Annotated in this window: 57 protein-coding genes (2 of these 57 cut by a window edge); 34 read left to right on the top strand and 23 right to left on the bottom strand. The window is 68.0% G+C overall.

Going from position 1 to position 54,957, the window contains the following annotated elements:
• Both AC1REK_RS13420 and AC1REK_RS13415 read left to right on the top strand, forming a co-directional pair.
• A protein-coding gene (locus AC1REK_RS13420; protein ID WP_492270847.1) for a SpoIIAA family protein crosses the window boundary here: on the top strand, window positions 1–185 show its 3' portion. Its footprint begins 196 nt before the window's first position; the window shows 185 of its 381 coding nt (coding positions 197–381); the start codon falls outside the window, past its left edge; the stop codon is at window positions 183–185.
• Window positions 186–360: 175 nt separating this feature from the next.
• The gene (locus tag AC1REK_RS13415) at window positions 361–1,800 is read left to right on the top strand and encodes an FAD-binding oxidoreductase (RefSeq protein WP_492270846.1); all 1,440 of its coding nucleotides are present in this window, start codon (window positions 361–363) and stop codon (window positions 1,798–1,800) included.
• Window positions 1,801–2,075: 275 nt separating this feature from the next.
• Here AC1REK_RS13415 and AC1REK_RS13410 read toward each other — a convergent pair whose 3' ends face one another.
• Window positions 2,076–3,161 carry a Kelch repeat-containing protein gene (locus AC1REK_RS13410; protein ID WP_492270845.1) on the bottom strand — a complete coding sequence of 362 codons (1,086 nt, stop codon included), beginning with the start codon at window positions 3,159–3,161 and terminating at the stop codon, window positions 2,076–2,078.
• A gap of 157 nt (window positions 3,162–3,318) precedes the next feature.
• Here AC1REK_RS13410 and AC1REK_RS13405 point away from each other — a divergent pair, with 157 nt between their 5' ends.
• The 5 genes from AC1REK_RS13405 (at window position 3,319) to AC1REK_RS13385 (ending at window position 9,502) form a co-directional block, all read left to right on the top strand.
• On the top strand, window positions 3,319–4,080 hold the full coding sequence (locus AC1REK_RS13405) for an SDR family oxidoreductase (protein WP_327520666.1): 762 nt from the start codon (window positions 3,319–3,321) through the stop codon (window positions 4,078–4,080).
• A 111-nt stretch (window positions 4,081–4,191) separates the two neighbouring features.
• Window positions 4,192–4,908 (top strand): cation efflux transmembrane domain-containing protein, encoded by a 717-nt coding sequence (locus tag AC1REK_RS13400; RefSeq protein WP_492270844.1) that lies wholly within the window; start codon window positions 4,192–4,194, stop codon window positions 4,906–4,908.
• Between the two features lie 166 nt (window positions 4,909–5,074).
• The gene (locus AC1REK_RS13395; RefSeq protein ID WP_492270843.1) at window positions 5,075–6,010 is read left to right on the top strand and encodes a sulfurtransferase; all 936 of its coding nucleotides are present in this window, start codon (window positions 5,075–5,077) and stop codon (window positions 6,008–6,010) included.
• A 19-nt stretch (window positions 6,011–6,029) separates the two neighbouring features.
• Window positions 6,030–7,283 carry a YeeE/YedE family protein gene (locus AC1REK_RS13390; RefSeq protein ID WP_492270842.1) on the top strand — a complete coding sequence of 418 codons (1,254 nt, stop codon included), beginning with the start codon at window positions 6,030–6,032 and terminating at the stop codon, window positions 7,281–7,283.
• Window positions 7,284–7,516: 233 nt separating this feature from the next.
• Complete coding sequence (locus AC1REK_RS13385) at window positions 7,517–9,502, top strand: acetyl/propionyl/methylcrotonyl-CoA carboxylase subunit alpha (protein WP_492270841.1); 1,986 nt, start codon at window positions 7,517–7,519, stop codon at window positions 9,500–9,502.
• 215 nt (window positions 9,503–9,717) lie between these two features.
• Here the strand turns inward: AC1REK_RS13385 and AC1REK_RS13380 are convergent, their stop codons facing one another.
• Both AC1REK_RS13380 and AC1REK_RS13375 read right to left on the bottom strand, forming a co-directional pair.
• Window positions 9,718–10,563 carry an aminoglycoside phosphotransferase family protein gene (locus AC1REK_RS13380; RefSeq protein ID WP_492270840.1) on the bottom strand — a complete coding sequence of 282 codons (846 nt, stop codon included), beginning with the start codon at window positions 10,561–10,563 and terminating at the stop codon, window positions 9,718–9,720.
• Window positions 10,564–10,566: 3 nt separating this feature from the next.
• Window positions 10,567–11,349 carry an SDR family oxidoreductase gene (locus tag AC1REK_RS13375; RefSeq protein ID WP_492270839.1) on the bottom strand — a complete coding sequence of 261 codons (783 nt, stop codon included), beginning with the start codon at window positions 11,347–11,349 and terminating at the stop codon, window positions 10,567–10,569.
• Between the two features lie 34 nt (window positions 11,350–11,383).
• Between AC1REK_RS13375 and AC1REK_RS13370 the strand changes: the two genes are divergently transcribed.
• The 6 genes from AC1REK_RS13370 to AC1REK_RS13345 all read left to right on the top strand — a co-directional run bounded on the left by AC1REK_RS13370 (window position 11,384) and on the right by AC1REK_RS13345 (window position 15,801).
• On the top strand, window positions 11,384–11,737 hold the full coding sequence (locus AC1REK_RS13370) for a VOC family protein (protein WP_492270838.1): 354 nt from the start codon (window positions 11,384–11,386) through the stop codon (window positions 11,735–11,737).
• A 120-nt stretch (window positions 11,738–11,857) separates the two neighbouring features.
• Window positions 11,858–12,295 carry a DUF1489 family protein gene (locus AC1REK_RS13365; protein WP_327521003.1) on the top strand — a complete coding sequence of 146 codons (438 nt, stop codon included), beginning with the start codon at window positions 11,858–11,860 and terminating at the stop codon, window positions 12,293–12,295.
• A gap of 167 nt (window positions 12,296–12,462) precedes the next feature.
• A complete protein-coding gene (locus AC1REK_RS13360; RefSeq protein ID WP_316020354.1) occupies window positions 12,463–12,939 on the top strand; it encodes a hypothetical protein in 477 nt (158 codons plus the stop codon).
• 167 nt (window positions 12,940–13,106) lie between these two features.
• Window positions 13,107–13,895: a hypothetical protein gene (locus AC1REK_RS13355; RefSeq protein WP_492270837.1), complete on the top strand. Its 789-nt coding sequence runs from the start codon at window positions 13,107–13,109 to the stop codon at window positions 13,893–13,895.
• A gap of 95 nt (window positions 13,896–13,990) precedes the next feature.
• A complete protein-coding gene (locus AC1REK_RS13350; RefSeq protein WP_492270836.1) occupies window positions 13,991–15,184 on the top strand; it encodes a hypothetical protein in 1,194 nt (397 codons plus the stop codon).
• A gap of 50 nt (window positions 15,185–15,234) precedes the next feature.
• Entirely contained in the window at window positions 15,235–15,801 is a 567-nt protein-coding gene (locus AC1REK_RS13345) for a hypothetical protein (RefSeq protein WP_492270835.1), read from the top strand.
• 13 nt (window positions 15,802–15,814) lie between these two features.
• Here the strand turns inward: AC1REK_RS13345 and panC are convergent, their stop codons facing one another.
• Window positions 15,815–16,663, bottom strand: coding sequence for a pantoate--beta-alanine ligase (gene panC / locus AC1REK_RS13340; protein ID WP_327520998.1), 849 nt, complete (start codon window positions 16,661–16,663; stop codon window positions 15,815–15,817).
• A 188-nt stretch (window positions 16,664–16,851) separates the two neighbouring features.
• On the opposite strand from panC, the gene AC1REK_RS13335 reads away from it, so the two are divergent.
• Both AC1REK_RS13335 and AC1REK_RS13330 read left to right on the top strand, forming a co-directional pair.
• Window positions 16,852–17,601 carry a VWA domain-containing protein gene (locus AC1REK_RS13335; protein WP_327520997.1) on the top strand — a complete coding sequence of 250 codons (750 nt, stop codon included), beginning with the start codon at window positions 16,852–16,854 and terminating at the stop codon, window positions 17,599–17,601.
• A complete protein-coding gene (locus tag AC1REK_RS13330; RefSeq protein WP_492270834.1) occupies window positions 17,598–18,326 on the top strand; it encodes a J domain-containing protein in 729 nt (242 codons plus the stop codon). The genes AC1REK_RS13335 and AC1REK_RS13330 overlap by 4 nt, the downstream gene beginning before the upstream one ends.
• A 17-nt stretch (window positions 18,327–18,343) precedes the next feature.
• Here AC1REK_RS13330 and AC1REK_RS13325 read toward each other — a convergent pair whose 3' ends face one another.
• Complete coding sequence (locus AC1REK_RS13325) at window positions 18,344–20,047, bottom strand: SPOR domain-containing protein (RefSeq protein ID WP_492273798.1); 1,704 nt, start codon at window positions 20,045–20,047, stop codon at window positions 18,344–18,346.
• Window positions 20,048–20,374: 327 nt separating this feature from the next.
• On the opposite strand from AC1REK_RS13325, the gene AC1REK_RS13320 reads away from it, so the two are divergent.
• The 8 genes from AC1REK_RS13320 (at window position 20,375) to rpiB (ending at window position 27,368) form a co-directional block, all read left to right on the top strand.
• Complete coding sequence (locus tag AC1REK_RS13320; RefSeq protein WP_066470002.1) at window positions 20,375–20,719, top strand: phasin family protein; 345 nt, start codon at window positions 20,375–20,377, stop codon at window positions 20,717–20,719.
• Window positions 20,720–20,920: 201 nt separating this feature from the next.
• Window positions 20,921–22,006, top strand: coding sequence for a Rieske 2Fe-2S domain-containing protein (locus tag AC1REK_RS13315; protein WP_492267681.1), 1,086 nt, complete (start codon window positions 20,921–20,923; stop codon window positions 22,004–22,006).
• Window positions 22,007–22,268: 262 nt separating this feature from the next.
• The gene (gene clpS, locus AC1REK_RS13310; protein ID WP_414644884.1) at window positions 22,269–22,655 is read left to right on the top strand and encodes an ATP-dependent Clp protease adapter ClpS; all 387 of its coding nucleotides are present in this window, start codon (window positions 22,269–22,271) and stop codon (window positions 22,653–22,655) included.
• A 46-nt stretch (window positions 22,656–22,701) separates the two neighbouring features.
• Window positions 22,702–25,227: an ATP-dependent Clp protease ATP-binding subunit ClpA gene (gene clpA / locus AC1REK_RS13305; RefSeq protein ID WP_492267682.1), complete on the top strand. Its 2,526-nt coding sequence runs from the start codon at window positions 22,702–22,704 to the stop codon at window positions 25,225–25,227.
• 4 nt (window positions 25,228–25,231) lie between these two features.
• Window positions 25,232–25,510, top strand: coding sequence for a hypothetical protein (locus tag AC1REK_RS13300; RefSeq protein WP_492267683.1), 279 nt, complete (start codon window positions 25,232–25,234; stop codon window positions 25,508–25,510).
• 208 nt (window positions 25,511–25,718) lie between these two features.
• The gene (locus AC1REK_RS13295) at window positions 25,719–26,453 is read left to right on the top strand and encodes an AzlC family ABC transporter permease (protein ID WP_327520991.1); all 735 of its coding nucleotides are present in this window, start codon (window positions 25,719–25,721) and stop codon (window positions 26,451–26,453) included.
• Window positions 26,450–26,806, top strand: a complete 357-nt coding sequence (locus AC1REK_RS13290) for an AzlD domain-containing protein (RefSeq protein WP_316019615.1) — start codon at window positions 26,450–26,452, stop codon at window positions 26,804–26,806. Before AC1REK_RS13295 ends, AC1REK_RS13290 begins: the two co-directional genes overlap by 4 nt.
• Window positions 26,807–26,918: 112 nt before the next feature.
• Window positions 26,919–27,368: a ribose 5-phosphate isomerase B gene (gene rpiB / locus AC1REK_RS13285; protein WP_316019616.1), complete on the top strand. Its 450-nt coding sequence runs from the start codon at window positions 26,919–26,921 to the stop codon at window positions 27,366–27,368.
• A gap of 49 nt (window positions 27,369–27,417) precedes the next feature.
• Here rpiB and AC1REK_RS13280 read toward each other — a convergent pair whose 3' ends face one another.
• The 9 genes from AC1REK_RS13280 to AC1REK_RS13240 all read right to left on the bottom strand — a co-directional run bounded on the left by AC1REK_RS13280 (window position 27,418) and on the right by AC1REK_RS13240 (window position 34,027).
• Entirely contained in the window at window positions 27,418–28,308 is an 891-nt protein-coding gene (locus AC1REK_RS13280; RefSeq protein ID WP_492267684.1) for a sigma-70 family RNA polymerase sigma factor, read from the bottom strand.
• A 14-nt stretch (window positions 28,309–28,322) separates the two neighbouring features.
• On the bottom strand, window positions 28,323–28,793 hold the full coding sequence (locus tag AC1REK_RS13275; RefSeq protein ID WP_492267685.1) for a carboxymuconolactone decarboxylase family protein: 471 nt from the start codon (window positions 28,791–28,793) through the stop codon (window positions 28,323–28,325).
• 72 nt (window positions 28,794–28,865) lie between these two features.
• Window positions 28,866–29,333: a carboxymuconolactone decarboxylase family protein gene (locus AC1REK_RS13270; RefSeq protein ID WP_492267686.1), complete on the bottom strand. Its 468-nt coding sequence runs from the start codon at window positions 29,331–29,333 to the stop codon at window positions 28,866–28,868.
• Between the two features lie 81 nt (window positions 29,334–29,414).
• Complete coding sequence (locus AC1REK_RS13265) at window positions 29,415–29,843, bottom strand: HIT family protein (protein WP_492267687.1); 429 nt, start codon at window positions 29,841–29,843, stop codon at window positions 29,415–29,417.
• Between the two features lie 54 nt (window positions 29,844–29,897).
• Window positions 29,898–30,653, bottom strand: coding sequence for a 2'-5' RNA ligase family protein (locus tag AC1REK_RS13260; protein ID WP_492267688.1), 756 nt, complete (start codon window positions 30,651–30,653; stop codon window positions 29,898–29,900).
• Window positions 30,643–31,884 carry a GNAT family N-acetyltransferase gene (locus AC1REK_RS13255; RefSeq protein ID WP_492267689.1) on the bottom strand — a complete coding sequence of 414 codons (1,242 nt, stop codon included), beginning with the start codon at window positions 31,882–31,884 and terminating at the stop codon, window positions 30,643–30,645. Before AC1REK_RS13255 ends, AC1REK_RS13260 begins: the two co-directional genes overlap by 11 nt.
• A complete protein-coding gene (locus tag AC1REK_RS13250; protein ID WP_492267690.1) occupies window positions 31,881–32,633 on the bottom strand; it encodes a glycerophosphodiester phosphodiesterase family protein in 753 nt (250 codons plus the stop codon). Before AC1REK_RS13250 ends, AC1REK_RS13255 begins: the two co-directional genes overlap by 4 nt.
• Window positions 32,633–33,106 (bottom strand): RidA family protein, encoded by a 474-nt coding sequence (locus AC1REK_RS13245; protein ID WP_316019624.1) that lies wholly within the window; start codon window positions 33,104–33,106, stop codon window positions 32,633–32,635. Before AC1REK_RS13245 ends, AC1REK_RS13250 begins: the two co-directional genes overlap by 1 nt.
• Before the next feature lie 108 nt (window positions 33,107–33,214).
• The gene (locus AC1REK_RS13240) at window positions 33,215–34,027 is read right to left on the bottom strand and encodes an SDR family NAD(P)-dependent oxidoreductase (protein WP_492267691.1); all 813 of its coding nucleotides are present in this window, start codon (window positions 34,025–34,027) and stop codon (window positions 33,215–33,217) included.
• Window positions 34,028–34,146: 119 nt separating this feature from the next.
• Here AC1REK_RS13240 and AC1REK_RS13235 point away from each other — a divergent pair, with 119 nt between their 5' ends.
• Window positions 34,147–34,728: a TetR/AcrR family transcriptional regulator gene (locus tag AC1REK_RS13235; RefSeq protein ID WP_492267692.1), complete on the top strand. Its 582-nt coding sequence runs from the start codon at window positions 34,147–34,149 to the stop codon at window positions 34,726–34,728.
• Window positions 34,729–34,833: 105 nt separating this feature from the next.
• Window positions 34,834–35,655 (top strand): cell envelope integrity EipB family protein, encoded by an 822-nt coding sequence (locus AC1REK_RS13230; protein ID WP_327520982.1) that lies wholly within the window; start codon window positions 34,834–34,836, stop codon window positions 35,653–35,655.
• Here the strand turns inward: AC1REK_RS13230 and AC1REK_RS13225 are convergent.
• Entirely contained in the window at window positions 35,612–36,979 is a 1,368-nt protein-coding gene (locus AC1REK_RS13225) for a DNA polymerase IV (protein WP_492267693.1), read from the bottom strand. The genes AC1REK_RS13230 and AC1REK_RS13225 overlap by 44 nt on opposite strands.
• Window positions 36,976–37,335, bottom strand: coding sequence for a DUF3572 domain-containing protein (locus AC1REK_RS13220; protein ID WP_316019873.1), 360 nt, complete (start codon window positions 37,333–37,335; stop codon window positions 36,976–36,978). The genes AC1REK_RS13225 and AC1REK_RS13220 overlap by 4 nt, the downstream gene beginning before the upstream one ends.
• Window positions 37,336–37,403: 68 nt before the next feature.
• Between AC1REK_RS13220 and AC1REK_RS13215 the strand changes: the two genes are divergently transcribed.
• Window positions 37,404–37,775, top strand: coding sequence for a response regulator (locus tag AC1REK_RS13215; protein ID WP_316019874.1), 372 nt, complete (start codon window positions 37,404–37,406; stop codon window positions 37,773–37,775).
• An 18-nt stretch (window positions 37,776–37,793) separates the two neighbouring features.
• Window positions 37,794–39,170: a PleD family two-component system response regulator gene (locus AC1REK_RS13210; protein ID WP_327520979.1), complete on the top strand. Its 1,377-nt coding sequence runs from the start codon at window positions 37,794–37,796 to the stop codon at window positions 39,168–39,170.
• Window positions 39,171–39,710: 540 nt separating this feature from the next.
• Here AC1REK_RS13210 and AC1REK_RS13205 read toward each other — a convergent pair.
• The 5 genes from AC1REK_RS13205 to rnr all read right to left on the bottom strand — a co-directional run bounded on the left by AC1REK_RS13205 (window position 39,711) and on the right by rnr (window position 43,960).
• Entirely contained in the window at window positions 39,711–39,911 is a 201-nt protein-coding gene (locus tag AC1REK_RS13205) for a hypothetical protein (RefSeq protein WP_316019876.1), read from the bottom strand.
• A gap of 192 nt (window positions 39,912–40,103) precedes the next feature.
• Complete coding sequence (rpmG, locus tag AC1REK_RS13200; protein WP_066469944.1) at window positions 40,104–40,271, bottom strand: 50S ribosomal protein L33; 168 nt, start codon at window positions 40,269–40,271, stop codon at window positions 40,104–40,106.
• A 176-nt stretch (window positions 40,272–40,447) separates the two neighbouring features.
• Window positions 40,448–41,182, bottom strand: coding sequence for an NUDIX hydrolase (locus AC1REK_RS13195; RefSeq protein WP_492267694.1), 735 nt, complete (start codon window positions 41,180–41,182; stop codon window positions 40,448–40,450).
• Entirely contained in the window at window positions 41,179–41,625 is a 447-nt protein-coding gene (locus AC1REK_RS13190; RefSeq protein WP_316019878.1) for a DUF983 domain-containing protein, read from the bottom strand. Before AC1REK_RS13190 ends, AC1REK_RS13195 begins: the two co-directional genes overlap by 4 nt.
• Before the next feature lie 28 nt (window positions 41,626–41,653).
• Window positions 41,654–43,960, bottom strand: coding sequence for a ribonuclease R (gene rnr, locus AC1REK_RS13185; protein WP_492267695.1), 2,307 nt, complete (start codon window positions 43,958–43,960; stop codon window positions 41,654–41,656).
• A 648-nt stretch (window positions 43,961–44,608) separates the two neighbouring features.
• Between rnr and urtA the strand changes: the two genes are divergently transcribed.
• The 5 genes from urtA to urtE all read left to right on the top strand — a co-directional run bounded on the left by urtA (window position 44,609) and on the right by urtE (window position 50,463).
• Window positions 44,609–45,895: an urea ABC transporter substrate-binding protein gene (gene urtA, locus AC1REK_RS13180; RefSeq protein ID WP_492267696.1), complete on the top strand. Its 1,287-nt coding sequence runs from the start codon at window positions 44,609–44,611 to the stop codon at window positions 45,893–45,895.
• A 222-nt stretch (window positions 45,896–46,117) separates the two neighbouring features.
• A complete protein-coding gene (gene urtB, locus AC1REK_RS13175) occupies window positions 46,118–47,719 on the top strand; it encodes an urea ABC transporter permease subunit UrtB (RefSeq protein WP_492267697.1) in 1,602 nt (533 codons plus the stop codon).
• Window positions 47,716–48,855, top strand: a complete 1,140-nt coding sequence (gene urtC / locus AC1REK_RS13170) for an urea ABC transporter permease subunit UrtC (RefSeq protein ID WP_492267698.1) — start codon at window positions 47,716–47,718, stop codon at window positions 48,853–48,855. The genes urtB and urtC overlap by 4 nt, the downstream gene beginning before the upstream one ends.
• Window positions 48,856–48,860: 5 nt before the next feature.
• Complete coding sequence (gene urtD, locus AC1REK_RS13165) at window positions 48,861–49,625, top strand: urea ABC transporter ATP-binding protein UrtD (protein WP_492267699.1); 765 nt, start codon at window positions 48,861–48,863, stop codon at window positions 49,623–49,625.
• Window positions 49,626–49,767: 142 nt separating this feature from the next.
• Window positions 49,768–50,463 carry an urea ABC transporter ATP-binding subunit UrtE gene (gene urtE, locus AC1REK_RS13160; protein WP_316019884.1) on the top strand — a complete coding sequence of 232 codons (696 nt, stop codon included), beginning with the start codon at window positions 49,768–49,770 and terminating at the stop codon, window positions 50,461–50,463.
• 257 nt (window positions 50,464–50,720) lie between these two features.
• Here urtE and AC1REK_RS13155 read toward each other — a convergent pair whose 3' ends face one another.
• Entirely contained in the window at window positions 50,721–52,532 is a 1,812-nt protein-coding gene (locus AC1REK_RS13155; protein ID WP_492267700.1) for a monovalent cation:proton antiporter-2 (CPA2) family protein, read from the bottom strand.
• A gap of 256 nt (window positions 52,533–52,788) precedes the next feature.
• Here AC1REK_RS13155 and gnd point away from each other — a divergent pair, with 256 nt between their 5' ends.
• Entirely contained in the window at window positions 52,789–53,775 is a 987-nt protein-coding gene (gene gnd, locus AC1REK_RS13150; RefSeq protein ID WP_316019886.1) for a phosphogluconate dehydrogenase (NAD(+)-dependent, decarboxylating), read from the top strand.
• A 5-nt stretch (window positions 53,776–53,780) separates the two neighbouring features.
• Window positions 53,781–54,308, top strand: coding sequence for a gluconokinase (locus tag AC1REK_RS13145; protein ID WP_492267701.1), 528 nt, complete (start codon window positions 53,781–53,783; stop codon window positions 54,306–54,308).
• Window positions 54,309–54,476: 168 nt separating this feature from the next.
• Here AC1REK_RS13145 and AC1REK_RS13140 read toward each other — a convergent pair whose 3' ends face one another.
• Window positions 54,477–54,957: the final stretch of a VOC family protein gene (locus tag AC1REK_RS13140; RefSeq protein ID WP_492268201.1), read on the bottom strand. It continues 506 nt past the right edge of the window; the window shows 481 of its 987 coding nt (coding positions 507–987); the start codon falls outside the window, past its right edge; it ends in the stop codon at window positions 54,477–54,479.

The raw sequence follows: 54,957 nt of genomic DNA, 5'->3' as shown, positions 1-54,957 counted from the left end.
TGAAGTTCGTCATGGGTCACCACAGCAAGGTCGCGCGCGTCGCCGTGGTTTCGGACAGCGAACTTCTCAAGCTCGCGCCCCATGTCGCGAAGCACTTCGTGGCGGCGGAGGTCCGCCAGTTTCCATCGGGAGACAAGGCGCACGCTCTGGGATGGCTGAAGGGAGCCATGCCCGCTCAGCCTTAGGCGGCGCCGTTGCCCGCGCATGCGGCGCCCGCGATCTGCCTGGGCCTGTGAACCCGTCTGCAACCGCGCTCCCGGCCGCCGCCGGCTCTGTGAGCTACGTCACGGAACGGCGTTCGAAACGGGGGCAGGTTTCGGCGGCAGGGGGCGCAAACACCCATTACGGGGAGGAGAGCCTATGTCTTCCCACAAGCTCACGACACTGGCGGCCGGACAGAAGAGCATCGCGACCGCGGCGGTCGAGGCGCTAGCCTCGCAGCTGCGCGGCAGCGTCCTGGACGAAAGAGATGCGGGCTATGACGAGGCGCGCGCGATCTGGAACGGCATGGTCGATCGCCGGCCCGGCCTGATCATCCGCTGTGCCGACGTCGGCGATGTCGTCGGCGCCGTCCGCTTCGCGCGCGACAACGAATTGCTGGTTTCGGTGCGGGGCGGCGGCCATGGCATCGCTGGAAACGCGGTCTGCGATGGCGGTCTGATGATCGACCTTTCGCAGATGAAGTCGATCCGCGTCGATGCCGCTGCGCAGCGTGCCTGGGTCGCACCCGGCGCGACGCTCGCCGATCTCGACCGGGAAACGCAGGCCTTCGGGCTGGTGGTGCCGACCGGCATCAACTCGACCACCGGCATCGCCGGGTTGACGCTCGGCGGCGGCTTCGGCTGGCTCACGCGGAAGCTCGGCCTGACCTTGGACAATCTGGAGTCGGTCGAGGTTGTGACCGCCGATGGCGAGCTCCGGCGCGCCAGCGAGACGGAGAATCCGGAGCTGTTCTGGGCGCTGCGCGGCGGCGGCGGCAATTTCGGGGTGGTGACGGGCTTCGTGTTCCGGCTGCACAAGCTCGGAAACGAGGTGTTCTCCGGCCTCGTCGTGCATCCCCTGAGCGCGGCGGAGTCGGTGCTGAAGGCCTATCGCCAGGCGCTAGAGGTCTCGCCGGATGAGCTGACCTGCTGGGCGGTGATGCGGCAGGCGCCGCCGCTGCCGTTCCTGCCGGCGGAGTGGCACGGCAAGGAGGTGCTGATCCTCGCCATGTGCTGGTGTGGCGACATGGCCGAGGGCGAGAAGGCGACCGCCCGGCTGCGTTCGATCGGCAAGCCGATCGCGGACGTGGTGAGCCCGCACCCGTTCACCGGCTGGCAGCAGGCCTTCGATCCGCTGCTCGCGCCCGGCGCCCGCAACTACTGGAAGAGCCACGACTTCGCCGAGCTCTCGGACGCGACGATCGGGCTCCTGACCGGCGCCATCGGCCGTCTGCCCGGCCCGGAATGCGAGGTCTTCATCGCGCATGTCGGCGGCGCGGCCGGGCGGGTGGCGAAGGACGCGACGGCGTTCCCGCAGCGCAGCTCGCATTTCGTGATGAACGTGCATGCGCGCTGGCGCGAGAAGAGCGACGACCAGAAGTGCATCGGCTGGGCGCGGGAACTCTTCGAAGCCGCAAAGCCTTATTCGGTCGGCACCGCCTATATCAACTTCATGCCTGCCGACGAAGGCGACCGCGTCCGGGAGGCCTATGGCGCGAGCTACCAGCGCCTCGCCGAGCTGAAGCGTCGCTACGACCCGTCGAACCTGTTCCGCATGAACCAGAACGTGACACCGGTTGCGGGGCGGCGGGCGGCGTGAGCCTCGCTGCCTGACCGGAAGAAACGCAGATCGTCCCGGGCGACTGCAAGGAGACCCGGGACCCATGCCCGAGCTTCGATCGGAAAGGCTCCGGAATGGATCCCGGATCTCCGCTTCGCTCCGTCCGGGATGACTATGGTCGCGCCACTAGAGCGTTTTTCGATCGGACTGAGCCGTCATTGCGAGCGATAGCGAAGCAATCCAGGGGGAGCAGTGCTCTACGCCCCCCGAGATTGCTTCGTCGCTTTGCTCCTCGCAATGACGGGCGTGCATACTCACCCCAGAACGAACGCCTCGTGGATCGCGCTCTGGACGCCGCCGCCCATCACCGGGCCGCCGCCGGCGACATGGATCGCGTCGCCGACCAGGGCTGCGCCGAGGCCGTGGCGCGGGGTCAGCATCGGGGCGTACTGCTCCCAGCCGTCGCTGGCGGGGTCATAGGCTTCCATCTGGCCGAAGACGCGGTTGGTGCCTTCGCCGCCCATCACGAAGACTTTTCCGCGATAGAGCACGGCGCCATGGCCGGAGCGGGCGGTGGGCAGCGGGTTGCGCGGCGCCCATTTGTCGGTCGCCGGATCATAGGCGTGGTGCAGGTTGGAATTGGTGTGGAAGGAATCGACCCGCCCGCCGATGACGTGGATCAGATTGCCGATGGCCAGCGTGCCGGTGTGGTCGCGTGCCGTCGGCATCGGCGTCCGCTCGCTCCACTTATCGGTCTTGGGATCGTAGACGCGGTGCCAGTTGACCGAGGTCTTGGTGTCGGTGGTGTCGCCGATCGCGCCGCCGATCGCATACAGCAGGCCGTTCAGCCCGACGATGGCGGCCGAGCCGACCGGGCGGGGCAGGGGCGCGATCTCGGCCCATTTGTCGGTCTTGGGATCGTAGACGAAGCAGCGCGGATGCGGCTTCCGGTTCTGCTCGAGGAAGCCGCCGATGGCGTAGAGCCTGCCGTCGAGGAAGGCGACGCCGACATGGTTGGCGCCCTGCGGCAGGGGGGCGCCGTCGCTCCATTTGTCGGCCTTCGGGTCGTAGACGTGGTGATAGGGCCGGTCGGTGCGCTGCTCGCCATAGCCGCCGACGATGTGCATGCGATCGTCATGCGCGGCCGCCCAGGCCATTTCCGAACGGGGCAGCGGCAGCAGCGCCTTAGGCTGCCAGCGGCCGGGATTGGCAGCCTTCGGCGCGGGTGAATCGAAGACGTTCTGCGAGTCCGCCAAGGCCGGCTTCGGGATGCGGCCGGGCTGGTTCAGCCGCTCGTAATGGCCACCATGATGCTCGTGGCCCGGTTGCTGGGCGAGCGCCGGCGCGGCAAGGCTCGCGGCTCCGGCTGCGATGAAACCGCGGCGGCTCAGGCTGGTCATGACACTTCCTCCCTCGCTAGAAGAGTAAGGCAGACGTAGCGTCAGGCAAGAGAAAGGGCGGAGCCGGTCTGCTGGAAAAGCAGTTCCGCATACTGCATACGCTGCTATGGTCCTGCCGCCTGAAACGGTTGAAAACACGGGAAACGCGAGGATACGCATGTCTGGGCACAACAAGGTCGCCATCATCACCGGTGCCGGTTCCGGCGTCGGCCGGGCCGTCGCCATCGCCTTCCTGAAGGACGGCTACCGCACGGTGCTCGCCGGGCGCCGCACTGATGCGCTGGAAGAGACGATCAAGCTCTCGGGCGTGCCGGCCGCGCAGGCGCTCGCGGTCTCGACCGACGTGACCGACAAGAAGTCCGTCGAGGCGCTCTTCGCCAAGACCAAGGAGAAGTTCGGCCGCGTCGACGTGCTGTTCAACAATGCCGGCGTCAATGCGCCTGGCGGCGTGCTGCTCGAGGACCTGTCGCTGGAGGACTGGCAGAAGGTGGTCGACACCAACCTGACCGGCCCGTTCCTGTGCACGCAGGAAGCCTTCAAGGCGATGAAGTCGCAGGAGCCGCGCGGCGGGCGCATCATCAACAACGGCTCGATCTCGGCGCAGGTGCCGCGGCCGAACTCGGCCGCCTACACCGCGACCAAGCACGCGATCTCCGGCCTGACCAAGACCGCCTCGCTCGACGGGCGGAAGTACGACATCGCCGTCGGCCAGGTCGACATCGGCAATGCGCTGACCGAGATGGCCAAGAAGATGACCACCGGCGTGCCGCAGCCGGACGGCTCGATCAAGGTCGAGCCGGTGATGGATGTCGACCATGTCGCGACGACCGTGCTGCACATGGCCGGCCTGCCGCTCGAGGCCAACATCCTCTTCGTCACCGTGATGGCGACCAAGGCCCCGCTCGTCGGGCGTGGCTGAGGCTGCTTGACCGATCCGCTGTCGTCATGGTCGGCCTCGTGCCGACCATCCACGTCTTGCGAGGGGCGGATTTTCCGCGACACTGGGCGAGGTGGCTCGGGAGCGCCTCGCATGTCGGCTTTCGATGCATCGGAACGCGATGACGACGTGGATGCCCGGGACAGGCCCGGGCATGACGGGGAGGGCGCTCGCAATCAGGGCAAGCCCGGTCATGCTGCCCCCGTCGCTCCCAGTGTGGAGCGGGCCTATCGGCTGACGATCTGGGCGATCGCGCTTGGCATCCTGATCTTCGCGGCCCTCGTCGTCGCCTGGGCGCTCGCCATCGGCAACAGCCAGCTGCTCAAGGACGGCGTCGACTGGGTCTACGACGTCGCGCTCTACGGCATCGCGGCGCTGGTCTTCGGCCGCGACGGGCGGGCGGAGAAGCTCGCGGCGCTCGGCATCGGCGCGGTGATGGCGGTCGCCGGCCTGCACACGCTCTATGATCTCTGGGACAAGATCCTGCGGCCCCGGCCGATCGAGCTCTTCACGCTCGGCTTCTCGGCGGGAAGCGCGATCCTGATCGCCTATCTGATCGTGCTCGCGCTCTGGCGCTTCCGGCGCGAACCCAACCCTGTGATCAAGGCGACCTGGCTTTCGAGCCGCAACGACACGATCTCGACCACCGGCTTCGCGCTGGTCGGGCTTGCGGCAAGGCTCGCGCCGGTGCGCTGGCCGGAATACCTGCTCGACCTCGTCGTCGCCGGCCTCTGCTTCCAGGCGACATGGGCGATCTGGCGCTCGGTCAAGGCACCGGCCTCGCAGGCAAAAACGGCGGCGGGAGAATAATCTTCTGCCGCTACCAAGGTCGTACGACTGCCTTCTTCCGCCTTGATAGCAAACAAAAAAATCCTGTCCGGCTTCTCTTGGGCGGGGTGTGGCGAAATCATGGCGGCTCCGATTTCACGCCGATCCAGCCCGCGAAACCCGGCTGGTCGGCAGCAAGGAGCCGAGAATGTCCGTGATTTCCCTTCTTCGCCGCGGCGCCCTGGCGCTGGCCGCGGGCCTCTTGGCCAGCACCGCCGCCTTCGCCCAGTCGGGGCCGCTCGTCACCACCGAGTGGCTCGAGAAGAGCCTGAGCGATCCCAAGGTCCGCATCGTCGAGGTCAGCGTCGAGTCGGGCGTCTATGAGCGCGGCCATATCCCGGGCGCCCAGAACGTCGTCTGGCACACCGACCTGGTCGAGACAGTCTCGCGCGACATCGCCAGCCCGGAGAAGTTCCAGGCGCTCGCCCGCAAGCTCGGCGTCGACAAGGACACGACCGTCGTCCTCTACGGCGACAGCAACAACTGGTTCGCCGCCTGGGGCGCCTGGGTGTTCGACATTTACGGCCTGCGCGACAATGTGAAACTGCTCGATGGCGGCCGCAAGAAGTGGGAACTGGAGAAGCGCCCGGTCGCGACCAACCCCGTCGCCGTCAAGGCCTCGGCCTTCACCGTCGCGGAGCCGAACCGCAAGCTGCGCGCCCGCCTGACCGATGTCGTCGCCACCGTCGAGAAGAAGTCCGACGCCCGCATCCTCGACATCCGCTCGCCCGACGAGTTCTCCGGCAAGGTCATCGCGCCGGCCGGCTTCCAGGAACTGGCGCTGCGCGCCGGCCATATCCCGGGCTCGGTCAATGTCGCCTGGGCGCGGGCGGTCAACCAGGCCGACGGCACGATCAAGCCGGTCGAGGAGCTGAAGAAGCTCTATGCCGAGGCCGGCATCGACGGTTCGAAGCCGGTGATCACCACCTGCCGTATCGGCGAGCGCTCGAGCCATACCTGGTTCATCCTCTCGCGCGTGCTCGGCTACCAGGTCGCCAACTATGACGGCTCGTGGACCGAATACGGCAATGTCGTCGGCCTGCCGATCAGCAACCCGGCCGGCACGGTCTGGACCGGCAAGTAAGCGGCGGCGCTCCAGAGCCATGAGTATTTCCGACGATGGCGGCGCGCTCGACTATGAGCAGGCGCGCCGGCAGAGCGGGGCGGCGGAGGCGAGCACGCTTCCGCCGCTGCGCCTTTTCTTTGCGGCCGCCGTCCTGATCGGCCTTGCCGCGGCGATCCACTTCGTCGGCCGCCATGCCGAGCCGGCGACGCAGCTTCAGCTCTCGCTGATCCTCGGCGTCGCCTTCGGCTTCGTGCTGCAGCGCTCGCGCTTCTGCTTCTTCTGCATCTGGAAGGACTGGCTCGACCGGCGCGACCCGCAGGGGCTGCTCGGCATCGTCGCTGCACTCGCGGTCGGGCTCGTCGGCTACACGCTGATCTACGGTGCCTGGCTGCCCGATCCGTCGGGGACGCGCCTGCCGCCGACCGCGCATATCGGCCCTGTCGGTCCGGCACTGCTGCTGGCGGGCCTCGCCTTCGGTGCCGGCATGGCGATCTCCGGCTCCTGCATCAGCGCCCATCTCTATCGGCTGGGGGAGGGCTCGCCGACCTCGCCCTTCGCGCTGATCGGTGCGGTCGGCGGCTTCATCCTCGGCTTCCTGAGTTGGAACCCGCTCTATCTCGGCGCGATCTCGGAATCGCCGGTACTGTGGCTGCCGCGCCAGCTCGGCTATGGCGGCGCGCTGATCGCCGGGCTCGCGGTGCTCGCCGGGCTGGCCTACTGGCTGCTGCGCACGGGTCGCCCCGCTCCGGCCCCCGCCGCTCAGCATGCCGTCACCGACCCGCTGGCCGCGATCTTCCTGCGGCGCTGGCCCGCCTGGCTCGGCGGGCTCTTCGTCGGGCTGATCGGCATCGCCGCCTATCTGCGCCTGTCGCCGCTCGGCGTCACCGCCGAGATCGGTTCGCGTTCGCGCCAGCTTGCGACGCATTTTGAGCTGCTGCCTTCCCGGCTCGAAGGGCTCGACAGCTTCCGTGGCTGCGCCACCGCGATCCGCGACGCACTGCTGACCCCGAACGGCCTGTTCATCGCCGGCATCGTCGCCTCGGCCTTTGCCGCCGCGCTGGCCGCCGGCGAGTTCAAGCCGAAGCGGCCCGATGGCGGCCATGTGCTGCGCGGGCTGATCGGCGGGGCGCTGCTCGGCTGGGGCACGGTGATCGGGCTCGGCTGCACGGTCGGCACGCTGCTCTCCGGCATTTCGGCCGGCGCGGTCTCAGGCTGGGTCTTCGGCATCGGGCTGCTCGTCGGGACGACGCTGACGCTGAAGCTCGGGCGGAGGCTGCGCCTGCTGGCCTAAAGGTGCCGATCCCATGAACGCGGCGCTTCCCGTCATTGCGATGAGGCCTCAGCCGACGAAGCAATCCAGGGGCGGCAGAGCAAGGGCTCCTGGATTGCTTCGCTGCGCTCGCAATGACGGTGAGGTTCCGGTGCAAGCGCCCATCCGCACCCTGCGCAACATGGCGCAGACACGGGCCTTGGGTCGGCTATAACAGGCGTCACCGCTCGCGGATTGCGCCCGAGGAAGCCGACATGTCGATTGCCGCAAAACTGCCCTCCATCCTGATCGCCAATCGCGGGGAGATCGCCTGCCGGGTGATCCGCACCGCCAAGCGGCTCGGCCTGCGCACCATCGCGGTCTACTCCGACGCCGATGCCGAGGCGCTGTTCGTCGAGATGGCGGACGAGGCCTATCGGATCGGCCCGGCGCCGGCGCGCGAGAGCTATCTCGACGCCGACAAGATCCTCGCGGTCGCCAAGGAAGCCGGCGCGGCCTGCATCCATCCGGGCTATGGCTTCCTTTCCGAGAACGCCGATTTCGCCGATGCCTGCGCCGCCGCCGGCATCGTCTTCGTCGGCCCTCCGGCCTCGGCGATCCGGGCCATGGGCCTGAAGGACGCGGCCAAGGCGCTGGTCGAGAAGGCGAATGTTCCGGTCGTGCCGGGCTATCACGGCGCCGAGCAGGGCGTCGATTTCCTCGCCAAGGAAGCCGAGCGCATCGGCTATCCCGTGCTGATCAAGGCGGTCGCCGGCGGCGGCGGCAAGGGCATGAAGAAGGTCGACCGGCCCGAGGACTTCGCCGATGCGCTCTCCAGCGCCCAGCGCGAGGGCAAGAACGCCTTCGGCGATGCGCGGGTGCTGGTCGAGAAATACGTGCTCTCGCCGCGCCATGTCGAAATCCAGGTCTTCGGCGACAGCCATGGCAATGTCGTCCATCTCTATGAGCGCGATTGCTCGCTGCAGCGCCGCCACCAGAAGGTGATCGAGGAAGCCCCTGCGCCGGGCATGACGCCGGAGGTGCGCGCCGCCATGGGCAGAGCGGCGACGGAGGCGGCGAAGGCGGTCGGCTATGTCGGGGCCGGCACGGTCGAGTTCATCGCCGATGGCCGCGACGGGCTGAAGGCCGACCGCTTCTACTTCATGGAGATGAACACCCGTCTCCAGGTCGAGCATCCCGTTACCGAGGCGATCACCGGGCTCGATCTCGTCGAGCTCCAGCTCAAGGTCGCAGCCGGCGAGCCGCTCGGCTTCGCGCAAGAGGATGTGCGCGCGGAAGGCCATGCTGTCGAGGCGCGGCTTTATGCCGAGGACCCGGAAAAGGGCTTCCTGCCCTCGACCGGCAAGCTCTGGGCGCTGCAATTCCCGCAGAGCGAGGACATCCGCATCGACACCGGCGTCGAGGCGGGCGATTCCGTGACGCCGTTCTACGATCCAATGATCGCCAAGGTGATCGCCTATGGCCGCACCCGCGACGAGGCGCTCGACCACCTTGCCTTCGCGCTCGGCGAGACCATCGTCGCCGGCCCGCGCACCAATCTCGCCTTCCTGAAGAAGCTCGCCGAGGCGGAGGGTTTCCGGAAGGGGCCGTTCGACACCGGCTTCATCGACCGCAACATCGCGGCGCTGGGAGCCGAGCCGCAGCCGCTCGATGCCGCGGCGGTGGCGGCCGCGGCGCTGCAGCTCGAGGAGGAGCGCCAACTCGCCGGGCTAGAGGCCGCGGCGGTCCGGGCCGAGGGCGAGGCGCGCTCGCCCTGGTTGGATCCGGACGCTTTCTCGCTGATGCCGCGCCCGGCGCTCGGCCTGCCCCTGCTGGTCGATGGCGAGCGCATCGAGGCCAAGATCGAGTGGAGCGGCGACGATGCTCGCGTCTCGCTGCCGGGCCACCCGTTGCCAGAGGGAGAGCATGAGGTGACCTTGGCTCGGGCCGAGGGCGGCACCTATCTCGCCTTGCATCGCGGCCGGCAGACGGCGGTCGCGCTGTTCGACCCGTTCAGCGTCGATCTCGACGCGGTCGGCGGTTCGGGCGGCGTGATCAAGGCGCCGATGCACGGCAAGCTGATCGCGCTCTTCGTTCGGGCGGGCGAAGCGGTGGTGAAGGGCCAGCGCCTCGCCATCGTTGAGGCGATGAAGATGGAGCACGTGCTGACCGCCCCGCGTGACGGCACCGTCACCGAGCTCGGCGCCGAGCCGGGCGCGCAGGTGGCGGAAGGCGCGAAGGTGGTCGTGCTCGGGGAGTGAGCGCACTCACCGCTGCCGGAAGAGGCGCGGGGAACCCTCTCCTGTAAGGAGAGGGCAGGGTGAGGTGTAGGCCGTCTGACCAGTTCCGCGGGGCATGACCGCGCGGTTGGGTTCACGCCAACGTTTCCGATCTGAACACCTCACCCCTACCCCTCTCCTTTCAGGAGAGGGGATCCCGCGCCAATATGCTCGGCGCGGCGCGCGGAGCGACGGTGCTAACCCGCATCCAGCGCGACGATCGCCCGCTCCGCCACGGCAAAATTGACCTCCGCCAGCGGGTCCTCGTCACCGAGGAACCAGACGGCCGAGAGTCCGCACCAGGCCAGAATCCATTTCAGCAGGCGCTCGCGCTCCAGCCCGGACTTCGCCAGCACGATCTCCAGCCGGCGCTCGAAACGGCCGGGCAGGGTGGCGACCGGCGGCTCGGGATCGGCGAGGTCGGGATCGCAGAACAGGACGGTGTATTCGAAGGCGCGGTCGCCGATGACGCATTTCGGGTCGATGGCGAGCCAGCCGCGCGCGCCGAAATCGAGCACATTGTCATGGTGCAGGTCGGCGTGCAGAGGCAGGATCTCGCGTTGCGCCGCGAGCAGCTCCGCGGCTGACGCAGCCGAGCGGGCGAGGATGCCGCCGCGCTCCCGCGCCATCGGGAACAGCTCCGCGAACCAGGTTTCGAGCGCGATCAGGCCCGACGGCGCCGGGCCGCGCGGCTGCTGCAGGGCGGCGATGGCGTCGCAGAGGATCGCGGTCGCCTCATCGTCGCCCTCCGCGCCGCTGCGGGCCATGGCCGAAAGCGAGCGCGGGCCGGTGGCGCGCTCGATCAGCATGGCATCGCCCGAGTCGGAGCGGGCGAGCAGGCGGGCGGCGCCGTCGCCGTTCCAGTATTCCAGCGGCAGGTAGCCGAGGCGCTCGTCGGGCGAGTCCGGCAGCTTCAGCATGGCCGGCTCTTCGCCGCGCCGGACCGGCAGCAGGCGGCTGGAATGCGTGGTGATCGGCGCGCCATCGGGGACGAGTCCCCAGCGCGCCAGCCAGGGCGCGTATTCTGCGGGCTGTACGGTCACGGCTCAGCTCATCTGCGACCGGTTGCGGCCGATCAGCGGGTATTGCTCGGCCTCGTAGATCTGGCCGGAGACCGGGGCGCTGTCATCCGAGAGCCAGAAGGCGGTATGGGCGGCGATTTCCTCGGGCTGCATCAGCCGGCCGGTCGGTGCGAACAGGGCGGAGACGTCCTTTTCCCAGCCGGCTTTTCGACCATGGCGCTGCTGCGTCGAGTCCTCATTGGCGGTGAAGGTCCAGCCGACATTGAGCTGGTTGACGCGGATCCGCTCGCTGCCGAGCGCGTCGGCGAGATTGCGCGTCATCGTGGTCAGCGCCCCCTTGGACATCGAATAGACCGTGAGGTCGGACTGGCCGCAAAGCGCATTGATCGAGCCGACGGTGACGATGGCGCCGCCCGACTTCTGCAGGCGGAAGGCGCGGATCGCGGCCTCGGCGCAGAGCAGGGGCGCGCGGGTGTTGATGGCGAAGACATGGTCGAAGAAGGCCGCGGTGCTCTCGCCGATGACGCCGCGCGGATAGATGCCGGCATTGTTGACGAGCCCGTCGATGCGGCCGAAGGCCTGCCGCGTCGCGTCGACCAGCACCTGCGCCGTCGCCGGCTCGGCAAGGTCGCCGGCGACCCCGTGGCAGCCGGTGCCGAGCTTGCTGCAGGCGGCCTTGACCTCGCTCTCCTCGCGGCCATGGATCAGGACCCTCGCGCCCTCGGCGAGGAGCCGCCGCGCCATTGCGTGGCCGATTCCGGCCGAGGAACCGGTGACGAGAATGGCCTTGCCTGCGAGTCCTTGCATCAAGAAGCTCCGAAATCGGGAGAGGGAGGACAGGATGATCGTGAATCGGATCGTGGCGAATATTGCAACCGAGGATCCTGAGCGGGCGCGCCAATTCTATGGCGAGATCCTCGGCCTGAAGCGGGTGATGGACCATGGCTGGATCGTGACCTACGCGGCGGAGGGCAATTCGGCGCCGCAGGTCAGCTTCGCCAGACAGGGCGGCGCCGGTGCGCCGGTGCCGGACATCTCGGTCGAGGTCGACGATCTCGACATGGCGCACAAGCGTGTGCTCGCGGCCGGGATCGCAGTGGAATACGGGCCGGCCGACGAGGAGTGGGGCGTGCGGCGCTTCTTCGTGCGCGACCCGTTCGGCAAGCTGGTCAACATCCTGGCGCATCGCCGCTGAGGCACCGCTCGCCGGCCGGTAGCACTGGCCCGGCCGCGGCAACATGCTCCAGCGCGGGGGCTGTGGAGAAGGCGCGCCGTGGCTGGCCCGCCGCTTCCTGCGGGACTAGGCTGCAGGACCATGCCGCTTCATCTGCTCAAACTCTGCGTCGGCGCCGAATCGATCAGCGATCTCGAGGAATGGATCGCCGAGCGGCAGGCGCAGCGCCGCGCCCGGGGCGAGCCGGCCGAACAGCTGCACACCACCCGCATGGTGCCGAAGCGCATCGAGGAGATCGTCTCCGGCGGTTCGCTCTACTGGGTGATCAAGGGCCAGCTCAGCGCCCGCCAGCGGCTGATCGACATCCGGCCCTTCACCGACGGGGAGGGAATCGGCCGCTGCCATCTCGTGATGGAGCCGGTGGTCGTGCCGGTCGAGCCCAGGCCGTACCGGCCATTTCAAGGCTGGCGCTACCTGCAGGACAAGGACGCGCCGCGCGACATCGATGGCCGCAGCGGCGATCTCGGCGCCATGCCAGAGCAGATGCGGCGCGAACTCGCGGAACTCGGGCTGCTCTAGGCCCGAGAGCGCGCAATTGCTTCGCAGCACGGTAGCCGGCTGGCATTCGCGCGATACCGTGAGCAATGACTGAACGGCAATTCAGCGTTTGACTTGCGCCGGGGGACGCGGGAGGCTCCGAGCGCGAGCCTTCAAGAAACGGCGACGCGGATAAGGGAGCGAATACCATGAAGTCCATTCATGTGCTGTCGGCCGCTGCGATCCTCTCTCTCGCCGCGTCCTTCGAGGCTTCGGCGGCGCCGGTTGTTCCTGCATCGACGATCGCTGTGCCCGAGGTCGTGGAGTTCGCCCAGTATCGCGGCGGGGTCGCCAGGCGTGGGGTCGCGGTCGGGCCCAGGGGCGGTGTCGTCGCCGGGCGGGGTTATGCCGCGCGCGGCCCGGCGGGAGCCGTCGCCGGCAGGGGCTATGTCGCCCGTGGCCCGCGCGGCAATGTGGTCGCAGGCCGGACCGGTGCCGCCTGGGTGCGGCCGAACAACTATTGGTGGCATCCGGGAATGGCAGTCGTTTCCGGCGCTGCCGTCGGCTTCGTCGCGGCGGCGGCTGCCACGGCCTATGCGACCTCGCCGGCGCCGGCGCCGGGCTATTGCTGGTTCTATACCGACCCGCAGCGCACCCAGGGCTTCTGGGACGTGTGCCCGCGCTAGATGCCGTTCCGATCAGCTTGCACCGCAAGCTGATCGATAAAGCGGTCTCGATCTCAAAGTGAGAGCCGGGAAAGCCGGCCGAGCGTCGGTACTGAAGATGCCTGAGCCGAGAAGACGCCGATATCGACCTAACTGAATAGGCAGACGAAACGACGGGGGCGCGTTCGATGTCACGTATTGCTGCAATACTCCTGGCCGCCGCGACGGGCTGGGCAGGTTCGGTTCACGCCGCCGACATGGCGCCGCCGCCTGCTCCCGCCCCCATCCCTGTTCCCGATGTCGAGATTCGCCTGACGCCGTTCTTCTGGGCGTCCGGCCTCAGCGGCACTTTGGGAGCGCGTCGAAATCTGCCGACGGTCGACGTCGACGTGTCGTTCACGGACATCCTTCGCAATCTCGACTTCGCGGCGATGGTGGCGGGCGAGTACCGGAACGGTCGCTGGGGCCTTCTGGCGGACCTGACCTATGTCGCGGTATCGCTCGACCGGAGCGGCGACGTGGTCCCGCGCGCGCCCGGATATACCGGCGCGTCGCTGACCTCGAAGACGTTCACCGCTACGATGACCGGCTTCTACCGCTTCTACGACAGCAGCTCCTTCACCGCCGACCTGGTGGCGGGCGGACGGATCTGGTCGATCTCCACCGACCTCGATCTCCAGCTCGCGGGCATCCTGCCGATTTCGGCGGGCTCCACCCATACCTGGATCGACCCGGTGGCCGGCGTTCGCGTTCACGCCGTGCTGGGCAACGGCTTCGGCCTGAGCGCCTATGGCGATATCGGCGCCGGCAGCTCGCGGCTGACCTGGGAGCTGCGCGGGACCGTCGACTACGCCTTCAACGCGAACTGGGCGATGTCGGTCGGCTACCGCCATCTCGCTGTCGACTACCGGCGCGGTGGATTCGTCTACGATACCAGCTTCAGCGGCCCGATCGCGGGCGTGTCCTACCGGTTCTAGCGGAGTATTCGAATTGGGCCTTCCGGTTTAGCGCTTTGTTATTCGGCCACCCTCTAGGTCCTCGGCTTCGACTGCTGAGCCTAGACGGTGCCTGAGTGAGACTTGCCTTCGGACTTCTGACGACGCTGGTTCTGGCGACCGGCGCATGGGCGCAGACCGCTTCCGGGCAGAACGAGGCGCCGGTCACGGGCGCCGAGCTGAACCAGATCCTGGGGCGCCTGCAGGTTTCACTCGACATCCGGCCGATCAGGTCCGAGGGGCAGCTCTGCCAGCAATATCGCGGCAAGGGATACGCCACCGAAGAGGTGTGCCGCGACGAGGCGCGAAAATACGTCTCCGCAGCCATTGCCGGCTATCTCGTCGGCCGCAGGGCCGAAGCCGAAAAGAAGGCCGCGGAGGTCGCGCGGGCCGGGGATGCCGACAGCGCCGCGCTGTCGCCATTCTCCCTGACCGATGACGCGTTGAACAAGGCCGCGGGACCGGAGAGCTTCTCGATGTTCGGAGGGCCGTCGGTCAGGCAGAGGCTGATCGCCAGCCATCAGCGCGCGGTCGAGCCCTTCGTCAACGACGTCGTCACCAAGGTCGAGAAGCGCATCGTCCGCGAGTACGACGATGCCGGCCTCTCGAACGAGGCGTTGCAGGAAGCCAACAGCCAATGCACGCCCTGGGTTTTCCTGAGCTGCTGGGGCCCATGCCCGCGCCCGCTCGACAACCTCCCGAGGGAGGCCTGGAGCAGGCTGAAGGGTGTCTGCGAGGCCAAGAAGCGCGAGGTTAAGCCGAGGCGGTGCAAGGCCGCCGCCGAGGCCGCCGATCCCGACGGCGCCTTCGACGACCAGCGCTTCGCCGTCCACGGCAATCAGGGCCGGCTCGCCGATTTCAACTTTCCCGGATTGGTCTGCAGCGCCGGCATGGAGGGGGTGCAGCTCCGCCTGCGCCAGTCCGGCTGGATCTTCAAGAAGCGCTGGGTCGAATTCGGCGCCGTCGGCGAGGGCGACACCATCGCCATCGGCAATCTCGAGACCGTCAAGCGGCCGGACGGTGTCGAGGTCCAGCTGATCAAGTCGCTCGATCGCAAGGTGGCGGCCTTTGCCGGCCCCGAAGACCTCGTGCCTTGCCTCAACATCAATGCCGGCTCCGAGGAGATGCAGGCCATGCGCGATGCGGCGCTCGGCGGCATCCTGGTCGGGCTCGGCGTCGCCGAGGGCGGCGGCAGCCTGTTCGATGCCTTTCTGCGTGCGGGAAAGATCGACAAATGCCGCGCCGACATCGGCACATTCGTGAAGCAGTGACGGCTTGCGGCGCACTTGCACCGGCTTGAAGCCCATCCCGGGGATATCCGATGAGCAGATTTGCGATGGTCGCGCTGGCGCTTTGCGCCTCGGTCGGGCTGGCCCGGCCCGGTCTCGCCCAAGCGGCCAAGGACGAGATGCAGATCCTGCGCATCAGCAAGCCGGGCGCCGAAAAGGCCAGGGTTTTCGGCTTCTGGAAGGAGCGCATCGCGGTTCTCAACAAGACCGCGCTGGTCGAGTTGAAGCCGGGGCAGAACGGCCCGTTCGACATCCTCTGGAAGGAATTCAGGGACGGCGACACCACCATCGTCGCCAGCATCCTGTTCGACGGCGGCGAGGGCGGCTGCGACATGGGCGCGAACTCGTCGAGCTCGACCCAGTCCTGGGCTGCGAACTGCCCGGCCAGGATCGTGATGATCGCGGCCGATGGCACGCAGAGCGTCCGCGACAGCAGGGCCTGCTTCCAGTGGTTCCCGCTGGCGAGGCTGGACGACCCGCCGGAGCCCGGCGAGCGCAGCTACGCCTCCTACGATGCGGCCAAGAAGACCGTTTCGCTCGGCGTCACGGCCAAGGCGAAGTTCGTGAGAGCCTGCACGCGGAACGTCAGGCTCCGGTGAAAACGGCGGCCGCCTAAACCGCGATGTTGTCGATCAGCCTGGTCGCGCCCAGCCTGGCCGCGACCAGGATTCGGATCGGCCCGTCGGCGAGCGAGGTCACGGGGGCCAGCGTTTCGGCATGGCGCGCCTCGAGATAGTCGAGCTCGAAGCCGGCGGTGATGATCTCGCTCTGGGCCTCGCCGACGGCGCGGAACAGGTCATCGCGGTTGCGCAGCCGTGCCGCCAGCGCCTGCATGACGCGGTGGAGCAGGGGCGCCAGCGCACGCTCCTCGGGCGAGAGGTAGCGGTTGCGCGAGGACATTGCGAGGCCGTCGGGCTCGCGGAAGGTCGCGAGCGGCACGATCTGGATGCCGAGATCGAGATCGGCGGCCATGCGGGTCACCACCTTGAGCTGCTGGTAGTCCTTTTCGCCGAAGACGGCGAGATCGGCCCGGCTCTGGGTGAAGAGCTTGCAGCAAACCGTTGCGACACCTTCGAAATGCGTCGGGCGGAAACGGTCGTCCAGGCCAACCGCGGCCGGCCCGAGCAGCAGGATGCGCGTCGCGAAGCCCGGCGGATACATCTCCTCGACCGGCGGGAAGAAGATCGCATCGGCGCCGACGGCTTCGAGCTGGGCGCGGTCGCCCTCGAAGGTCCGCGGATACTTCTTGAAATCCTCATGCGGCGCGAACTGCGTCGGGTTGACGAAGATCGAGACGATGACGTGCTTGGCGTGCTTCTGCGCCTCGGTCACCAGCGCGATATGGCCCTGGTGCAGCGCGCCCATGGTCGGCACCAGCGCGACCTTCTCGCCAGCGGCGTGCCAACCGGCTACTGCGGCGCGCATCGCCTTGACCGACTCGAAAACCGCGACCTGCCCCATGCCGTTCCTCCCGGGCCCGGTCCGCGAAGTGGGATCACTTTCGCGCGCCGAGATGCCCAATCCATTGCGTCGCGCGGCTTTCGACCGTTCGGCCGAAGCTGGCCAAACGGAAGGTGCGCTGCGGGACGGGTAGCAAATGCCGGCGGCGCGGCCAATATCTTCGGGACAGGCGAATCCCGGCGAGCGCGATGGCGAACGAAGACGGCAAGGCAGTAGGCAAGGCGAAGGAGACGCGACCGAGCGAGGGCGCGGCGCGCTCGAAGCCTGGCGAGATCGACCGCTTTCTCGGCGCGGCGAAGCAGCTCGCCCCGCTCGCGACCGGCCAGGCCGGCCGGCTGGTCTTCGCGCTCGACGCCACGATGAGCCGCCAGCCGACCTGGGATCTCGCCTGCTCGCTGCAGGGCAGGATGTTCGAGGTTGCGGACAGGACCGGCGGCCTTGCGGTCCAGCTCGTCTATTTCCGCGGACTCGCCGAATGTCGCGCCTCGGGCTGGATCGGCGAGCCGCGACGCCTGACCGGGCTGATGAACGGCATCGCCTGCCAGGGCGGGCAGACCCAGATCGGCCGGGTGCTGACCCATATCCGCGACGAGGAGCGGCGGGTGCCGATCCGCGCCTTCGTCTATGTCGGCGATGCGATGGAGGAGGAGGTCGACCGGCTCTGTGCGCTCGCCGGCGAGCTCGGCCTGCGCGGGGTGCGCGGCTTCGTCTTCCAGGAAGGCTTCGATCCGGCGGCGAGTGCCGCCTTCGCCGAGATCGCGCGGCTGACCGGCGGGGCGCATGCGCGCTTCGACGCCAATGCGCCGAACTCGCTGCTCGAATTGCTGCGCGGCGCCGCCGCCTATGCCAGCGGCGGCCGCGAGGCGCTGCTGCGGTTGGCGGGCAACAGTCCGGCAGCCCAGGGATTGCTGACGGCGATGGAGGGCCGCAGATCGTGACGCTGCTTTACGGCATTGCCGCCGTCATCCTGGTCTGGTGGCTGTCGAAGCTCTTCGCCGGAGCCGACCCGAAGAAGCTGGTCAAGCTGGGCAAGGTCATCGGCGGCACGGCGACGCTCGGCATCGCGGCGCTGATGATGCTGCGCGGGCGCCTCGACATGGCGATCTTCATGGGCGGTCTCGGCGCCTGGCTGCTCGGCTGGAGCGCCTATGGGCCGGGCGGGCTGAAGATGCCCGACTGGGCCAAGGACTGGGGCGGCACGAAATCCGCCGGCCGTTCGAAGGTGGCCTCGGTCCTGCTCGCCATGGAGCTCGACCATGACAGCGGCGGCGTTACCGGGAAGGTGCAGGCCGGCAGTTTCGCCGGCCGCGATCTCGATGAGCTCAGCCTCGCCGAGCTCGGTGCGCTGATGCGCGAGTGCCTCGCGGCGGACCCCGACGGGGCGCGATTGCTAGAGGCTTATCTCGACCGCCGGGCGCCCGGCTGGCGTGAAGACGCTGATCGTCACCGCGACGCGGGGCAGGGCAGCACGGCGCGCCCGGGCACGATGTCGGATCAGGAGGCCTACGAGATCCTGGGGCTTCAGCCGGGCGCGGGGGAGGAGGCGGTTCGCGAGGCCCATCGGGGCCTGATGAAACGTATCCATCCGGACGCCGGGGGTACCAGCGGCCTTGCCGCCCGCGTCAATCAAGCCAAGGATACCTTGCTGAAGAAACATGGCTGAGTTCCTTCCCTGATCGTTCAGCCGCGGGTCGCGAAGCAGGCGAAGCCGCCGCGCTTGAGCTGGGCGCAGGCCTTCTCGGCGTCCTTGGACTCCTCGAAGCCGGCGAAGCGGGCGCGGTAGAGCGTGGCGCCGCGGGCCTCGACCTTCTCGGTGAAGGGCGATGCGTCGGCGAGCGGGCCGGAAGCCTTGGCGCGGGCCCGGGCGAGGATGTCCTTGGCCTTGGTCTCGTCGTCGGTGGCGCCGAGCTGGATCACCCATTTCGAGGCGGGCGCAGCCTTCTCGACGCGGCGCTCGGCCGGCCTGGGCTCGCTCGACTTGGCGATCTGGCTGGCGGGCTCGGCCTTGGCGGGCTCGGGCAGGCGCGCCTCGATCTTGCGCGGCTCGGGCTGGGCCAGCGCGACCTGGGCGGCGGGCGCCGGCTCGGCGACCTTGGCGATCGAGGAGGTGGTGTCGACATTCGCCGGCGGGCGCAGAATCTTGCCGTCGGCCGGCGGGGCGCCGATCGACCAGCGCATGGCGGACGGCGTCGTCGTGGCGGCGACCGGACGCATGCCGGAGAGCTGCAGCGGCTGGCCGCCGGCGCTGGCGGCGATCGGGCGCGGCGGGGCGATCGGGGTGGTGGTCGGCGTCGCCGCATAGGCGCGGGCGGCGGCGGGCAGCTCGGGCTCGATGCGCGGGCGCGGCACCGGCATCGGAGCGGGCTCCGGAGCCTGGGCCACTGCCGCCTGGGAGATGGCGGCCGGGCGGGCCAGCGGCTCCGGCGCGACGGCGGGCGCCGCGATGCGGGCGCGCTCCGGCTGCGGCTCGGGAGCCTCGGCGACCATCGGGGCGCTGCGGCCGCCGCTGGTGGCACGGGGCAGGGCGGCGACCACGAGATCGGCCATGACCTTGTCGCGGGAAGCGCCGGAACGCCCGCCGAGCACGACGGAGACGACGTGACGGCCATCGGCCTTGGCCGAGGTCATCAGGTTGAAGCCGGAGGCGCGGGTGTAGCCGGTCTTGATGCCGTCCACGCCCTCGATGCGGCCGAGCAGCTTGTTGTGGTTGCGATAGGCGCCGCCGGCATAGTTGAACACGCGCGTGCCGAACATCGGATAGTAGCGCGGGAAGCGATCCTGGATGGCGCGGGCGAGAATGGTCAGGTCGCGCGCCGTCGTCAGGTTCGGCGGATCATGCGGCAGGCCATGGGCGTTGTAGAAGGTGGTGCGGCTCATGCCGAGCGAGCGGGCGCGTGCGGTCATCATCCGCGCGAACTCGTCCTCGGAGCCGCCGACGTTCTCGGCGACGGTGGTCGCGACGTCATTGGCCGATTTGGTGATCAGGGCGAGGATCGCGTCCCGGACGGCGATCGTCTCGCCCGGCTCGAAGCCGATCTTCGACGGCGCCTCGCGGGCGGCGTTGGCCGACACCCGGAGCGGAGAGTCCATGCCCAGCCGGCCGCGCTCGAGCTGCTCGAACAGCAGATAGAGCGTCATCACCTTGGTGATCGAGGCGGGGATGCGCGGCGCATCCTCGTTGACCGCGTGCAGCGTGCGGCCGCTCTTGGCGTCGACGACCATCGCGGCATAGGGCGGGGCATAGCCGCCACTGACCTGGCGACGCTTCTTGCGCGCCGCCTCAGCGGGGGAGGCCGTCGCGACCAGGGTCACGGCAGCGACACTCACCAGCCCGATGAACGCGAACCAGCGTCCGCGCCCGGTACCAACGCAACCAGAAGCCATGCAACTCGCCTCAACTCGACACTTGCCGCCCAACCTGCGCCCGATCTTCGGCGTGGCTGGAAGGACACACTGAGAGAGGTTAGAGCGATGCGGTTACGGAGGTGTTAAGCCTGACGATAGCCGCTCTGTATCGCTGCGAACCATTCCCTCGACAGGCCGGGCGGCTTTGCATTTGATGCATTGCAACGTGTCCTTGACTTTTATGTTGCGCTGCACAATATAGAGGCGGTCCCCGGTGATGAGCGTTTCATCCGACCTTGGGGCGAGGAACCTGGGCCGCAAGGCTCGCCAGCAAGAGGCGGCGCCCCCCGAGGCGCTGTGGGAAAAATGATCCAGCAGTTCGAGACCATCCAGAAGGCCTCCAAAGAGAACGTCGACGCTGCCCTGAAGTCGTTCGGCGCCACCTCGAAGGGCGTCCAGACGCTCGCCGTCGAGGCCACCGACTATGCCAAGAAGTCGTTCGAGGCCGGCACGGCTACGATCGAGAAGCTTGCCGGCGTCAAGACGCTCGACAAGGCCATCGAGATCCAGAGCGACTACGTCAAGACCGCTTTCGAGGGCTATGTCGCCCAGGTCACCAAGATGGGCGAGCTCTTCTCGGCCATCGCCAAGGACGCCTACAAGCCGTTCGAAGGCATCGTCGCCAAGTCGGTCCCGACCCCGGCCAAGTGATTTAGCAAGCGGTCGGTGCTCGCGCTGACCGCAGCCTGATCCGACGAATTTGAGAAGCCCGGCCCTCTGGCCGGGCTTCTTTGCGTTCTGGCTGCCCCATTCGGGCCGGAAGCCGTTTTTCTGCAATGTTCCTGCAACTGGCGAGCGGCTGGTTGCGGCCCGCGCGGCGCTCAGCAAGCCGCGGCCGGAGCTTGAGCCGCAATGACCAGTTCGACGACGACAGCCGGCACGGCCAGTGCGGCGGAAGCGCCCGCCGCCAGCGAGTTCCGCGAGCCGCCGCGCGAGGCGTGGTATTGCGTCAAGAGCACCGGCAGCCTCGCGCCGGGCGCGATGACGAGCATCACCGTCCTCGGCGAGCAGATCGTGCTCGGCCGCATGAAGACGGGCCGCCTCTTCGCGCTGCGCGACCGTTGCCCGCATCGCGGCGCGCCGCTCTCGGAAGGACGGTTCGACGGAGACGCCATCACCTGTCCCTTCCATGGCTGGCGCTTCGGGGGCGATGGCCGCTGCCAGGCGATGCCGACGCTGGTCGACGGCGATGTCGCGGACCCCGGCCAGGTCAAGGTCGGAGCGTTTCCGGTCCGCGAGAGCGACGGCATCATCTGGCTCTACATGGGCGCGGAGGTGGCCGCGGCGCCGCCCGTGCCGGCCCTGACCCTGGCGGGCGCGACGCGCTGCCGGGCGGCTGTCTCCGTCCTGGTCGACGCCTCCTACGATCTGTGCGTGCTCAGCCTGATCGACCCCGGTCATGTCGGCTATGTCCATAACTCATGGTGGTGGCGGCCGACCGCGACGGCGCGGGAGAAGGTCAAGGATTTCGAGCCGCTGCCCTTCGGCTTCCGCATGACGGCGCATCAGGCCTCGACGAACTCGCGCGGCTATCGCCTGCTCGGCCGGCCGCAGACCGAGGTCGACTTCCTGCTGCCCGGACAACGGATCGAGCGCATCCGCATCGGCGATCGTTCGATCATCAACGCCACCTTCGCGACCCCGATCGATGCGCGCCGGACGCTGTTCACCAATGTGCTGCTGTCGGACCTGCCGCAGCTCATGCCGCTTTCGCCGCTGATCAGATGGGTGGGGCGGGCCTTCCTGCGGCAGGACCAGCGGATTCTGGAGCTCGCCCAGCAGGGGCTCGAGCGGAAGCCGACCATGCTGCTGCTCGGGCAGGCCGACCGGCTGGCGCAATGGTATTTCCGCCTGAAGCGGGACTATGCCGCCGCCCGGCACGAGGGAAAGGCCTTCAGCAACACGCTGGTTCCCGAAAGGCTGCGCTGGCGTACCTGAGTGCTCGCCGCCAGCGCGCGGCTCCGGCGTCCGGCCCATGTCTTCAAACCCGGCCGGCTCGTTGCGGCGAGCCTGGCCGGGCTTTTCATGTTCGCTGCCTTGGAATCGGCACTTCGTTGTGGCCCGTGGCGGGAACGGGCTGGCGAAGCCGGCGCGACGCCTGTAAATTCACGGACGACGCACTATCTTGGGGTCTAGCGCCGGAAGAGAACCCTTGAGCCAAACAGCCACCATGCCGATCGAAACCGATATCCTGGCCGGTATGATGCCGGCGGAACGCCTCGGCCGGTCTGCGACTCGGCTGGCCAGCAGGCCGCGCCCGCCTTCCGCACCTGTCGATGGCGGCCGCGACGGCAGCGGCACCGGCGCTGCGGTGCTGACCCGGACGCGCACCCGCAAGCCCAATCTCTACCGCGTCCTCATTCTGAATGACGACTACACTCCCATGGAGTTCGTGGTTCACGTGCTGGAGCGGTTCTTCAACAAGGACCGGGCCGAAGCCACGCGGATCATGATGCATGTCCATCAGAACGGTGTCGGCGAATGCGGCGTCTTCACCTACGAGGTCGCCGAGACCAAGGTGACGCTGGTGATGGACCTCGCCCGCAAGCACATGCATCCGCTGCAATGCGTGATGGAGAAAAAGTGATCTTGAACGCCACCATGTCCCGAGAACTGGATCAGGAGCGCTGACCGTGCCGAGCTTCTCGCGCAGCCTCGAACAGGCGCTTCACCGGGCCCTCGCGCTCGCCAATGAACGCCATCACGAATACGCAACGCTGGAGCACCTGCTCCTGGCTCTGGTCGACGACCAGGACGCCGCCGCGGTGATGCGGGCGTGCAGCGTCGATCTCGACACGCTGCGACGCAATCTCGTCGATTACATCGACGCGGAGTTGACCAATCTCGTCACTGACGGACGCGACGATTCCAAGCCGACCGCCGGCTTCCAGCGCGTGATCCAGCGCGCGGTGATCCATGTCCAGTCCTCGGGCCGCGAGGAGGTCACCGGCGCCAATGTGCTCGTCGCGATGTTCGCCGAGCGCGAGAGCCACGCTGCCTATTTCCTGCAGGAGCAGGACATGACCCGTTACGACGCGGTCAACTACATCAGCCATGGCATCGCCAAGCGCCCTGGCGCCAGCGAGACGCGCGCCGTGCGCGGCACCGACGAGGAGCCGGAGCAGCAGCGCGAGCAGCGCTCCGATTCCGGCAATGACGGCGACAAGGACAAGAAGAAGAAGGAAAGCGCGCTCGAGGCCTATTGCGTCAACCTCAACCGCAAGGCACGCGACGGGCGCATCGACCCGCTGATCGGCCGCGAGGCCGAGGTCCAGCGCACCATCCAGATCCTCTGCCGCCGGCAGAAGAACAATCCGCTGCTGGTCGGCGAGCCCGGTGTCGGCAAGACCGCGATCGCCGAGGGCCTGGCGCTGAAGATCATCCGCGGCGAGGTGCCCGAGGTGCTCGAGGACGCGACCGTGTTCTCGCTCGACATGGGCACGCTGCTCGCCGGCACGCGCTATCGCGGCGATTTCGAGGAACGCCTCAAGCAGGTGATGAAGGAGATCGAGCAGCACCCGAAGGCGATCATGTTCATCGACGAGATCCATACGGTGATCGGCGCCGGTGCGACCTCGGGCGGGGCGATGGACGCCTCGAACCTGCTGAAGCCGGCGCTGGCCTCGGGCTCGCTGCGCTGCATCGGCTCGACCACCTACAAGGAATACCGCCAGTATTTCGAGAAGGACCGGGCGCTGGTCCGGCGCTTCCAGAAGATCGACGTCAACGAGCCGTCGATCCCGGACACGATCGAGATCCTGAAGGGGCTGAAGCCCTATTTCGAGGAGTTCCACAAGCTGCGCTACACCAACGACGCCATCAAGGCGGCGGTGGAGCTCTCGGCGCGCTACATCCATGACCGCAAGCTGCCGGACAAGGCGATCGACGTGATCGACGAGACCGGCGCCTCGCAGATTCTGGTGACCGAGGCCAAGCGCAAGAAGACGATCGGCGTCAAGGAGATCGAGGCGGCGGTCGCGACGATGGCGCGCATCCCGGCCAAGACCGTCTCCAAGGACGATGCCGAGGTGCTGCGCAACCTCGAGACCACGCTGAAGCGCACCGTCTACGGGCAGGAGAAGGCGATCGAGGCGCTGTCTTCCTCGATCAAGCTCGCCCGCGCGGGCCTGCGCGACGGCGAGAAGCCGATCGGCTGCTATCTCTTCGCGGGCCCGACCGGCGTCGGCAAGACCGAGGTCGCGCGCCAGCTCGCCTCCTCGCTCGGTGTCGAGCTCGTGCGCTTCGACATGTCGGAATACATGGAGCGGCACACCGTCTCGCGACTGATCGGCGCGCCTCCGGGCTATGTCGGCTTCGACCAGGGCGGCCTCCTGACCGACCAGATCGACCAGCATCCGCATTGCGTGCTGCTGCTCGACGAGATCGAGAAGGCCCATCCCGACCTGTTCAACATCCTCCTGCAGGTGATGGACCACGGCAAGCTGACCGACAATAACGGCAAGCAGGTCGATTTCAGGAACGTCATCCTGATCATGACGACCAATGCCGGCGCGGCCGACCTCGCCAAGAGCGCCTATGGCTTCACCCGCTCGAAGCGCGAGGGCGACGACCAGGAGGCGATCAACAAGCTGTTCGCGCCGGAATTCCGCAACCGGCTCGACGCGACGATCTCCTTCGGCCATCTGCCGAAGACGGTGGTGGCGCGGGTCGTCGACAAGTTCGTGCTGCAGCTCGAGGCGCAGCTCGCCGACCGCAACGTCACGATCGAGCTCTCCGACGAGGCGCGCGACTGGCTGGTCGAGAACGGCTATGACGAGGCGATGGGTGCCCGCCCGATGGCGCGGCTGATCCAGCAGACGATCAAGACGCCGCTCGCCGACGAGGTGCTGTTCGGCCGTCTGAAGAATGGCGGCGCGGTCAAGGTCGTGGTCGTCCAGTCCGAGACCGGCATCAAGGTGCTCGGCCTCGAATTCCCCGACGGGCCGGCCAAGCCCAAGCCGGAGAAGGACGTCGCCGCAGCAGCCGAGAAGCGCACGCGCAAGCCGCGCGCCAAGGGGGCCGGAAAGAGCACGGGCAAGGCCAAGGCCGGTCCTGCCGGCAGCCTGAAGCGCGGCCCGAAGCCGGATGCGCCGGTCTCGCCGCCAAAAGCGACGGGCAGCGTCCGCACCGTCCCGAAAGTTCCGTTGACGAAGGCCTGAGACCGTGTGGTTCCGACGCAAATCCGAGAGCGCCTGGGCGCAGGACAGTGAAGCCACGGTGGCGGCCGCGGCAGCGCCCGCGGCCAAGGAGAAACTCGGCTGGTTCGAGAAGCGCGCCCGCCGGCGTCGGCGCCGCATCGTCTTCGAGGAGGTGCTGGGCTGGATCCTCGTGCCGGCCTTCCTCTATCTGATGTGGCTCGCCTACCAGGCCGTCGGCGGCGTGCCGAAGGAGATCGTCGACTTCGGGAACGAGCTGCTCGGCCTGGCGCTCAAGAGCTTCTGACGACGCCTCGTTTGCGCCGGGCGCAGGTCTGAAGCGCGGCGAGGGCTCTGCCCCGCGGCGATGGGAATGCGCATTAAGCGTTGTCGGCTAACCCGCCCGGCCTGCGTATTCGCGATCCCAGAGCGTTCATGAGTCAGCTTCCCTCCGAGCCGCCGCTCCCGACACGGCTTGCGTGTCGCGGCCGGTTCGACGCCGGCCCGGAGCCGGCGTGAGTTCGGCTGGCCGCTGGCAGCGGCTGCGCCCGGCGCTGATCGGCTTTCGCGATGCGCTGATGCTGCCGGCCTGGGTCGTCGGCCTCGGCCTGGTCGGCGTCGGCTCGCTGGCGCGCGATGTCGGCTACCCCGTCGAGGTCGCGGTGCTGTCGACGGTGCTGGTCTGGGCCGGGCCGTCGCAGGTGCTGTTCTTCGCCTCGATCGCGGCCGGCGCGGCCTGGAGTGCGATCGCGCTCGCGATCGGCTTCGCCTCGCTGCGCTTCCTGCCGATGACGATCGCGCTCCTGCCGCTGCTGCGCCGGCCGGGGCAGGGCGTCGGCATCCAGATCCTGATGTCGCACTACGTCGCCGTCACGGCCTGGACCGAGGCGCTGCGCCGCCTGCCGGCATTGCCGCCGGAGCAGCGGCCGACCTATTTCCTCGGTTTCGCCAATGCGCTGATCCTGGTCTCGGCGCTCTGCACCTATGCCGGCTACTATCTCGCCGGGGCTGTGCCGGTTCCTGTCGCTGCCGGACTTCTCGCCCTGTCGCCGATCTTCTTCATGACCTCGCTGACGGTCGGGGCGCGCGGCTTCGGCGACGGGCTCGCCATCTTTCTCGGCCTCGCGCTTTCGCCGGTCGCGAGCTGGGCGATCGGCGGCGGCTTCGATCTGCTCGCCGGCGGCCTCGTCGGCGGGACGATCGCCTTCGCGGCGCAGCGCTGGCGCCGGCGCGCAAGGGCGGGCGCATGACCGCGCCGATCGCGTTTCTCGACGGTCCCTGGTGGCCTTATCTCGCCCTGCTGCTCTTTGCGGTCATCCCGACCGAGATGTGGCGCTGGCTCGCCGTCGCCTTCGCCCGTCGCCTCGACGACGGCTCGCCCTGGCTCGAATGGGTGCGCCTGGTCGCGACGGCGCTGCTCGCGGGCGTCGTCGCCAAGCTGATGCTGACACCGCCCGGCGTGCTGGCCGAGGTGCCGCTCTTCGTTCGCCTCGCTGCGATCGCGGTTCCGGTTGCGACCGTGCTCCTGACCAATCGCCGGGTGATGCTGGCGGTGGTCGCGGCCGAGGCGGTGCTGATCGGCGGGGCCTGGTGGCTGATATAGTGCGGCTTCGCCACCGGCTGCTTCGGACGCGGACCGGCGATCCGTCGTTCTGCAAGATCACCGGCTTCATCGACGAAGCCGCATTGCCCTCGGGAAACGGGACATACTCTCCATGACGGCCAGCAACCGCATCGTGCTTTCAAGCGACCATGCCGCCATCCAGCTCCGGCAGGCCATTGCCGCCCATGTCGCGGCGCAGGGCTGGGTGGTGGTCGACATCGGACCGGCGACACCGGAAAGCACGCCCTATCCCAAGCATGGCGAGGCGGCGGCGCGGCTCGTCGCTTCCGGCGATTGTCGGTTCGGCATCATCTTCTGCGGTACCGGCCAGGGCATCATGATGGCGGCGAACAAGGTGAAGGGCATTCGTTGCGGCGTCTGCGCCGACACCTTCTCGGCCCGGATGATCCGCCAGCACAACGACGCCAACATGCTGTCGCTCGGCGCGCGCGTGGTCGGCGAGGGGCTGGCACTCGACATCGTCGACGCCTTCCTGACCGCCGAATTCGAGGGCGGCCGGCATGCGACTCGGGTCGAGATGATCGAGGCGCTGGAAGGCTAGCGCTCTCGTCGCGCTGGAACCGTCGGCTCTGCCGCGGTTCCGGGCGACCTCATGCGTCCGATAGGCTCAGATGCCTGAGCTTGTCGGGGTTGCGCACGATGTAGATCGCGTGGACGCGCCCGTCGCGGATGTCGAGCGCGGTCGCCTGGAGGGTCTCGCCGCGTTCGAGGCTGAGATAGCCGGGGAGGCCGTTGATCATCACCGGCCGGAAGAGCGTGGTCCGCTTGTCGCGGTGGGCGAGCTTGGCGTTGATGCCGGCGAAGAAGCGCGAGACGCGGTCGATACCGTAGAGCGGGTTGATCACCGCCAGGACCTTGCCGCCGCCATCGCTGTGGAAGGCGACATCCTGCGCCAGCAGGGCTTGGAGATCGCTCGGGTCGGCCTTGTGGGCCGCCTTGAAGAAGGCATCGACGAAGCGCTTCGCCTCGGCCGGGTCGACCTTGTTGCGCGGTGGCATGTCGATGCGGACATGCTCGCGGGCCCGCTTCGCGAGCTGGCGGCAGGCGCTCTCGCTGCGATCGATGGTGCGGGCGATCTCGGCGAAATCCATCTCGAAGATGTCGTGCAGCAGGAAGGCGGCGCGCTCCAGGGGCGAAAGCCGCTCCAGCGCCAGCATCAGCGCGATCGGCGCATCGAGCCCGGCATCGGCCGGGACCTCGCCGCCGAGCGCTTCGACCAGCGGCTCCGGCAGCCAGCTGCCGACATAGAACTCACGGCGGCTGCGGGCCGATTTCATCTGGTCGAGGCAGAGCCGCGCCACGACGCGCGCCAGGAAGGCGCGTGGCTGCGCGACCTCGGCCTGATCGGTCTCGCGCCAGCGCAGCCAGGCCTCCTGCACGATGTCCTCGGCATCGCTGACCGAGCCGAGCATGCGATAGGCGAGGCGGGTCAGGAAGCGGCGATGGCTGTCGAACGGGTCGGCGGCAGGCGCGGAGGTCATCGCGAGCCCCGTTCTCAGGCGGCGGGCGCGGCCACGGCCGGCCGGTCGTTCGGATGGGCCGAGCGGAAGCCGATGGCGATGCGGTTCCAGGTGTTGATCGTGCCGATCAGGAGCGTGAGCTTTACCGTTTCCTCCGGGCTGAAATGGCGCACCACCTCCGCATAGGCCTCGTCCGGCGCGTGGGTCTGCGCGATCAGCGTCAGCGCGTCGGTCCAGGCGAGGGCGGCGCGCTCGCGCGGGCTATAGAGCGCCGACTCGTGCCAGGCGTCGAGCAGGAAGAGTCGCGCCGGGCTCTCGCCCTCCTTGATCGCGTCGGCGGAGTGCATGTGCAGGCAATAAGCGCAGCCATTGATCTGCGAGGCCCGCATCTTCACCAGATGGATCAGGCTGTGTTCGAGCCCGCTCTCCTTGAGCGTGGCTTCGAGCGCGATCAGCGGCTTCATGGTGTCCGGCGCGGCGACGTAAGGGTTCAGGCGCTTGGTCATGGCGAAAACTCCGCAAGAGGAGGACGCCGGGCCGGAACTAGGCCGCGCCCGGCCAGCTGAGCAAGGAACCGATCAGGCCGCCGGGGTCTCGCGCCGGCGATCCTGCGGGTGGCGGGTGCGGAAGCCGGCATTGACCCGGTTCCAGACATTGATCATGCCGATGGCGACGGAGAGGTCGACGATCTCCTTCTCACTGAAATGCTCGCGCAATTCGGCGAAGGCCTCGTCGCTCGGGCTGCGCTCGGTGAGCCGGGTCAGCTCCTCGGTCCAGCGCAGGGCGGCGCGCTCGCGCGGGGTATAGAGTTCCGACTCTTCCCAGGCACTGAGCAGCGCCATGCGGGCCTCGCTCTCGCCGGCCTTGCGGGCATCGGCCATGTGCATGTGCAGGCAATAGGCGCAGCGGTTGAGCTGGGAGGCGCGGATCTTCACCAGCTCCTGCAGGCTGTGTTCCAGCGTCGACTGGTTCACATAGTCCTGCAGGCCGCGCATGGCCGCATAGGCGTCGGGGGCGGTCTGGAAGGCGTTGAGGCGTTGGGTCATCCCGGTCTCCATCATTGGCTGATGCAGACCAGGACGAGGCAGCGTGCGGGCGCGTGACATGCGCCGCGAAATTTTTTCGGGTCAGGCGTCCTTCAGCGCGGCGCGGAGCTTCTCGGCGGCCTCGGTCAGCTCCTCGGGCTTGGCCATCACGCTCGCCGGAGGCTTCATCGCGATGCCGTCATGGCGCGGGATGACGTGGACGTGGAGATGGAAGACGACCTGGCCGCCGGCGCTCTCGTTGAACTGCTGCACCGTGATCCCGTCCGCCGCGAAGGCCTTCATCCCGGCCCGGGCGATGCGCTGCGAAACCTGGGCGACATGGGCGAGATCGGCCGGCGCGACATCGAGCAGGTTGCGGGCCGGGTTCTTCGGGATGATCAGGGTGTGGCCCGGCGCACGCGGCATGATGTCGAGGAAGGCCAGCGCGTTGTCGTCCTCGCAGACGCGGTGGGCCGGGAGTTCGCCGCGCAGGATCTTGGCGAAGATGTTGTTCTGGTCGTAGGCGGTCATGGCGGTGTTCCTGTCTTGGGCTGGCGGAAGCTGGAGGCCGCCGCGGGAGAAAGGTCAAGCCGGGGATCCGCCGCCAAGCGGCAGCGTCTCGACGATCCGGCTGTCGAGCACGAGGTCGTCGCTCGCGCCCATCAGCCAGAGCGCATCGACTCGCAGGCGCAGCAGGGGCTTTTCCCACCAGCGCGCCAGCAGCGCGGCCAGCGCCTGCGTCTCGCTGGCGTCGAGATCGTCGACGAGATTGTAGTAGCCGACGAGATAGAGGTCGCCGGGCGCGCGGCCGAAGACCTGCTGGATCTGCTGGAACGGGTTGAGGCCCGGCGCCTGCTGCGGATAGGCGCGCAGATAGAGCCGGCCGAGATTGACGTTGCCGGAGAACAGGCCGCGCAGCTCGACCTCAAAGGGCGCGATGGCGGCCAGCCGGGCGCGGATTTCCGGAGCGATTGCGGGACGCTCGCCGCGGCCGAGCGAGCCGACGATGGTGGCATGCAGCCGCTCGGCGCGCTTCGGCAGCAGGTCCCAGGCGATCTTGCCGGCGAAGGGGGCGGCGCGCAGCTCGGCCTCGAGCGCGCGCCAGGCCGGCGAAGCGTCCGGCGCGTCTTCAGGCACCGGCATCACCAGCGAGAAGATCTCGGCATGGCGGCCCATGTCGTAGTCGCGGCCGTCGAGCCGCGGGATCGCCCGCGGATGCTCGGGCGCCAGCAAAGGCAGATGGGCGAGGCGATAGCTCTCGTCGAGCGCCAGCGGCGTGGAGAAATCGGTCAGGCTGCGGCGGTAGCCGAGCGTGTCGTCGCTGGAGAACTCAGTCGGCAAGGTCAGCTCCGGATCTGAAGGGCAGTTCGGCTTCCAGCGCCAGCTTCGCGGCGGCGATCTCGCGGCGCTCGCCGGGCAGATAGGCGGCGACGGCGCGCGCCAGGCCAGGATCGGCGAGGAAATGGGCGGAGCGGGTAATCACCGGCCGGTAGCCGCGCGCCAGCTTGTGCTCGCCCTGTGCCCCGGCCTCGACCCGGGCGAGCCCGTGGGCGATCGCATAGTCGATGGCCTGGTGGTAGCAGAGCTCGAAATGCAGGAACGGATGATCCTCGATACAGCCCCAGTTGCGGCCGTAGAGGGTGTTGCCGCCACGGAAATTGATGGCGCCGGCGATGTTGCGCCCGGCCCGGCGCGCCAGCACCAGCACGACGCGCTCGCCCATAAGCTGGCCGATTTCGGAGAAGAAGCGGCGGTTGAGATAGGGCCGGCCCCATTTGCGCGAGCCGGTATCCTCGTAGAAGGCGTGGAAATCGTCCCAGACGCTTTCGGTCAGGTCGGAGCCCGAGAGTACCGAAACCTCGATGCCGGCGGACAGGGCCTCGCGCCGCTCGCGCTTCAGGGCCTTGCGCTTGCGCGAGGCCAGCGTGGCGAGGAAGTCGTCATAGCTGGCAAAGCCCTGGTTCTGCCAATGGAACTGGATGTCATGACGTTCGAGGTAGCCGGCCTCCAGCAGAGCCGCCATGTCCCGTTCCTGCGCGAAGGTGACATGCACGGAGGAGCCGTGGACCTGCTCCCGCAGAGCTTCGAGGCCGGCGATCAGGGCCTCGCGCGCCTCGTTCTCGCGCGGCCCCTCTGCGACGAGCAGGCGCGGTCCGGTCGCGGGGGTGAAGGGCGCGGCGACCTGGATCTTCGGATAGTAGCGCCCGCCGGCGCGCATATAGGCCTCGGCCCAGCTATGGTCGAAGACGTATTCACCCTGGCTGTGGCCCTTCACGAAGGAGGGCGCGGCGGCGATCAGCCGGCCCGCCTCGTCCTCGACGAGCAGATAGGCGGGCGACCAGCCGGTCCGGCCGCCGACGCAGCCACTCTCTTCGAGTGCGCGCAGAAAAGCGTAGGAAATGAAAGGGTTGTCAGGGTCTTCCTGAGAAAATGAATCCGCTGCCTGAGACGTCGATTCAAGCGTTGCGCCTGCGCCTGGATTGGCGCAGGCATCCCAGTCCGCAGCCGGGACGCCTTTCAGCGAGGTCGTGACGCGGACTGTGAGGCCCCCGTGCGGACCGGTTTCGCTCAAGGGCGGAAACCCTCGAAGACCATCTGGTCGGCATGCTCGGCGGCGCGGGCCCGGTCCTCTTGCGTACGCACGGTCCAGGTCATCAGCGGCAGGCCGAGCGCCTTGCGGCAGAGGAAGGGCGCGGCGGTCGGCAGATCGGTGACCTTCCAGGAGACGAAGTCCGGCTGGCTCTCCCCGAAATGCAGGAGGTTGGCGAGGGCGTGCTTCTGGGCCGCCGAGAGCGGGTCATAGTCGCGATAGGCGTCATAGGCGCTCATCGCGACGATGCCGCGGGCAAAGCCGGGAGCGAGCTCGCGAAGGGCCGCGACGACGACTGGGTCGAAGGATTTCAGCACGATCGGCCGGTCCTTGTAGCCGGCGACGATCTCGGCGGTACGCTTCGCCAGACGCAGGTCGCCGTCGAAGCGGCTCTTGATCTCGATCACCAGCGGCGTCCTGCCGCCGATCGCATCGAGGAAGCCGGTGAGCGTCGGGATCCTGTCGCCCGAGCCAGTCAGTCCGATGCCGGAAAGCTCGGCGGCTTTCCGGGCATCGACGCGGCCGGTTTCGCCGGTCAGGCGGTCCAGGGTGAAGTCGTGGAAGACCAGCGCCTCCTCGTCGGCGCTGAGCTGGACGTCGCATTCGATGGCGAAGCCGCCCGCGATGGCGGCCTGTGCCGCCGAGATCGAGTTCTCGATCACGCCGCCCGCCAGATCGTGCAGCCCGCGATGGGCGATCGGGCGGGCGGTCAGCCAGGGCTCGGCGCGCATCAGGCGATCTCGAACATGGCTTCGACCTCGACGGCGGCGTCGGCCGGCAGGTTGGCGACGCCGACGGTCGAGCGGGCATGGCGGCCGGCATCGCCGAGCACCTCGACCATCAGGTCGGAGGCGCCGTTCATGATGGCGGGCAGGGCGGCGAAGTGCGGGGCGGCATTGATGAAGCCGCCGAGGCGGACGCAGCGCCGGATCCGGCCGAGATCGCCGCCGAGCGCCGCCTTGGCCTGGGCCAGCACGTTGATGGCGCAGAGCCTGGCGGCCTCGAGCCCGGCCTCGTTGAAGATCTCGGCGCCGAGCTTGCCCTTGTGCGCGTCGGAGAGCTTGCCGTCGAGCCCGAAGCAGAGCTGGCCGGAGATCACCAGCAGATTGCCGGTGACGACATAGGGCACGTAGTTGGCGACCGGGGCGGCCGGCGCCGGCAGGGTGATGCCGAGGGCGGCGAGCTTGGTGTCGATGGCGTTCATGATGAGAGGCTCCCGGCCTGCGCTGGACAGGAGCCTTTCATCGCCGATGGCAGGCAAGGTCGCAAGCGCGGCGCGGCTTGGCCGATGCGCCTGCCGGGCAGGGCCAGCTCAGGCCGCGTCGGGACGCTGCGCCAGATAGCGTTCGGCCGGCGCGTTGCGCGAGAGATTGGGCCCGAGCGCGAGCCGGGCCGCGGTATAGCGCTCGAAATCCGCGGGATCGGGGAGCGAGGGAATGGTGACGAGCTCGCCCTGATCCAGGCCGGCGAGTGCCGCATCGACCATGGCGTCGACCTCCATCACCATCTCCGGCGGGAAGCCGTCGACATCGACACCGGCGCGGGCCCAGATCTCGGTGCGGGTGGCGCCCGGCAGCACCGCCTGGACGCGGATGCCGGCTGCCTGGAGTTCCTTCTGCAGGGAGAGGCTGAGATTCAGCACATAGGCCTTGGTGCCGCTGTAGCTGCCATTGAACAGCTCCGGCGCGAGCGCCAGCACCGAGGCGATGTTGATGATGGCGCCGCGCTTGCGGGTCACGAAGTTGCGAGCGGCCGCGGCAGCGAGGCGGGTCGGAGCGATGACGTTGAGTTCGATCATGGCCTGGAAGCGGTCGATATCGCCTTCGACCAGCGTGCCGGAGACCGACATGCCGGCATTGTTGACCAGCACGGTCAGGCTTTCGTCCTCGCGCAGGCGCTGTTCGACCAAGGCGAGATCGGCCTTCGCCGTCAGGTCGGCCTTGAGCCATTCGACCTTGCGACCGGTTTCACGGCGGAGGCGGTCGGCGAGGGCTTCGAGGCGTGCCGCGTCGCGGGCGACGAGGATGAGGTCATGGCCACGACGGGCCAGGCGGTCGGCGTAGACGGCGCCGATTCCGGTAGAGGCGCCGGTGATGAGAGCGGTGCCGAGCTGCTGCGTAGCCATGTCCAACTCCTGTTCGGGTCCGGGTATTTTTCATGACGGTCATCATGATTGAATTTAGATGACGACCATCATATAAATAGTCAAGGGGCTGATATGCCGATTTCCTTGGGAGCAGGCCGATGCGCGTGAGCCGCGAGCAGATGGCGGAGAACCGCGAGCGCATTCTCGAGACCGCCGCGACGCTGTTTCGCGAGCGCGGCTTCGACGGGGTCGGCGTCGCCGATGTGATGAAGGCGGTCGGCCTGACTCATGGCGGCTTCTATGGGCACTTCTCCTCGAAGGACGATCTTGCCGTCCAGGCGCTCGGGCGCGCCTTCGGCAATGCCAACCAATGGCTGGAGGAGGCCAAGGCCGCCGAGCCGGCGGCGCCGTTGCAGGGCATCGCCGACCGCTATCTCTCGCCGCTGCACCGCGACGACCCCGGCCATGGTTGCCCGGTGGCGGCGCTCGGCTCCGATATCGCGCGTCAGGGCGAGGCCTCGCGGCAGGCTGCCACGGAGGGGGCGCGCGCGGCCATCGCGAGCCTCTCAGCCATCATGCCCGGGGAGAGCGAGGAGGAGCGGCGGGCGGCGGCCCTTTCGAGCTACGCCACCCTGATCGGCGCGCTCGTCCTCTCCCGCATGGTCGAGGACAAGGCGCTCTCGGAGGAAATCCTCGCAGCGGCGCGGGCCGCGCTGGAAGCGAAGCCTGCTGAAACGTAGATGCGCGGCGGCAGGGCCCGCCTTGTTTGCGCCATTGCCGCAATGCACCTAGATTCGAAGGGGCCGGGGTTCGACCCGGCCAAGAGCGCGAATCGAGGATCGGGCATGAAGACGTATCGCGGCGGGATCGCAGGCCTGGCGGTGATGGCGGCCACGGGGGCCTGGGCGCAGGCTCCGGCCGAGCGCGTCGTGCTGGTACCACACCGCGCGATCTACGATCTTGCCCTCGACAGCACCAAGCCCTCCCGCGACATCAGCACGGCGCGCGGCCGCATCGCGTTCGACTTCTCGGGGGACGCCTGTGACGGCTACGCGCTTTCCTTCCGGCAGGTCACCGAGCTGACCAGCGAGGTCGGCCCGCGCATCATCGATGCGCGGACCACCAGCTTCGAGGAGGGCGACGCCAAGAGCTATCGCTTCAAGACGGAAAGCTCGACGGCCGGCGCTCCGCCCGACGTGGTCGACGGCACCGCGAAGAAGGGCGATGCCGGCTACGAGGTGAGCCTGCGGGCGCCCAAGGCCGAGACGCATCGCGAAGCCGCGATGGCGATGTTCCCGAACGAGCAGATGAAGGCGGTGATCAAGGCGGCGCGGGCCGGCCAGACCACCTTCAACGTCCGCCTCTATGACGGCGCCAACAGCGGCAAGGACGTCTACGACACGCTGTCGGTGATCGGCCGCAAGATCGAGGCCAAGCCCGGCGAGGCGCCGCTGCAGCGCCCGGAATTCGAGAAGCTGGCGCGCTGGCCGGTGACGATCTCCTATTTCAAGGTCGGCTCGGGCGAGACGACGCCGGCCTATACCGTCGCCTTCGAGCTCTACGAGAACGGCGTCACCGGCGCGATCCGGCTCGACTATGGCGCCTTCGCGCTGCGCGGCACGCTCACGCGTCTGGATCTTCTGCCGGCGAGCGATTGCTCGAAGTAGTCTCGCTGGAAGCAGGTCTGCGCCGGTCGCGCAGCGACAGGCCCTTGCCGATCGCGGCATCGCCGAAGCGGGCGCGGACGGCGTCGAGCGCGCCTTCGACGGCTTTCAGGCGCGGCGTCTGCGTGTCGGCGAGGTCGCCGCGGTCGGCATCCGCTGGGTCGGAGAAGTCGCTCGCGCCGATGCCGATCAGCCGGTAGCGCAGGCCGGTGCATTCACGCTTCAAGAGGTCGCGGCCGGCAGCGAACAGCCGGGCGGCGAGCTGTGTCGGCTCGGGCAGCCGCGTGGCGCGCGTGATGATGTGGAAGTCGTGGGTCTTCAGCTTGAGCGTGATCGTGCGCCCCGCCAGTTCCTGCGCCTTCAGCCGCTTCGAAGTCTTCTCGCAGAGCCGCCAGAGAATCGGTTCCAGCTCCTCGAAGGCGGCGAGGTCGACGTCGAGTGTCGTCTCGGTCGAGACCGTCTTGGCCTCGTGCTCGACCGTGACCTGGCGCGGGTCGATGCCGCGAGCGAGGTTGCGCAGGCGCGGCCCGTCCTTGCCGATGGTGCGGTAGAGCGTCTCGACCTCGGCGGCGGCAAGGTCGCCGATGCTGCGGAAGCCGGCCTGCGCCAGCCGCGCTACGCCCGCCTGACCGATGCCGGGGATCATCCCGACAGGCTTTGGCGCCAGGAAGGCGACGGCCTCCGCCCGGCCGATGATCGAAAAGCCGCGCGGCTTGTCGAGGTCGGAGGCGACTTTGGCGAGGAATTTGGCATAGGACAGGCCGACCGAGACGGTGATGCCGATCTCGTCCTCGATCCGGCGCTGGAAGCGGGCGAGGGTGAGCGCCGGGCTGGCATGGTGCAGGCGCTCGGTGCCGCCGAGATCGAGGAAGGCCTCGTCGATCGACAGCGGCTCGACCAGCGGCGTCAGTTCCTGCATCAGCCGGCGCACCTGCCGGCCGACCGCGACGTATTTCGCCATGTCCGGCTTGATGACGACCGCTTCCGGGCAGGCCTTGAGCGCCTTGAACATCGGCATGGCCGAGCGCACGCCGGACATGCGGGCGATATAGCAGCAGGTCGAGACCACGCCGCGCTTGCCGCCGCCGACGATCACCGCCTTGTCGAGCAGGGACGGGTCGTCGCGCTTCTCGATCGCGGCGTAGAAGGCGTCGCAGTCGATATGGGCGAGGTGGAGCTCGTCGCGCTCGGCATGGCGCAGCAGCCGCGGCGAGCCGCAGGCCGGGCAGCGGCGCAGGGCTGGGGCAGGCGGCGCCTCGCCATGGTCGCGCAGGCAGTCGCGGCAGAGCGCCCGTTGCGTGCCGACCAAGGCGGGCGTGCCGCTCACGGCTCGAAGACTTCGGGCGGACCGGCGAGAATTTCGCGGGCCTGGCCGACGATCTCCGGATTAAGGCCCAGATTTGCTGCAAACTCGAGCAGCAGCGAATCGCTGGCGCAGAGGTGGTCGATCACGCCGAGGAGGAAGCCCGGCTCCTGTGCGGCCGAGCGCAAGGTCGCCGGTCCAAGGCCCGTGGCCGCCAGGAAAGGCTCCAGGCGCTCGGGTTCGGAGGCCAGGAAGGCGAGGGCGCGCAGCGCCAGCGTCTCGGCTTCCTGCAGGTCGATGGGACGGGGCATGGCGATTTGCTCGGTGTGTCTGCGATCGGGTTTGCGTTTCGTCAACGGCTCGCGTGCTAACTTCATCATCGAACGGGGCTGCCGGCTTGGGAAGTCCGGGATATCGGATACCCATGATGCGGCGGACTGGGGGCGGAATGACAAAGACGGTACTGATCGTCGAGGATAATGAGCTCAACATGAAGCTCTTCAACGACCTGTTGGAGGCGCATGGCTATGCGACGCTCAAGACCGCCGACGGCATCGAGGCGATCGAGCTCGCCCGCACGCATCGTCCCGACCTGATCCTGATGGACATCCAGCTGCCGGAAGTCTCCGGGCTGGAGGTCACCAAATGGATCAAGGAGGACGATGCGCTGAAGAGCATCCCGGTGATCGCCGTCACGGCCTTCGCGATGAAGGGCGATGAGGAGCGGATCCGCGATGGCGGCTGCGAGGCCTACATCTCCAAGCCGATCTCGGTGGGCAAATTCCTGGAGACTGTCCGCGCCTATCTCGGCGCGGCCTGAAGGGACGAAGCCTGCGCCATGTCAGCCCGCGTTCTGGTCGTCGATGACGTCGCCACCAATGTGAAGCTGCTCGAGGCCAAGCTCTCGGCCGAGTATTTCGACGTGGTGACGGCGACGAACGGCATCGACGCGCTGGCGATCTGCGAGCGCGGCGAAGCCGACATCGTGCTGCTCGACGTGATGATGCCGGTGATGAACGGCTTCGAGGTCTGCCGGCGCCTGAAGACCGGGCCGACCACGGCGCATATCCCGGTGGTGATGGTCACAGCGCTCGACCAGCCGAGCGACCGCCTCAAGGGGCTCGATGCCGGCGCCGACGATTTCCTGACCAAGCCGCTCGACGATACCGCGCTGTTCGCGCGGGTGCGCAGCCTGGTGCGGCTGAAGGCGGTGACCGACGAGCTGCGGCAGCGGGCGCTGGCCTCGCGCCGGCTCGGCATTGCCGATCCGCTGGCGGCCGCCGCCGCCGAAACCGGGCTCAACGGCCGCATTCTCCTCATCGAGGACCGCCCGCTGATCGCCGAGCGCCTGACGCAGGCGCTCTCGACCTTCCACTCGATCGAGGTCGAGCCCGACGCCCAGACCGCGCTTGCGCGGGCCGCCGAGGGCGATTTCGAGATCGTGCTCGTCAGCCTCGACCTGCAATCCTATGACGGCTTGCGCCTGTGCAGCCAATTGCGCTCGCTGGAGAGCACGCGCAATCTCTCGGTGCTGATGCTCGGCGAGGCGGATGATCGCCGCCGCGTCTTGCGCGGGCTCGAGATCGGCGCCCATGACTTCCTCGTCCGGCCGATCGACCGCAACGAGTTGCTCGCGCGCGCCCGGACTCTGGTCCGGCGCAAGCGCTTCGCCGAGCGGCTGCGCGACAGCGTGCAGTCCTCGATGGAAATGGCGGTGATGGACCAGCTCACCGGGCTGTACAATCGCCGCTATCTCGATGGCCGCCTGGCGGTCCTCTTCGACGAATCCGCGCTCCGGGCCCGGTCCCTGTCGCTGCTCATCCTCGATGTCGACCACTTCAAGGCGGTCAATGACAGCTGGGGGCACGATGCCGGCGACGAGGTGCTGCGCGAGTTCTCCGACCGTGTCCGCGCCTGCACGCGCGGAATCGACCTCGTCGCCCGGATGGGCGGGGAGGAGATCGTCGTCGTCCTGCCCGATACGGCGCTCGAGGCCGCCCGGGCCGTGGCGGAGCGGATCCGCGAGCGGGTCGAGGGCGAGCTGTTCCAGATCCAGGACGGCGCCCGCAGCATTGCGGTCACGGTGTCGATCGGCGTCGCCAGCCGGCGGGCGGGGGATGCCGGCCCGGCGGAGATGATGAAGCGGGCCGACGAGGCGGTCTATCTCGCCAAGGCGGGCGGCCGCAATCGCGTCATCGTCGCCAACGCCGCCTGAGGCTGGCGGTCACGCGAAGCCCGGGCCCGACACTGACGGCCGCTCTTCGACCAACATGCGCGTGCGCGGATGGAGCGCCGGCGTCGACATGCACGCGGCCGTGACGACTTGGCCAGCGCTCCGTTGCCAGAAGGACTCGCGAAGACGAGCCGATCGCTGATCGTCGCCCGTATGGTCCCTTCCGCAGGTGCTGCGCAAGGTTTTCGCGGGGTGTCTCAGGTAAGTTTATGTAAAAATTGAATATTTTGCATTTACCATAGTTTTTACAGTAAATGCCGAGGGTTATCCGGTAAGGTTAAAGGATGATGAAGAATGGTGAATCAACCCTAAACGATTGATTCGCGGGGGCTTCCGCGTAGGGTCGTTTTCAACAGGCGACAGCGACAAGCGGTTGCCCGGAACGCCCCTCGGGAACTCAGGTTCCGCCGCATCTCCTGGGAAACCGGTGGGCTCGGCCGGTCGGTAGCGGGATATCTGGCCTCATCAGATCCGCTATCGGCCGGCCACTATTTTTCCGAAGGCGAGGAGCGGGGCCCGCGCTCAGCGGAAGGCGCGCTCCAGCAGCGCCGGCAGCCAGTAGCCGAGCAGCCCGAACGCCGCCAGCAACCCGAGCAGGATCAGCGCCGCCCTGACGCGGTGCAGCCAGAGGCGCGATTCGTCGACCTCGACGATGAGGCGCAGGAAGCGGCGCAGTGGCCCGATGGCGGGCTGGCGCGGTTCGGCGGGCGATGGGCGGTTCAAGGCGGGGCTCCGGGCGAGAGAGCAGGGCGATGGACGCTCCGCAACTTAGGAACGATGTTGCGAGCGCGCCAGAGGACCCGAGCTGCTTGCGGCGCGCAGGCGCCATTTCGCTCGAATGTGTGCCATAAACGCAAAAAACCGCCCGAAGCGGGCGGTTCTCGCAAAAGCGGCAAGAGTGTAAGGCTGGGTGCCTTACTTGATCTTGGCTTCCTTGAACTCGACGTGCTTGCGCGCGACGGGGTCGTACTTCTTCTTCGACATCTTCTCGGTCATCGTGCGCGAGTTCTTCTTGGTCACGTAGAAGAACCCGGTGTCAGCCGTCGAGACGAGCTTGATCTTGATGGTCACGGCCTTGGCCATGGCGGAGCCCTCGAACTGGTGGGGCCGTGCTCGACCCGCGCATGAAAAAGAAAACGGCCGGGCGAGCCCGGCAATCCGATGGCGCCGGAATGCCGTATCGGAGCCTGCAAGTCAAGGAATATCGGGCGGCGGTCTCGGCCGCCCGCAAAATGGTCGGCTTTCGCCGGCCAAACCGCTCAGATCAGCTCGCGCACGAAGTTGCCGCGCTTCTCCCAATAGAACGGCACGGGCAGATGCGGGGCGAATCCGTTTTTCAGCCGCTCCTCGACCTCGGCGATGATCACCTTGGTGATGGTCGGCAGGTCGAGCTCGCGGGCTTCGTCGAAGGTGACGGAGACGAGGTCGACCAGTTCCGAATCGGGCCCGATGATGCCTTCGACCTTGTCGGCGACGGCGCTGGCATCGACGGTGAAAAAGCGGGTGTCGAAGCGCTTCGGCCGGCGCGGCGGGGTGATCGCCCGGGCGACGAAGGTGACGGCGCCGAGATCGGGGAAGATGCCTTTTGCGGCGAATTCCGACCAGGCACCGGGCGGCGGGTTTTCCGGCGCGCCGTATTCGGCGCTGCCGAAGAGCAGCCCGGTTTCCTCGAAGGTCTCACGGATCGCGGCCAGCGCCAGCGCCCGCCCGCGCTGGGCGCTCGGACGCACGCAGCGCGCCGCCAGGCGCTGCTCGCAGGGACCGGGAAGGGCGCCCGCCGCGGTCATGCGGCGATCTTCCGGATCGATCCGCCCGCCGGGGAAGACGTATTTCCCGGGCATGAACTTGTGGCTCGGATGGCGCTTGCCCATCAGCACGCGCGGCTGCCGGCCGGAGTGATCGAGGATCAGCATGGTCGCGGCATCGACCGGCCGCAGATTGGTCGCGGTGCGGACGCGTTCGGCCTGGGTGAGGGTTACGGTATGATCGTTCACTGGCCGCCCGTCCTGCTTGCTGCGGGTTGAACCTCGACCTGCGGCGCGGAACCGCCGAAGCCGTGCATGCGCAACGCCCATTGCAGCCCGATGACCGCGCCCTTCGTCGGCTGCATCAGTGCAAGGCATAGCACCACCGTCAGCAGCGGCCACACCAGCATGTGCATGCCCATCGACCAGTCGCCGAATTTCTCGACCAGCACCAGCCCGCCGACGACGATATGCCCGACGATGGTGATGACGATATAGGGCGGCAGATCGTCGGCGCGCTGATGGTACAGCGCCTCGCCGCAGGCCTCGCAGGCGTCGACCGGCTTCAGGAAGGCGCGGAACAGTCGGCCCTCGCCGCAATGCGGGCAGCGCCCCCGCATGCCGCGCCTGATCGCTTGGCGCCAATCGCGCTCGGCGGCCGGAGCCGAGAGGTCGTGATACTGAACGGACATGGCACTCTTCATCTTCGAGGCGTCGGCCTCAGCGCTTCCGGCCGGGCTTGGCACGCCCTGGCCGGGCCATACTGCGCTTTGCAGCTAGGGGACGCGCGGCTTTTTTGAAAGAGCGGTTCGATGTCACAGTACGCCCCTCGCTCAGGAGCTCGAAGCGCAGGGCGCCGGCGACCGGGGCAGCCTCGACCAGGCGGACATGCACGCGGTCGCCGAGGCGCCAGCTCTCGCCGCTGCGTTCGCCGATCAGCGCATGGGCCGCCTCGTCATAGCGGTAATAGTCGGCGCCCAGCGTCGAGGCGGGAACGAAGCCATCGGCGCCGGTGCCGTCGAGCTTGACGAAGAGCCCGGCGCGGTTGAGCCCGGCGATGCGGCCATCGAAGCTCGCGCCGATCTGGTCGGCGAGGAAATGCGCGATCAACCGGTCGGTGGTCTCGCGCTCGGCCGCCATGGCGCGGCGCTCGGCGGCCGATATCCGGGTCGCGACCTCGCGCAGTTCGGCCAGCGTCGTCGACCTGGGCAATCCGTCATCGCCGCGCTTCATCGTCGCGATCAGGGCGCGATGGACGACGAGGTCGGCATAGCGCCGGATCGGCGAGGTGAAATGCGCGTAGCGGCGCAGGTTGAGGCCGAAATGCCCGTAGTTCTCGGCGACATATTCGGCCTGGGCCTGGGTCCGCAGCACGACCTCGTTGATGAAGAGCTCGTTCTCGGAGCCCTTGATCATCTTGAGGATGCGGTTGAACAGCACCGGCCGCAGCGCGGCGTCCTTGGGCAGCTTGATGCCGATCGAGGCCAGGACCTCGCCGAGCACGCGCATCTTCTCGAGCGAAGGCTCGTCATGGCAGCGGTAGATCAGCAGGCTGCCGGCCTTCTCCAGCGTCTCCGCCGCGGCGACGTTGGCGAGGATCATGAATTCCTCGATCAGCTTGTGCGTCGCCAGCCGGTCGGGGACGATGACGCGGTCGACCGAGCCGTCCGCCTTCAGGATCAGCTTGCGCTCGGGCAGGTCTAGGTCGAGCGGCTGGCGGGCATCGCGGGCGCGGGCCGCGACACCATAGGCGGCCCAGAGCGGCATCAGGATGCTCTCGCGGATCGGGGCCGTCGCCTCGTCCGGCTTGCCGTCGATCGCTCCTTGAGCCTGCTGGTAGGAGAGCTTTGCGGCCGAGCGCATCAGGATGCGGTGGAAGCTGTGCCCCTTCTTCGAGCCGTCGGCCTTGAGCACGAGGCGGACGGCGAGCGCCGGCCGGTCCTCGCCGCCGCGCAGCGAGCAGAGATCGTTCGATATCCGCTCCGGCAGCATCGGCACGACGCGGTCGGGGAAGTAGACCGAGTTGCCGCGCTCCAGCGCCTCGCGGTCGAGCGCAGTGCCCGGCCGGACGTAAGAGGCGACATCGGCGATGGCGACGGTGACGACATGGCCGCCGGGATTGTCCGGGTCCTCGTCCGGCGCGGCGTGGACCGCGTCGTCATGGTCCTTGGCGTCGGCGGGGTCGATGGTGATCAGCGGCAGGTCGCGCCAGTCCTCGCGGCCGGCCAGCGTCGCCTTCGGCGCGGCCTCTGCCTCTGCCAGTGCCGCCGGCGAGAACTCGTTGGGGATGCCGTGGGCATGGATCGCGATCAGCGACACCGCCCGCTCGGATTTCAGCGAGCCGAGCCGCTCGCGCACGCGGGCCTCGGGCGGGCCGAAGCGGCCCTCGCGCCGGAGCGAGACCGAGACGAGGTCGCCATCCTGGGCGTCGCCGGTCTGGCCCTTCGGGATCAGCGCCTCGCGGCCCTGCGCTTTCTTGTCGACAGGGATCAGCCGACCCGAGCCATCGGGCAGGGCGCGGAAGATGCCGAGCACCTGCGCCTTGCCCTTGCCCATGATCTTCAGGACGCGGCCGGACCAGGAGATGCCGGTGACGCCGCGCAGGCGCGTGAGCTTGAGCAGGACCTGGTCGCCGATGCCGGGCGCGGCGACCGCCGGGCCAGTGCGGCGCGAACGCGAGGGGCGGCCGCTCTCGATCAGGACCTTCGGTGCCTCGCCCTGGTCGGCCTCGTTCCATTCAAGCGGCGCGGCGATGAGATCGCCCTCGCGGTCGCGGGCCTTGATCTCGCAGAGCAGCACGGCGGGCAGGGCGCTGTGCTTGCGCACCGGCGAGCCGTCCTCGGCCGCGTCGATATGCTCTTCGTCTTCGATTTCGCGCAGCAGCCGCTTCAGCCAGATCTTGCCGCCGGCATCGAGGCCGAACGCCTTGGCGATGTCGCGACGACCGGGCTCGCGGCCGGCGGCGCGCTCCTCCTCGATGAAGGCGAGGATGGCCTGGCGGGGAAGGTCAGGGGCTGGCGCTGGCAAGCGGCGGCCTCATCTGGATATGGCGCTGCACAAAGATCACGCCTCTCTCTGGCATGTCCTGCCGCGGCGCGCCAGAAGCGGCCGCGCAGGGCCGATCGCGCAAAAGAGAAGGGCCGCCCTCGCGGGCAGCCCTTCCATTGCCGAACCGCAGCCCCGGTAACCGGGCCTGACGTCGCGAAAACTCAAACGGAACCGAACCCCTCATGGGACGAGTCCAGGCCATGCAGTCCCCGCGACAGCGGTTGATGACAATGAGACACTGGATCACCTCCTTTCAGTTGTTACCGACAAGGTGAGGCTAAGGTGATTCCAGCGCGTACGTAAACGATAAAGATTCAGCGCCCGTTTCGCTGTCCACTGCCGAATTTCTCGGCGTTTTTGCTGCATCGCACCGCCGCTGCCTAAATATTGCCCGCCCGATTTGCCTGCCGGCTGTGCAGATGCGCCCGTATTGGCGGGTTCGGCGCAAAAACTCGCAGCGTCCTGCCTGAAATCCAGCCGGAACCGCAGCTTTCACGGCTTTTGCTGCGCTTGCGAAGGCGCTGGCAGCAGTTGGCACGTCGCTTGCGATCCTGATTTCGCCAGCCAGCAAGGCTGCGCCGCGCCCGGCAAGGGCGCGGTCAACAGAATCGATCGGGGGACATCTCGATGAAGCTCACACGTCGCGTTGTATTGGGTGCTGCGCTACTTGGCGCCACGGCTCTCTCCACGGTGCTTCCCGCAGCCGCGCAGCAGGAGACCATCAAGGTCGGCATCCTGCATTCGCTCTCCGGCACGATGGCGATCTCGGAGACGACGTTGAAGGACGTCATGCTCATGCTGATCGAGGAGCAGAACAAGAAGGGCGGCGTGCTCGGCAAGAAGCTTGAGGCCGTCGTGGTCGATCCGGCCTCGAACTGGCCGCTCTTCGCCGAGAAGGCGCGCGAGCTGATCGTCAAGGACAAGGTCGCGGCCGTGTTCGGCTGCTGGACCTCGGTCTCGCGCAAGTCGGTCCTGCCGGTGTTCAAGGAGCTGAACTCGATCCTGTTCTACCCCGTCCAGTACGAGGGCGAGGAGAGCGAGCGCAACGTCTTCTATACCGGCGCCGCGCCGAACCAGCAGGCGATCCCGGCCGTCGACTACCTGGCCAAGGAAGAAAAGGTCGAGCGCTGGGTGCTCGCCGGTACCGACTATGTCTACCCGCGCACCACCAACAAGATCCTGGAGGCCTACCTTCTCGCCAAGGGCGTGAAGAAGGAGGACATCATGATCAACTACACGCCGTTCGGTCATTCCGACTGGCAGACCATCGTCTCCGACATCAAGAAGTTCGGTTCTGCCGGCAAGAAGACCGCGGTGGTCTCGACCATCAACGGCGATGCCAACGTGCCGTTCTACAAGGAGCTCGGCAACCAGGGCATCAAGGCGACCGACATCCCGGTCGTCGCCTTCTCGGTCGGCGAGGAGGAGCTCGCCGGCATCGACACCAAGCCGCTGGTCGGCCATCTCGCCGCCTGGAACTACTTCCAGTCGGTCAAGACGCCGGAGAACGAGGCCTTCATCAAGCAGTGGAAGGCCTTCAAGAAGAACGACAAGGCTGTCACCAACGACCCGATGGAAGCCCATGTCATCGGCTTCAACATGTGGGTGAAGGCGGTCGAGAAGGCCGGCTCTATCGATCCGGACAAGGTGATCGACGCGCTGCCGGGCATCGAGGCGCCGAACCTGACCGGCGGTATCTCGAAGATGCTGCCGAACCACCACATCACCAAGCCGGTGCTGATCGGCGAGATCAAGGCCGACGGCCAGTTCGACGTCGTGTCGAAGACCGGTCTCGTCGCCGGCGACGCCTGGTCGAAGGAGCTCGACGGTTCCAAGGACCTGGTCGGCGACTGGGTCGAGAAGAAGTGCGGCAACTTCAACGTCAAGACCGGCAAGTGCGGCGGCGGCGCCTGAGTTGAAGAGGGGGAAGGGCGGCACGGTCGGAAAGCCCGGCCGCCCTTCGCAAACCTCCACTCCCGCCTACGCTTCGAGTTGACAATGCCATCCCGGTCGTCCCGGCCGAAGCGAAGCACAGAGCCGGGACCCATGCCTGAGCCTTTCCGAAAAAGGTTCAGGCATGGGTCCCGGGTCTCCCTGCGGTCGCCCGGGACGACCCGACCCCGAGACTTTCCGACAATGTCTCTTCCTATCCGCCTCATGCGCATGCTGGCCGTCGTCCTGGCGCTTCTCGCCGCGCCGGCCGTCGCCTTCGGACAGACTGCCGAAGAAGCCTTCGCGCGCTTCAACGCCGACAGCTTCTCAGATACGGCGCGCGCCATCGATATCCTCGTCCAGAGCGCGCATCCGAATGCGGGCGTGATTATCGAGGCGCTGGCCGATGGGCGCTTGTTCGCTGGCGGTGGCACCGTCGCGGTGAAGGCCAAGGATGGCGCTTTTCTCGACGCACGGACCGCGCAGGCGCTCGCGGCCGAGCCGGCCGGTGTCAGCGCCGTCAGGCTGAACAACAATGTCCGGCGGGCGATCCAGGCGGCGCTCGGCAGCCTCGGCCTGATCAATCCCGACCCTGCCAAGCGCGTTGCGGCGGCCGAGGCGGTCTTCCGGGCGCGCGACGTCTCGGCGCTGCCGGTGCTCGAAGCCGCGATAGCCAAGGAAACCAACGACCGGGCGCGCCGGGCGCTGCGCGAGGCGCAGGCCGCGATCCTGATCGTCAAGACCGATGCGCCGCCCTTCGACAGGATCGCCGCCGTCGACGTGCTGCGCGAGCGCGGCGACCAGGATGCACTGGCGACGCTGCGCGCGCTGCCGGGCGATGCCTCGCCCGCGCTGAAGGAGGTGCAGGCCCGCGCCATCTCCGAGATCGAGGGCAAGCTCGCTCTGTGGCAGGCCGGGCAGAACCTCTGGTACGGGCTCTCGCTCGGCTCGGTGCTGCTGCTCGCCGCGATCGGCCTCGCCATCACCTTCGGCGTGATGGGCGTGATCAACATGGCGCATGGCGAGATGGTGATGCTCGGCGCCTACACCACCTTCGTGGTGCAGGAGCTGATCCGCACCAATGCGCCCTACCTGTTCGACTGGTCGCTGGCCTTCGCGCTGCCGGCCGCCTTCATCGTCGCCGCCGCTGTCGGCATCGCGATTGAGCGCGGCGTGATCCGCTTCCTCTATGGAAGGCCGCTGGAGACGCTGCTGGCGACCTGGGGCATCAGCCTGATCCTGCAGCAGGCGGTGCGGACCGCGTTCGGCCCGACCAATCGCGAGGTCGGCGCGCCCAGCTTCATGTCTGGTGCCTTCGAGTTAGGAGGCCTCGCCATCACCTGGAACCGGCTCTGGATCATCGTCTTCGCCGCGCTGGTCTTCCTCGCCTTGCTCGCCATCCTGAAGCTGACGCCGATGGGCCTGCAGATGCGGGCCGTCACCCAGAACCGGCGGATGGCTGCGGCGATGGGCATCCGCACCGGGCGGATCGACGCGCTGACCTTCGGGCTCGGCTCGGGCGTCGCGGGGCTAGCCGGCGTCGCGCTCTCGCAGATCGACAATGTCAGTCCCAATCTCGGCCAGAGCTACATTATCGACAGTTTCATGGTCGTGGTCTTCGGCGGGGTCGGCAATCTCTGGGGCACGCTGATCAGCGCCATGACGCTCGGCGTCGCGAACAAGCTGCTCGAGCCCTATGCCGGCGCCGTGCTCGGCAAGATCGCGCTGCTCGTCTTCATCATCCTGTTCATCCAGAAGCGCCCGCGCGGCCTGTTCGCGCTGAAGGGCAGGGCGGTGGAAGCATGATCAGCCGCTTCCTGCTCTCGAACATGGATACGCGAGGCTACGTCTTCCTTGCGCTCGTCGCCGCCATCGGCCTGCTGGTGCCGTTGGCGAACCTCACGGTCCCGGCCGGCTCGCCCTTCCATGTCTCGACCGCGACGATGTCGCTCTGGGGCAAGTACCTCTGCTACGCGCTGCTCGCGCTCTCGCTCGATCTGGTCTGGGGCTATTGCGGCATCCTCTCGCTCGGCCATGGCGCCTTCTTCGCGCTCGGCGGCTATGCGATGGGCATGTACCTGATGCGCCAGATCGGCTCGCGCGGCGTCTACGGCAATCCGGTGCTGCCCGATTTCATGGTCTTCCTGAACTGGCAGGAGCTGCCCTGGTACTGGTGGGGTTTCTCCTCCTTTCCCTTCGCCATGCTGATGGTCCCGCTGGTCCCCGGCCTGCTCGCCTTCGTCTTCGGCTGGTTCGCCTTCCGCTCCCGCGTCACCGGCGTCTATCTCTCGATCATCACCCAGGCGCTGACCTATGCGCTGCTGCTCGCCTTCTTCCGCAACGATATGGGTTTTGGCGGCAATAACGGGCTGACCGACTTCAAGGACATCCTGGGCTTCAGCGTGCAGGCGCAGACGACGCGCGCCGCGCTCTTTGCGATGACCTGCACGATGCTCGCCGCCGGCTTCCTGATCGCTCGCGGCATCGTCTCGTCGAAGCTCGGCAAGGTGGTGATCGCCATCCGCGATGCGGAATCCCGCACGCGCTTCCTCGGCTACCGGGTCGACCGCTTCAAGCTCTTCGTCTTCACCGTCTCGGCCTGCATGGCCGGCGTCGCGGGCGCGCTCTACGTGCCGCAGGTCGGCATCATCAATCCCGGCGAGTTCGCGCCGGCGAATTCGATCGAGACCGTGATCTGGGTCGCGGTCGGCGGGCGCGGCACGCTGGTCGGCGCGGCGCTCGGCGCGGTCGTCGTCAACTGGGCGAAGACGATGTTCACCTCCGGCTTCATGGCGCCGTACTGGCTGTTCGCGCTCGGCGCGCTCTTCGTCTTCGTCACCCTGTTCATGCCGAAGGGCATTCTCGGCACCGTGCAGGGCTGGTGGGAGAAGCGCCGCAAGCCCGAAGCGATGCCGGCGGCCGAGCCGGCGCCGGCGGAGTAGATGCGATGAACGCTCCCGTGCCTGGCGCTCTCACCTCCTCGCTGCTCTATCTCGACGGCGTCAGCGTCTCCTTCGACGGCTTCAAGGCGATCCGCGGCCTGTCGCTCACCATCGCGCCCGGCGAGATGCGTGCCATCATCGGCCCGAACGGCGCCGGCAAGACGACGATGATGGACATCATCACCGGCAAGACCCGGCCCGACGAAGGCACGGTGATGTTCGGCGGCTCGGTCGATCTCACCCGGCTCGACGAGGCGGCGATCGCCAATCTCGGCATCGGCCGCAAATTCCAGAAGCCGACAGTCTTCGACTTCCACACGATCGAGGACAACATCCTGCTGGCGCTGAAATCGCAGCGCACGGTGCTGAAGACCCTGTTTTGGCAGACGCAAAGCGCCCAGCAGAAGCGGATCGACGACATCCTCGGCATCATCAAGCTCGCCGACAAGCGGGAGCGGCTCGCCGGCTCGCTCTCGCATGGCCAGAAGCAGTGGCTCGAGATCGGCATGCTGCTGGCGCAGGACCCCAAGCTCCTGCTCGTCGACGAGCCGGCCGCCGGCATGACCGATGGCGAGACGGCGCAGACCGCGGTGCTGCTCAAGGAAATCGCCAGGGATCATTCGGTGATCGTGGTCGAGCACGACATGGGCTTCATCCGAGAGCTCGGCGTGAAGGTGACGGTGCTGCACGAGGGCTCGGTGCTGGCCGAAGGGCCGCTCGATCAGGTCAGCGCCAATGAGCGCGTCGTCGAAGTCTATCTGGGGCGGTGAGCATGATGATTGGTAAGGAACCGCTTCCCGTCATTGCGAGCGCAGCGAAGCAATCCAGGGGCGGCAGCGCGCTGTGCTCCCCTGGATTGCTTCGTCGCTTCGCTCCTCGCAATGACGGCTTGTCGAGCGGAGGCGTTGCAGGATGCTGAGCGTCGAAGCCATCGATCTCCATTATGGCGCCGCCCAGGCGCTTCGGCGCGTCTCGCTCACCGCCGAGATCGGCAAGGTGACCTGCGTGATGGGCCGCAACGGCGTCGGCAAGACCTCGCTGATGCGCGCCATCGTCGGCCAGCAGCCGATCTCCGGCGGCCATGTCCGCCTCGACGGCCAGGATATTTCGAGCCTGCGCAGCGAGGCGAGGGCCCGCGCCGGCATCGCCTTCGTGCCGCAGGGCCGCGAGGTCTTCCCGCTCCTGACGGTGAAGGAGAACCTGGAAACCGGCTTTGCGCCCTTGCCCCGCAAGGAGCGCTACATCCCGAACGAACTGTTCGACCTATTCCCCGTGCTGAAGTCGATGCTCGGCCGGCGCGGCGGAGACCTCTCGGGTGGCCAGCAGCAGCAGCTCGCGATCGCGCGGGCGCTGGTCACCCGACCCAGGCTGCTGGTGCTGGACGAGCCGACCGAGGGCATCCAGCCTTCGATCATCAAGGATATCGGCCGCGCCATCGACTATCTCCGCCAGAAGGGCGGCATGGCGATCGTGCTGGTTGAGCAGTATTTCGACTTCGCCCGCGACCTCGCCGACACCATGTTCGTGATGGACCGCGGCGAGGTCGTGCTGGCCGGACCGATGGCGGAGCTGGACGGGGCGCAGGTTCAGAGGTTGATTCAGGTCTGACGCCCAAGGCGTTGAGGCAAAGTGATTTTGGTGCTCTCCTCATCCGTCGCGGTCGCGCTTGTCCCGACCATCCACGTCTTCGTTCGGGCAGGATGATGTTCAAGACGTGGATGCTCGCCGCAAGGGCGAGCACGACGGAGATCGGACCCGCTGATCGGGAGCCAGTCGCCCCCTCAAAAACGCCAGTGGCGCGTGGTCGATGACCTCCTTCATCACGAAGAAGCTGCGGCTTCGGCGCATACCTCCGGCAGCTGACCTCACGCTCCGACGCCGACGCCCCCCGGCAGATCGCCATGGACGGTGCCGACCGTCTTCGGCTTGGTGAGCGGGGCGGGGACCGGCTGGTTGCTGTGCAGCAGGTCCTGTCCGGCATGGATGTCGCTCGCGACCTGGAGGTCGAGCCGTTCGGCGTCGCGGCGGCGGACATCCTCGACGATCTCGACGACCTCGTCCTCCGGCACGCCCAGCGCGCGCAGCACCTCGCCGCCGAAGACCATGGCGGATTCGAAGGTCTCGCGGATCTGGTACTCCACCCCGGCGCGGATCAGGTCCATCGAGTGGCCGCGGTCGAAGGAGCGGACGAAGAGCTTTGCGTGCGGGAACTCGGCCTGGGCGACCCGCACGATCGCGTTCGCCGTGTCGCGGTTCTCGACGCAGACCAGGATCGCCTCGGCATGATGGGCGCCCGAGGCGTGCAGGATGTCCGCGCGGGTGCCGTCGCCGTAATAGACCTTGAAGCCGAAGCTCGCGGCGGCCTGGATCATCTCGACATCGGTCTCGATCAGCGAGACGCTGAAGCCGCGGGCGAGAAGGCCCTGGCTCGCCACCTGCCCGAAGCGGCCGAAGCCGACGACGAGCACGCGCCCCTCCAGCCCCTCGGCGTGCTCGACGCCGTCGAGCGATTCCCGTTCGGCCGGCATGAAGCGGTCGATCAGGAGCACGACGAGGGGCGTGAGCGCCATGGAGAGGATCACCACGGCGCTGGTGATGGCGTTGATCTTCGCATCGAAGATGCCGGCCGCGGTGGCGGCGCCGTAGAGCACGAAGGCGAATTCGCCGCCCTGCGAGAACAGCGCGACACGGGTGATCGCATCGCGCGTGCGGGTGCGGAACAGCTTGGCGACGATGAAGATGCCGGCCGCCTTGACCAGCATGAAGGAGGCGACGCCGAGCGCGACGATGCGCCATTCCTGCGCGATCAGCTTGAGATCGAGCGACATGCCGACGGCGAGGAAGAACATGCCGAGCAGGAGGCCGCGGAACGGCTCGATATCGGCCTCGAGCTGATGGCGGAAGGTCGATTCCGAGAGCAGGACGCCGGCGAGGAAGGCGCCCATCGCCATCGAGAGGCCGCCGAGTTGCATGGCGAGCGCCGAGCCGAGCACGACGAGCAGGGCCGCGCCGGTCATGACCTCGCGGGCCTGCGCATTGGCGAGCAGGCGGAACATCGGGTTGAGCAGGTATTTGCCGGCCACGACGAGGCCGACGAGCGAGCCGGCGCCGATCAGGACCGGCAGGAGGCCGCCGCTCCCGGCCGCCTTCGTCGGCGCCAGCAGGGCGACGAGGGCGAGGAGCGGCACGATGGCGAGGTCCTCGAGCAGGAGGATCGAGACCGCCTGCTGGCCATGCGGGGTCGAGGCTTCGCCGCGCTCGTTCAGCATCTGCATCACGACGGCGGTGGAGGAGAGCACGAAGCCCATGCCGGCGATGAAGGCCGCCGCGGGGCTGAGGCCGGCGAGGATGCCGACGCCGGTCAGCAGGGCGCCGCAGAGCCCGACCTGCGCGACGCCGAGGCCGAAGATCTCGCCGCGCAGGTTCCAGAGCCGGGCCGGCTGCATCTCCAGCCCGATGATGAAGAGGAACATCACGACGCCGAATTCGGCGAGATGGAGCACGCTTTCCGGATGCGGAAACAGTCCGATTCCGGAGGGGCCGATCAGGACGCCGCCGGCGAAATAGCCGAGGACCGAGCCGAGCTTGAGCCGCCGGAAGATCGGGACGGCGATGACGCCCGCGCCCAGAAGTCCGACGGCCTGAACCAGCTCTGGAGAAAAGCCCTGCGCTGCCATGACACTCCTGCTGCCGTTGCCGGCGCGGAGGCGCGCCTGTTCGACAAAGAAGGCGCCGGAGGGAATTAGGCAAGCGTGCGGTTGCTGGCGGCGACGCTCAAAAGCTGGTGATCGCCTGCTGCTGCGGCCGGCGAAAGCCCGGCGGTGACCCTTGGGACGGAGCCGAAAGCCTGAGCGCCGCGCTTGCCCGCCGCCCGGCATCGGGGCATGTAGCGTCCCCAAAGCCGGCTTCGTCCCGGCAGCAGGAGCGTTTGCGATGCAGCTTGGAGTGGTCGGCCTCGGCCGGATGGGAGCCAATATCGTCAGGCGGCTGCACCGCGCCGGGCACAATTGCGTGGTCTATGATCGCGACCCGAAGCCGGGCGCGGCGCTGGCCAAGGACGGCGCCGTCAATGTCGGCGATCTCAAGGAAATGGTGGGCAAGCTCCAGGCGCCGCGGGCGATCTGGATCATGCTGCCGGCAGGCGAGATCACCGAAGCCACGCTCGCCGAGCTCGCCGGCATGCTCGAGCCCGGCGATACGCTGATCGACGGCGGCAACGCCTTCTGGAAGGACGATGTCCGGCGCGGGCGCGAACTCGCGGCCAAGGGCCTGCACTATCTCGATATCGGCACCTCCGGCGGCGTGCACGGGCTGGAGCGCGGCTATTGCCTGATGATCGGCGGCGACAAGGGCGTGTTCGACCGGCTGGAGCCGATCTTCCAGGCGCTGGCGCCGGGCAAGGGCGACATCGAGCCGACCGGCCATCGCGAGGGGCGCAACCCGACCGCCGAGCAGGGCTATCTGCATTGCGGCCCGGCCGGCGCCGGGCATTTCGTCAAGATGGTCCATAACGGCATCGAATACGGGATGATGCAGGCCTTCGCCGAAGGCTTCGACCTCCTGCGCAATGCCTCGGCCAAGGACGGGCTGCCGGAAGAATACGGCTTCGATTTCGACACCGCCGAGATCGCCGAGGTCTGGCGCCGCGGCTCGGTCGTCACCTCCTGGCTGCTCGACCTGACCGCCGCGGCGCTCGCCGCAGACGAGGAGCTTTCGGCCTATTCCGGCCATGTCTCCGATTCCGGCGAGGGGCGCTGGACCGTGCAGGCCGCGGTCGAGACCGCGACGCCGGCCGAGGTGCTGACCTCCTCGCTCTACACCCGCTTCCGCTCGCGCAAGGACCACACCTTCGCCGAGAAGATCCTCTCCGCCATGCGCGCCGGCTTCGGCGGCCATGTCGAGCCGAAGAAGCAGGGCTGAGCGGGATGAGCGTCTCGAACAGTAACGGCAAGCCAGCCGTCATCGTCGTCATGGGCGTCGCGAGCTCGGGCAAGACCTCGCTCGGCGAGCGCCTGGCCGAACGGCTCGGCTGGCCCTTCCGCGATGCCGACAGCTTTCACCCGCCCGAGAACGTCGCCAAGATGTCGAGCGGCACGCCGCTGACCGACGAGGACCGCAAGCCCTGGCTGGCGGCGATCGCGGCCTGGATCGACGGGCTGCGCACGACCGGCGGCAACGGCATCGTCACCTGCTCGGCGCTGAAGAAGGCCTATCGCGACGTCATCGTCGGCGACCGGCCCGACGTCACGCTGGTCTATCTCAGGGGCTCGCGCGAACTGATCGGCCAGCGCATGGCGGCGCGCCAGCACCACTTCATGCCGCCGGCCCTGCTCGACAGCCAGTTCGCGACACTGGAGGAGCCGGGGGCGGACGAGAAGCCGCTCGTCGTCCAGGTCGAAGCCAGCAAGGAAGCGATCGTCGATCAGGTCGTGCGCGAGCTGCGGCTCGGCTGATGGGCTTTAGCTTCGTTGTTCCCGCGCGATGATGTGAGGGCAACCGTTAGCTGCGCCTGAGCCTTCTCCGTCATGGTCGGGCTCGTCCCGACCATCCATGTCTTCCTTCCTCACATGCGGTGTTCGAGACGTGGATGCTCGCCACGAGGGCGAGCATGACGGGGGAGCCTAGACCCCGACCAGCCTGAGCCGGGTCCCCCAGGGATCGGTGCTCTCGAAGCCGCGTGCGACCTCAGTCGAAGTGAAGCCAGCGCGCGCCATGCGCTCGCGCTGCGCCGTGAGCAGGGCGGCATCGGCGACCTCCAGCGAGAACCAGTCCAGCCCTGTCGTCGCCCGGTCGCGGCTGCCGGCGCCGGCGCTGTTCCAGGTGTTGAGCGCGACATGGTGGTGATAGCGCCCTGAGGACAGGAAGCTCGCCGTGTCGCGCCGCGAGGTCGAATCGAGGCCGATGGCGTCGCGATAAAATCTCTCGGACTGCTGGATGTCGCCGACGCGCAGATGCATGTGGCCGATGCGCAGCCCGGTCGGAGCCGAGGCGTAGTCGTTGCGGCTGGTGTCGGTGAGGCTAAGGATGCCGTCGACGTCGAGCCGGTGCGTGCCCATCACGACGCGCTCGCCCTCCCAGCGCCAGAGGCGCGGGTCGCGATCG

Source organism: Allobosea sp. GW823-FHT02B03, from assembly GCF_058797755.1.
Note: the sequence above shows the minus strand (reverse complement) of the source record. Positions and strands in the feature narration are given on the sequence as shown.

Excerpts from the sequence above, each read along its gene's own strand:
- urtA (WP_492267696.1), top strand. The coding sequence starts at position 44,609 with ATGAAGCTCACACGTCGCGTTGTATTGGGTGCTGCGCTACTTGGCGCC.
- urtC (WP_492267698.1), top strand. The coding sequence starts at position 47,716 with ATGATCAGCCGCTTCCTGCTCTCGAACATGGATACGCGAGGCTACGTC.
- AC1REK_RS13355 (WP_492270837.1), top strand. The coding sequence starts at position 13,107 with ATGTCACGTATTGCTGCAATACTCCTGGCCGCCGCGACGGGCTGGGCA.
- AC1REK_RS13245 (WP_316019624.1), bottom strand. The coding sequence starts at position 33,106 with ATGAACGCCATCGACACCAAGCTCGCCGCCCTCGGCATCACCCTGCCG.
- AC1REK_RS13265 (WP_492267687.1), bottom strand. The coding sequence starts at position 29,843 with ATGACCGCCTACGACCAGAACAACATCTTCGCCAAGATCCTGCGCGGC.
- AC1REK_RS13385 (WP_492270841.1), top strand. The coding sequence starts at position 7,517 with ATGTCGATTGCCGCAAAACTGCCCTCCATCCTGATCGCCAATCGCGGG.
- AC1REK_RS13405 (WP_327520666.1), top strand. The coding sequence starts at position 3,319 with ATGTCTGGGCACAACAAGGTCGCCATCATCACCGGTGCCGGTTCCGGC.
- rpiB (WP_316019616.1), top strand. The coding sequence starts at position 26,919 with ATGACGGCCAGCAACCGCATCGTGCTTTCAAGCGACCATGCCGCCATC.
- AC1REK_RS13315 (WP_492267681.1), top strand. The coding sequence starts at position 20,921 with ATGACCAGTTCGACGACGACAGCCGGCACGGCCAGTGCGGCGGAAGCG.
- AC1REK_RS13370 (WP_492270838.1), top strand. The coding sequence starts at position 11,384 with ATGATCGTGAATCGGATCGTGGCGAATATTGCAACCGAGGATCCTGAG.
- AC1REK_RS13240 (WP_492267691.1), bottom strand. The coding sequence starts at position 34,027 with ATGGCTACGCAGCAGCTCGGCACCGCTCTCATCACCGGCGCCTCTACC.
- AC1REK_RS13375 (WP_492270839.1), bottom strand. The coding sequence starts at position 11,349 with ATGCAAGGACTCGCAGGCAAGGCCATTCTCGTCACCGGTTCCTCGGCC.
- AC1REK_RS13210 (WP_327520979.1), top strand. The coding sequence starts at position 37,794 with ATGTCAGCCCGCGTTCTGGTCGTCGATGACGTCGCCACCAATGTGAAG.
- AC1REK_RS13155 (WP_492267700.1), bottom strand. The coding sequence starts at position 52,532 with ATGGCAGCGCAGGGCTTTTCTCCAGAGCTGGTTCAGGCCGTCGGACTT.
- AC1REK_RS13325 (WP_492273798.1), bottom strand. The coding sequence starts at position 20,047 with ATGGCTTCTGGTTGCGTTGGTACCGGGCGCGGACGCTGGTTCGCGTTC.
- urtD (WP_492267699.1), top strand. The coding sequence starts at position 48,861 with ATGAACGCTCCCGTGCCTGGCGCTCTCACCTCCTCGCTGCTCTATCTC.
- AC1REK_RS13230 (WP_327520982.1), top strand. The coding sequence starts at position 34,834 with ATGAAGACGTATCGCGGCGGGATCGCAGGCCTGGCGGTGATGGCGGCC.
- AC1REK_RS13275 (WP_492267685.1), bottom strand. The coding sequence starts at position 28,793 with ATGACCAAGCGCCTGAACCCTTACGTCGCCGCGCCGGACACCATGAAG.
- AC1REK_RS13390 (WP_492270842.1), top strand. The coding sequence starts at position 6,030 with ATGAGTATTTCCGACGATGGCGGCGCGCTCGACTATGAGCAGGCGCGC.
- AC1REK_RS13145 (WP_492267701.1), top strand. The coding sequence starts at position 53,781 with ATGAGCGTCTCGAACAGTAACGGCAAGCCAGCCGTCATCGTCGTCATG.
- AC1REK_RS13400 (WP_492270844.1), top strand. The coding sequence starts at position 4,192 with ATGTCGGCTTTCGATGCATCGGAACGCGATGACGACGTGGATGCCCGG.
- panC (WP_327520998.1), bottom strand. The coding sequence starts at position 16,663 with ATGGGGCAGGTCGCGGTTTTCGAGTCGGTCAAGGCGATGCGCGCCGCA.
- AC1REK_RS13345 (WP_492270835.1), top strand. The coding sequence starts at position 15,235 with ATGAGCAGATTTGCGATGGTCGCGCTGGCGCTTTGCGCCTCGGTCGGG.
- AC1REK_RS13410 (WP_492270845.1), bottom strand. The coding sequence starts at position 3,161 with ATGACCAGCCTGAGCCGCCGCGGTTTCATCGCAGCCGGAGCCGCGAGC.
- AC1REK_RS13280 (WP_492267684.1), bottom strand. The coding sequence starts at position 28,308 with ATGACCTCCGCGCCTGCCGCCGACCCGTTCGACAGCCATCGCCGCTTC.
- urtE (WP_316019884.1), top strand. The coding sequence starts at position 49,768 with ATGCTGAGCGTCGAAGCCATCGATCTCCATTATGGCGCCGCCCAGGCG.
- AC1REK_RS13360 (WP_316020354.1), top strand. The coding sequence starts at position 12,463 with ATGAAGTCCATTCATGTGCTGTCGGCCGCTGCGATCCTCTCTCTCGCC.
- AC1REK_RS13395 (WP_492270843.1), top strand. The coding sequence starts at position 5,075 with ATGTCCGTGATTTCCCTTCTTCGCCGCGGCGCCCTGGCGCTGGCCGCG.
- clpS (WP_414644884.1), top strand. The coding sequence starts at position 22,269 with ATGATGCCGGCGGAACGCCTCGGCCGGTCTGCGACTCGGCTGGCCAGC.
- rpmG (WP_066469944.1), bottom strand. The coding sequence starts at position 40,271 with ATGGCCAAGGCCGTGACCATCAAGATCAAGCTCGTCTCGACGGCTGAC.
- gnd (WP_316019886.1), top strand. The coding sequence starts at position 52,789 with ATGCAGCTTGGAGTGGTCGGCCTCGGCCGGATGGGAGCCAATATCGTC.
- urtB (WP_492267697.1), top strand. The coding sequence starts at position 46,118 with ATGTCTCTTCCTATCCGCCTCATGCGCATGCTGGCCGTCGTCCTGGCG.
- AC1REK_RS13190 (WP_316019878.1), bottom strand. The coding sequence starts at position 41,625 with ATGTCCGTTCAGTATCACGACCTCTCGGCTCCGGCCGCCGAGCGCGAT.
- AC1REK_RS13415 (WP_492270846.1), top strand. The coding sequence starts at position 361 with ATGTCTTCCCACAAGCTCACGACACTGGCGGCCGGACAGAAGAGCATC.
- AC1REK_RS13335 (WP_327520997.1), top strand. The coding sequence starts at position 16,852 with ATGGCGAACGAAGACGGCAAGGCAGTAGGCAAGGCGAAGGAGACGCGA.
- AC1REK_RS13235 (WP_492267692.1), top strand. The coding sequence starts at position 34,147 with ATGCGCGTGAGCCGCGAGCAGATGGCGGAGAACCGCGAGCGCATTCTC.
- AC1REK_RS13215 (WP_316019874.1), top strand. The coding sequence starts at position 37,404 with ATGACAAAGACGGTACTGATCGTCGAGGATAATGAGCTCAACATGAAG.
- AC1REK_RS13320 (WP_066470002.1), top strand. The coding sequence starts at position 20,375 with ATGATCCAGCAGTTCGAGACCATCCAGAAGGCCTCCAAAGAGAACGTC.
- AC1REK_RS13250 (WP_492267690.1), bottom strand. The coding sequence starts at position 32,633 with ATGCGCGCCGAGCCCTGGCTGACCGCCCGCCCGATCGCCCATCGCGGG.
- AC1REK_RS13290 (WP_316019615.1), top strand. The coding sequence starts at position 26,450 with ATGACCGCGCCGATCGCGTTTCTCGACGGTCCCTGGTGGCCTTATCTC.
- AC1REK_RS13270 (WP_492267686.1), bottom strand. The coding sequence starts at position 29,333 with ATGACCCAACGCCTCAACGCCTTCCAGACCGCCCCCGACGCCTATGCG.
- AC1REK_RS13220 (WP_316019873.1), bottom strand. The coding sequence starts at position 37,335 with ATGATGAAGTTAGCACGCGAGCCGTTGACGAAACGCAAACCCGATCGC.
- AC1REK_RS13365 (WP_327521003.1), top strand. The coding sequence starts at position 11,858 with ATGCCGCTTCATCTGCTCAAACTCTGCGTCGGCGCCGAATCGATCAGC.